48 protein-coding genes and 1 tRNA gene (1 of these 49 running past the window's edge) are annotated in these 56762 nt (G+C 70.8%); 17 read left to right on the top strand and 32 right to left on the bottom strand.

Features of this window, described 5'->3' with window-relative positions:
* Positions 1-169 precede the first annotated feature (169 nt).
* From ACP4J3_RS40365 to ACP4J3_RS40350, 4 genes are all read right to left on the bottom strand, one after another.
* The gene (locus ACP4J3_RS40365) at positions 170-901 is read right to left on the bottom strand and encodes an AAA family ATPase (RefSeq protein ID WP_426541419.1); all 732 of its coding nucleotides are present in this window, start codon (positions 899-901) and stop codon (positions 170-172) included.
* Positions 902-935: 34 nt separating this feature from the next.
* The gene (locus ACP4J3_RS40360; protein ID WP_426541417.1) at positions 936-1757 is read right to left on the bottom strand and encodes an ABC transporter permease; all 822 of its coding nucleotides are present in this window, start codon (positions 1755-1757) and stop codon (positions 936-938) included.
* 82 nt (positions 1758-1839) lie between these two features.
* Positions 1840-2814 (bottom strand): ABC transporter ATP-binding protein, encoded by a 975-nt coding sequence (locus ACP4J3_RS40355; RefSeq protein ID WP_426541415.1) that lies wholly within the window; start codon positions 2812-2814, stop codon positions 1840-1842.
* A gap of 294 nt (positions 2815-3108) precedes the next feature.
* Positions 3109-4329, bottom strand: a complete 1221-nt coding sequence (locus tag ACP4J3_RS40350; protein WP_426541413.1) for an NYN domain-containing protein — start codon at positions 4327-4329, stop codon at positions 3109-3111.
* A gap of 245 nt (positions 4330-4574) precedes the next feature.
* On the opposite strand from ACP4J3_RS40350, the gene ACP4J3_RS40345 reads away from it, so the two are divergent.
* Positions 4575-4739, top strand: a complete 165-nt coding sequence (locus ACP4J3_RS40345) for a hypothetical protein (protein ID WP_426541411.1) — start codon at positions 4575-4577, stop codon at positions 4737-4739.
* 99 nt (positions 4740-4838) lie between these two features.
* Here ACP4J3_RS40345 and dnaE read toward each other — a convergent pair whose 3' ends face one another.
* Positions 4839-8378, bottom strand: a complete 3540-nt coding sequence (gene dnaE, locus ACP4J3_RS40340; protein WP_426541409.1) for a DNA polymerase III subunit alpha — start codon at positions 8376-8378, stop codon at positions 4839-4841.
* A gap of 216 nt (positions 8379-8594) precedes the next feature.
* Here dnaE and ACP4J3_RS40335 point away from each other — a divergent pair, with 216 nt between their 5' ends.
* The 5 genes from ACP4J3_RS40335 to ACP4J3_RS40315 all read left to right on the top strand — a co-directional run bounded on the left by ACP4J3_RS40335 (position 8595) and on the right by ACP4J3_RS40315 (position 14676).
* The gene (locus ACP4J3_RS40335) at positions 8595-9920 is read left to right on the top strand and encodes a DUF2252 domain-containing protein (RefSeq protein ID WP_426541407.1); all 1326 of its coding nucleotides are present in this window, start codon (positions 8595-8597) and stop codon (positions 9918-9920) included.
* A 68-nt stretch (positions 9921-9988) separates the two neighbouring features.
* Positions 9989-10687 carry a hypothetical protein gene (locus ACP4J3_RS40330; protein ID WP_426541405.1) on the top strand — a complete coding sequence of 233 codons (699 nt, stop codon included), beginning with the start codon at positions 9989-9991 and terminating at the stop codon, positions 10685-10687.
* A 76-nt stretch (positions 10688-10763) separates the two neighbouring features.
* The gene (locus ACP4J3_RS40325; RefSeq protein WP_426541403.1) at positions 10764-11603 is read left to right on the top strand and encodes a thioredoxin domain-containing protein; all 840 of its coding nucleotides are present in this window, start codon (positions 10764-10766) and stop codon (positions 11601-11603) included.
* Positions 11604-11696: 93 nt separating this feature from the next.
* On the top strand, positions 11697-13358 hold the full coding sequence (locus ACP4J3_RS40320; protein WP_426541401.1) for an alkaline phosphatase D family protein: 1662 nt from the start codon (positions 11697-11699) through the stop codon (positions 13356-13358).
* Positions 13359-13677: 319 nt separating this feature from the next.
* Positions 13678-14676: a zinc metalloprotease gene (locus tag ACP4J3_RS40315; RefSeq protein ID WP_426541399.1), complete on the top strand. Its 999-nt coding sequence runs from the start codon at positions 13678-13680 to the stop codon at positions 14674-14676.
* 14 nt (positions 14677-14690) lie between these two features.
* Here the strand turns inward: ACP4J3_RS40315 and ACP4J3_RS40310 are convergent, their stop codons facing one another.
* Positions 14691-15260: a dienelactone hydrolase family protein gene (locus tag ACP4J3_RS40310; protein ID WP_426541397.1), complete on the bottom strand. Its 570-nt coding sequence runs from the start codon at positions 15258-15260 to the stop codon at positions 14691-14693.
* A 95-nt stretch (positions 15261-15355) separates the two neighbouring features.
* On the opposite strand from ACP4J3_RS40310, the gene ACP4J3_RS40305 reads away from it, so the two are divergent.
* On the top strand, positions 15356-16474 hold the full coding sequence (locus ACP4J3_RS40305; protein ID WP_426541395.1) for a mechanosensitive ion channel family protein: 1119 nt from the start codon (positions 15356-15358) through the stop codon (positions 16472-16474).
* A 15-nt stretch (positions 16475-16489) separates the two neighbouring features.
* Here ACP4J3_RS40305 and ACP4J3_RS40300 read toward each other — a convergent pair whose 3' ends face one another.
* From ACP4J3_RS40300 to ACP4J3_RS40275, 6 genes are all read right to left on the bottom strand, one after another.
* Positions 16490-17230 (bottom strand): SDR family NAD(P)-dependent oxidoreductase, encoded by a 741-nt coding sequence (locus ACP4J3_RS40300; protein ID WP_426541393.1) that lies wholly within the window; start codon positions 17228-17230, stop codon positions 16490-16492.
* Between the two features lie 43 nt (positions 17231-17273).
* Entirely contained in the window at positions 17274-17495 is a 222-nt protein-coding gene (locus tag ACP4J3_RS40295; RefSeq protein ID WP_426541430.1) for a hypothetical protein, read from the bottom strand.
* 18 nt (positions 17496-17513) lie between these two features.
* Positions 17514-17981, bottom strand: coding sequence for a GNAT family N-acetyltransferase (locus tag ACP4J3_RS40290; RefSeq protein ID WP_426541391.1), 468 nt, complete (start codon positions 17979-17981; stop codon positions 17514-17516).
* Positions 17978-18922, bottom strand: coding sequence for an RluA family pseudouridine synthase (locus tag ACP4J3_RS40285; RefSeq protein WP_426541389.1), 945 nt, complete (start codon positions 18920-18922; stop codon positions 17978-17980). The genes ACP4J3_RS40290 and ACP4J3_RS40285 overlap by 4 nt, the downstream gene beginning before the upstream one ends.
* A 43-nt stretch (positions 18923-18965) precedes the next feature.
* Positions 18966-19544, bottom strand: coding sequence for a signal peptidase II (gene lspA / locus ACP4J3_RS40280; RefSeq protein ID WP_426541387.1), 579 nt, complete (start codon positions 19542-19544; stop codon positions 18966-18968).
* Positions 19545-19615: 71 nt separating this feature from the next.
* Positions 19616-20920: a TraR/DksA C4-type zinc finger protein gene (locus tag ACP4J3_RS40275; RefSeq protein WP_426541385.1), complete on the bottom strand. Its 1305-nt coding sequence runs from the start codon at positions 20918-20920 to the stop codon at positions 19616-19618.
* A gap of 593 nt (positions 20921-21513) precedes the next feature.
* Between ACP4J3_RS40275 and ileS the strand changes: the two genes are divergently transcribed.
* On the top strand, positions 21514-24666 hold the full coding sequence (ileS, locus tag ACP4J3_RS40270; RefSeq protein ID WP_426541383.1) for an isoleucine--tRNA ligase: 3153 nt from the start codon (positions 21514-21516) through the stop codon (positions 24664-24666).
* A gap of 84 nt (positions 24667-24750) precedes the next feature.
* Here ileS and ACP4J3_RS40265 read toward each other — a convergent pair.
* From ACP4J3_RS40265 to rsmH, 17 genes are all read right to left on the bottom strand, one after another.
* A tRNA-Leu gene (locus tag ACP4J3_RS40265) sits at positions 24751-24825 on the bottom strand.
* Between the two features lie 102 nt (positions 24826-24927).
* Positions 24928-26079, bottom strand: coding sequence for a DivIVA domain-containing protein (locus ACP4J3_RS40260; protein ID WP_426541381.1), 1152 nt, complete (start codon positions 26077-26079; stop codon positions 24928-24930).
* Positions 26080-26134: 55 nt separating this feature from the next.
* Positions 26135-26422 carry a YggT family protein gene (locus ACP4J3_RS40255; protein ID WP_004001943.1) on the bottom strand — a complete coding sequence of 96 codons (288 nt, stop codon included), beginning with the start codon at positions 26420-26422 and terminating at the stop codon, positions 26135-26137.
* Positions 26423-26481: 59 nt separating this feature from the next.
* Positions 26482-27123 carry a cell division protein SepF gene (locus ACP4J3_RS40250; RefSeq protein ID WP_031483359.1) on the bottom strand — a complete coding sequence of 214 codons (642 nt, stop codon included), beginning with the start codon at positions 27121-27123 and terminating at the stop codon, positions 26482-26484.
* A 126-nt stretch (positions 27124-27249) separates the two neighbouring features.
* A complete protein-coding gene (locus ACP4J3_RS40245; RefSeq protein WP_426541378.1) occupies positions 27250-27969 on the bottom strand; it encodes a YggS family pyridoxal phosphate-dependent enzyme in 720 nt (239 codons plus the stop codon).
* A gap of 6 nt (positions 27970-27975) precedes the next feature.
* Positions 27976-28704: a peptidoglycan editing factor PgeF gene (gene pgeF / locus ACP4J3_RS40240; protein WP_426541376.1), complete on the bottom strand. Its 729-nt coding sequence runs from the start codon at positions 28702-28704 to the stop codon at positions 27976-27978.
* 10 nt (positions 28705-28714) lie between these two features.
* Entirely contained in the window at positions 28715-29923 is a 1209-nt protein-coding gene (gene ftsZ, locus ACP4J3_RS40235) for a cell division protein FtsZ (protein WP_426541374.1), read from the bottom strand.
* 286 nt (positions 29924-30209) lie between these two features.
* Entirely contained in the window at positions 30210-31007 is a 798-nt protein-coding gene (locus ACP4J3_RS40230; RefSeq protein ID WP_426541372.1) for a cell division protein FtsQ/DivIB, read from the bottom strand.
* Between the two features lie 23 nt (positions 31008-31030).
* Positions 31031-32125 (bottom strand): undecaprenyldiphospho-muramoylpentapeptide beta-N-acetylglucosaminyltransferase, encoded by a 1095-nt coding sequence (murG, locus tag ACP4J3_RS40225; RefSeq protein WP_426541370.1) that lies wholly within the window; start codon positions 32123-32125, stop codon positions 31031-31033.
* 6 nt (positions 32126-32131) lie between these two features.
* Positions 32132-33493 carry a putative lipid II flippase FtsW gene (gene ftsW / locus ACP4J3_RS40220; protein WP_426541368.1) on the bottom strand — a complete coding sequence of 454 codons (1362 nt, stop codon included), beginning with the start codon at positions 33491-33493 and terminating at the stop codon, positions 32132-32134.
* Between the two features lie 103 nt (positions 33494-33596).
* Complete coding sequence (gene murD / locus ACP4J3_RS40215) at positions 33597-35021, bottom strand: UDP-N-acetylmuramoyl-L-alanine--D-glutamate ligase (protein ID WP_426541366.1); 1425 nt, start codon at positions 35019-35021, stop codon at positions 33597-33599.
* The gene (gene mraY / locus ACP4J3_RS40210; RefSeq protein ID WP_426541364.1) at positions 35003-36076 is read right to left on the bottom strand and encodes a phospho-N-acetylmuramoyl-pentapeptide-transferase; all 1074 of its coding nucleotides are present in this window, start codon (positions 36074-36076) and stop codon (positions 35003-35005) included. Before mraY ends, murD begins: the two co-directional genes overlap by 19 nt.
* Positions 36073-37488 carry a UDP-N-acetylmuramoyl-tripeptide--D-alanyl-D-alanine ligase gene (locus ACP4J3_RS40205; RefSeq protein ID WP_426541362.1) on the bottom strand — a complete coding sequence of 472 codons (1416 nt, stop codon included), beginning with the start codon at positions 37486-37488 and terminating at the stop codon, positions 36073-36075. Before ACP4J3_RS40205 ends, mraY begins: the two co-directional genes overlap by 4 nt.
* 4 nt (positions 37489-37492) lie before the next feature.
* Complete coding sequence (locus ACP4J3_RS40200; RefSeq protein WP_426541360.1) at positions 37493-39019, bottom strand: UDP-N-acetylmuramoyl-L-alanyl-D-glutamate--2,6-diaminopimelate ligase; 1527 nt, start codon at positions 39017-39019, stop codon at positions 37493-37495.
* A gap of 174 nt (positions 39020-39193) precedes the next feature.
* Positions 39194-41161 (bottom strand): peptidoglycan D,D-transpeptidase FtsI family protein, encoded by a 1968-nt coding sequence (locus tag ACP4J3_RS40195; RefSeq protein WP_426541358.1) that lies wholly within the window; start codon positions 41159-41161, stop codon positions 39194-39196.
* A gap of 166 nt (positions 41162-41327) precedes the next feature.
* Positions 41328-41912 (bottom strand): septum formation initiator family protein, encoded by a 585-nt coding sequence (locus ACP4J3_RS40190; RefSeq protein WP_426541356.1) that lies wholly within the window; start codon positions 41910-41912, stop codon positions 41328-41330.
* A gap of 79 nt (positions 41913-41991) precedes the next feature.
* On the bottom strand, positions 41992-42948 hold the full coding sequence (gene rsmH / locus ACP4J3_RS40185) for a 16S rRNA (cytosine(1402)-N(4))-methyltransferase RsmH (protein ID WP_426541354.1): 957 nt from the start codon (positions 42946-42948) through the stop codon (positions 41992-41994).
* 362 nt (positions 42949-43310) lie between these two features.
* Between rsmH and ACP4J3_RS40180 the strand changes: the two genes are divergently transcribed.
* From ACP4J3_RS40180 to ACP4J3_RS40165, 4 genes are all read left to right on the top strand, one after another.
* Positions 43311-43856: a beta-class carbonic anhydrase gene (locus ACP4J3_RS40180; RefSeq protein WP_426541352.1), complete on the top strand. Its 546-nt coding sequence runs from the start codon at positions 43311-43313 to the stop codon at positions 43854-43856.
* Between the two features lie 234 nt (positions 43857-44090).
* Entirely contained in the window at positions 44091-45131 is a 1041-nt protein-coding gene (locus ACP4J3_RS40175; protein ID WP_426541428.1) for an AAA family ATPase, read from the top strand.
* Positions 45131-46504 (top strand): DUF58 domain-containing protein, encoded by a 1374-nt coding sequence (locus ACP4J3_RS40170; RefSeq protein WP_426541350.1) that lies wholly within the window; start codon positions 45131-45133, stop codon positions 46502-46504. The genes ACP4J3_RS40175 and ACP4J3_RS40170 overlap by 1 nt, the downstream gene beginning before the upstream one ends.
* Positions 46501-48885, top strand: coding sequence for a transglutaminase TgpA family protein (locus ACP4J3_RS40165; RefSeq protein WP_426541348.1), 2385 nt, complete (start codon positions 46501-46503; stop codon positions 48883-48885). Before ACP4J3_RS40170 ends, ACP4J3_RS40165 begins: the two co-directional genes overlap by 4 nt.
* A 196-nt stretch (positions 48886-49081) precedes the next feature.
* Here ACP4J3_RS40165 and ACP4J3_RS40160 read toward each other — a convergent pair whose 3' ends face one another.
* The 3 genes from ACP4J3_RS40160 to ACP4J3_RS40150 form a co-directional block, all read right to left on the bottom strand.
* A complete protein-coding gene (locus tag ACP4J3_RS40160; RefSeq protein WP_194047189.1) occupies positions 49082-49480 on the bottom strand; it encodes a DUF3040 domain-containing protein in 399 nt (132 codons plus the stop codon).
* 290 nt (positions 49481-49770) lie between these two features.
* Positions 49771-50598 carry a class I SAM-dependent methyltransferase gene (locus ACP4J3_RS40155; protein WP_426541346.1) on the bottom strand — a complete coding sequence of 276 codons (828 nt, stop codon included), beginning with the start codon at positions 50596-50598 and terminating at the stop codon, positions 49771-49773.
* 213 nt (positions 50599-50811) lie between these two features.
* Positions 50812-51384, bottom strand: coding sequence for an SAV_6107 family HEPN domain-containing protein (locus ACP4J3_RS40150; protein WP_426541344.1), 573 nt, complete (start codon positions 51382-51384; stop codon positions 50812-50814).
* A gap of 168 nt (positions 51385-51552) precedes the next feature.
* On the opposite strand from ACP4J3_RS40150, the gene ACP4J3_RS40145 reads away from it, so the two are divergent.
* From ACP4J3_RS40145 to ACP4J3_RS40125, 5 genes are all read left to right on the top strand, one after another.
* Entirely contained in the window at positions 51553-52293 is a 741-nt protein-coding gene (locus ACP4J3_RS40145) for an ATP-binding cassette domain-containing protein (RefSeq protein WP_426541342.1), read from the top strand.
* Entirely contained in the window at positions 52280-54364 is a 2085-nt protein-coding gene (locus tag ACP4J3_RS40140) for a YhgE/Pip family protein (RefSeq protein ID WP_426541340.1), read from the top strand. The genes ACP4J3_RS40145 and ACP4J3_RS40140 overlap by 14 nt, the downstream gene beginning before the upstream one ends.
* Positions 54365-54387: 23 nt before the next feature.
* The gene (locus ACP4J3_RS40135; protein WP_426541338.1) at positions 54388-55017 is read left to right on the top strand and encodes a TetR/AcrR family transcriptional regulator; all 630 of its coding nucleotides are present in this window, start codon (positions 54388-54390) and stop codon (positions 55015-55017) included.
* A gap of 378 nt (positions 55018-55395) precedes the next feature.
* Entirely contained in the window at positions 55396-56010 is a 615-nt protein-coding gene (locus ACP4J3_RS40130) for a DUF4126 domain-containing protein (RefSeq protein WP_426541336.1), read from the top strand.
* A gap of 166 nt (positions 56011-56176) precedes the next feature.
* Positions 56177-56762, top strand: the beginning of a protein-coding gene (locus ACP4J3_RS40125) for a phytoene desaturase family protein (protein ID WP_426541334.1). The gene runs 926 nt beyond the window's last position; only the first 586 of its 1512 coding nucleotides appear in the window; its start codon is at positions 56177-56179; the stop codon falls past the right edge of the window.

Raw genomic sequence — 56762 nt, 5'->3', positions numbered from 1 at the left:
CAGCCCGTCCGGCGTTTGAGGACAAGGCCCGTTCAGGGCCGGCAGCGGGGGTCTGGGGGCGCAGCCCCCAGAGAGCGTCCGGGGTCGAAGGGGCAGCGCCCCTGGGGATGGGACGGGTAGGGGCGGCGGGGGCGAGGAAAGTCGGCGGCGACCACAACCCACCGAAGGCCTACGCCGACGGCCCCCCATGCACCCCCGCCTGCCCCGGCTCCGCATCCCGAGGCCCGAACAACGCCATCAACCCGAGATGGACCACCAACGCACCCAACGGCCACGCCAGCAACGCCCCCTTCGCCCCCAGCTTCAACGGCGCCGAGAACGCAACCCCCTCACCCGCTTCCTTCGCCTGAGCGATCACATCACCCGAGGGCCCGAGCCACACCCCCACCCGCCACGCGAGCAACGCCCCGAGCAGCCCCCCGACGGCCATCGCCACCACCAACGGCACACCCCCACGCCGCCGCCAGAGAAACACGGCAAACGCGCTGACCAGCCCAAACCCCAGCGCCAGCAGAGTGAACGTTCCGTCCACCCCGACGGCCTGCTCCCCCTCGGAGTCCTTGAAGTAGACGACCCACTGCCCGTCCACGACATCCCCGACCAGCGGCACACTCGGCGCCAACCGCCACCACAGCACCCCGAGCAGCGCCCCGAAGAGCGCCACCACCACCGTGACCACGGCGGCCTCTCGCACTTCGGTCTTCATGCCAGGACCGTCCTGTTCGTACGAGCCATAGATGCCGTACGGGCCGGGAGAGCCATGCGGGCCCTGTGCCCCGGGCGGGGCGTCGGATATCGCGTCATGCGGCACGGCAGCCGCATACCCGGCAGCGGGCGCCTGCCACCCCCCGTTGGGGGACGGTTCACGCGGCGGCGGTGGAGGAGTCAGCGGAGCGGTCACCCTGCCATCGTGCCAAACCGACCTGTGCGGCGCGTCACCGGACGGCCGCCCGGCGGTACGCCCAGGTGGCGACGGCCAGCGAGACGACGCCGACCACCCCGCACACGGCCAGGTCACCGAGCACGAACGCCCAGTCCGGCCGCTCCCCGAAGGTCCGCGCGAAGGCCTCCACGCCGTACGTCGAGGGCAGCAGATCCCGCGCGAGGCGCACCACCTCCGGCATCCGCTCGGCGGGCAGCACCCCCAGCAGCAGCGCCGCCGACATGCCGAGCTGCCCGAGCAGCGTGGCCAGCTCCGGCCGCGGCGCGAGCAGCCCCAGCGCCGCCCCGAGCCCGGCCAGCGCGGCCCCGGCCAGCGGGATCACCGCGACGAGCACCCACAGATGCGCCATCGGCAGTCCGAACAGCACGCACCCGAAGACGGCGGTCACCACCGTCCCCGGCACGGTGAAAGAGGCGTACGCCCCCGCCGCCCCCAGCACCACCGCGGCGGGCGGCACCGGCAGCGTGGCGTAGTGGTCGAGCCCGCCGCTGGCCCGAAGCTGCCCGAAGTACTGGGCGAGCAGGTTCAGCGCGACGAAGGCGACGACGAGCACCGACGACCCGGCCACCACGGCCTGCGCCTCGGCGCCGCCGTCCACGACCCCGCGCATCAGGATCATGATCCCGATCGACTGGAAGGTCGCCACGAACAGCAGCGGAATGCGCGCGACCCGCGCCCGGGACAACTGCGCCCGGTACACGGCGCACAGCGACGGCCACAGCCGCGCACGCGGCCCGAGCTCGGCCGCGCCCGTCGGCGTCTCCTCGACGCCCAGGGCACTGCCCGGCAGAACCTCGGCGGGTACGACACTCACGTGGCGCTGCTCCCTTTCACACGGGGGTTCACTGCGGAGGTGGCCCTGTTCCGTACGGATACGCATACGACAGTCGGCGTGCTCAAACCCTCACCAGCCCCTGCTGTGCGGCCCCGCCCAGCGCCAGGTACACGTCCTCCAGGCTCGGCGTGGCGAGCGTGAAGTCGTCCAGCGCGGCGAAGGCGGCCCCGCCGGTGACGGTGGCGACGACCGCGCGGGCCTCCTCGGGGGCGAGCCGCAGCGTCCAGCGGCGCCCGGACTCCACGACCCGGTCCCGCAGCGCGGCGACCTCGGGCACCTCCAGGGGCGCCCGGTCCCGCCACAGCAGTTCGACCCGCACCTCGCCCGCGACCCGTTCCTTGAGCCCGGAGGGCGTGTCACAGGCGATCACTCGGCCCCGGTCGAGCACCGCGACCCGGTCGAGCACGGTCTCGGCCTCGATGACGTTGTGGGTGACGAGCAGCACAGTCGTCCCGCGCTCGGCCCGCCGCCGGTCCACGGCCGACCACACGGCCCGCCGCGCCACGGGGTCCATCCCGGTGGTCGGCTCGTCCAGCACCAGCAGCGGCCGCTCCCCCACCAGCGCGGCGGCGAAGCAGGCCAGCCGGCGCTGCCCGCCGGACAGCTTCCGCAGCGGCCGCCCGGCGAGCGGCGCGAGCCCCAGCTCGTCGAGTACGGCGTCCCGCTCGTCCCGCGCCTGCCGCACATCGAGGCCGCGCAGCCGCCCCGTCGTCTCGGCGGCCAGCGACACGGTCAGCTCGTCGAGGGCGGTCGACTCCTGCCCGAGGTAGGCGAGGATGCGCGCGGCCCGCTCGGGGTGGCGCACGATGTCGTGCCCGAGGATCTCGACGCTCCCCGTGTCGGGCCGCATCAGCCCGGTGAGCTGTCGTACGAGAGTGGTCTTGCCGGCGCCGTTCGGGCCGAGCAGCCCGTAGATCTCGCCGCGCCGGATGTCCAGCCGTACGTCGTCGGTGGCCCGTACCTCAGGGGTTCCGGGCGCCCCGCGCCGCCCTCGTACGGCCGGATAGGTCTTGGTCAGCCCGCGCACGGCGCACACGACATCACCACTGTGCCGAAGTGCCTCTCCCACGCGCGTACTCACAAGGCACGAGACTACGGGGTCCGCGCGCCCGATCCCCCCTCGGGTCGGCCACTCGCCACAAACCGCCGGTTGGCCGACGTACCTCCGCCGGTCACCGCAAATCGGCCGTGTCCGTTGCGCGGGCCCGCCCGCCCCGCGCGCCGTTGATCCACCGCTCCGGCCGCAGCCGCGCGCCGCGCTGGAGCGGGCGTCGGGAAGTGGCCCACAAATCGACCGCAACGGCGCTCAACCACAGCCGCGTGGCCCGGGTCACTCACTCGCCGGAGCGTGCTCGGCCGCGGTCCGCACGTCGATCTCCCGCCAGAAACCGGCCCGGATCGCGTACCGGTCGTGCTCGTCGATCTGGTCGTCCTTGTGCGCGAGCAGCCCGAACCGCGCCGCGTACCGGAGCAGTTCCCCGTCGATCCGATGCGGGATCCGCGGGTACATCCCGGACAGCCGCTGCAGATGCCCCTGATCGCCCAGCCGCCCCATCCACCGTCGCGCGAAGACCTGCCCCACCTCGTAGGGATCGCCGCCGACGGTGGTGATGTCCTCCTCCCGGTCGGCCCACCGCTGCTCGGCGGTGGTGAGCTGCGCGAGCGTCGGCATGGAGGAGGCGTCGGGCGACTCGGCCGCGACGCCGGGCCGGTCGACCCACCCCTTGTCGGAGGACCAGCGCAGCGTGGCGCTCGTCGGATGCTGGGCCGGCTGGACGCCGGGCGCGCGCAGGGCGGCGAGGTCCTTCGGCGTGGGCACGCCCTTGGGTGCCGGGATCCGCTCCTGCGTGCCGTTCTCCGAGGCGGCGGCCGCCGGTGCGCGCTCGCCCTCCTCGGCCGGCCGCTCGGCCGTCGCGCCGAGCGCGGAGTCGGGCAGCGGCGCGGACAGGATCGCGGCGATCTCGGGCCGGGGCGCGGGCGGCGGCGCGCACACCCCGGTGAGCTCCTTGGCGCGTACGGCCTTGGTGATCCAGGTACGGTCCAGCACGCGCCGTTCATCGGCCTCGGCGACCAGGTCCTCGGACTGGTTGTAGTCCCCGTCGGCGGCCTGCACGGCCCACAGATGTACGGCGACGCCGTGCTCCTTGGCGGCCATCATGCCCGGCAGCAGATCGCCGTCCCCGGTCACCAGCACCACATCGGAGCAGGCGCGGTTGCGGGCCAGCTCGGTCAGCTCGGCGTGCATCGCGGCGTCCACGCCCTTCTGCGCCCAGCGGCCGTCGCTGCGGGTCAGGGCGCCGAGCCGGACGGTGACCCGGGGCATCACCCGCAGCCTGCGGTGCTCGGGCTGGGGGACGCGGTCGGGGGCGCCGTCGAACCAGTAGATGCGCAGCAGGGGCTGCTGGGTGTCGGACTCGGCGCGTTCACGCAGTCCCTGGATGAGGGCGGCATGGTCGACGGTGATCCGGGACCGGGAGGGTTCCCCGGCGAGCAGGCTGGCGGCGGCCCCCAGCAGATACCCGGCGTCCACCAGGACGATGCAGCGGTCCACGCGACTCACCCTCTTCCCGGGAGGTTTGCTTTGGGCTTCCTTCGAGTCTGCCCGACCACGCGGGGGTTAACGGGCCGAACTCGATCTTCGGCGTGGCGTTTCGGGGCATCGGGTCCGTGGCGCGCCATGCCTCACGCCCCGACAACCGCCGTTACGCACGGTAATTATCCGAAATGCGTTCTTTATAAGCCTATGTGAATCTGGTCCCGGCCCTGGCCCCTAGATCCCCCACAGGAGGCATCACCATGGCCAAGAACAAGAAGCAGGACCGGAAGCAGCCGCAGGCCGAGCGCGGCCAGCAGCAGGCCCAGCAGTCCTCGTTGGAGACGCAGGCCGAGCAGCGCGCCGCTCAGGTGACCCCGGGCGACATGGCCCGCAAGGGCCGGCAGAAGCGCTTCGGTCACAACTGACATCTGCATAACGGGTTGTTCGAGACCCAGGCACATGACAGGGGCGCGTCCCGTGCGGGACGCGCCCCTCTCGCGTTGTGCCGGCGGATGCCGCGCCGCTCAGCCCGCCAGGCAGGACGGCCCGAGCAGCACCTTCAGATCACCGAACAGCGCCGGGTCGGGCTTCACACGGTGCCGGTCGAGGCGTAGCACCGTCGTCTTGGTCGGGCCCTGGAGCTTGATGCGGACCTCGCTCTCGCCCCGGTGGTGGCTGAGGATCTCGCCGAGGCGGCTGACCATCGGCGGGGTGACCCTGGTGGCCGGGATGGTGAGGATCACGGGCGCGTTGGTGCCGGCGTTCGACAGGTCGGGGACCTGGAGCTCCATCGCGACCAGCCGGGGCACGTCCTCGCGCTTGTCGAGGCGGCCCTTGACGAACACGACGGCGTCCTCGACGAGTTGGGTCGACACCAGCTGATACGTCGCGGGGAAGAACATGCACTCGATGGAACCGGCGAGGTCCTCGACGGTGGCGATGGCCCAGGCGTTGCCCTGCTTGGTCATCTTGCGCTGCAGGCCGGAGATGATGCCGCCGATGGTGACGACCGCACCGTCCGCGTGCTCACCTCCGGTGAGCTGGGCGATGCCCGCGTCGGCCTTGTCGGACAGCACGTGCTCCAGACCGAAGAGCGGGTGGTCGGAGACGTACAGACCGAGCATCTCCCGCTCCTGGGCGAGCAGATAGGTCTTGTCCCACTCCTCGTCGGTGAACTGCACGTCGAGTCCGAAGCCGGGCTCGTTGTTCTCCTCCTCGCCCATGCCGCCGAAGAGGTCGAACTGGCCCTCGGCCTCCTTGCGCTTGACCGCGACCACGTTGTCGATCATCGGCTCGAAGTGCGCGGTGAGGCCCTTGCGGGTGTGCCCCATGCTGTCGAAGGCGCCCGCCTTGATCAGCGACTCGGTGGTGCGCTTGTTGCAGGCGGCCGCGTCGATCTTGTCGAGGTAGTCGGGGAACGAGGCGTACTTGCCCTTGGCCTTGCGGCTCTTGATGATCGACTCGACCACGTTGGTGCCGACGTTGCGCACCGCCTCGAGGCCGAAGAGGATCACGTCGTCACCCTGGGCGGCGAAGTTGTGCACCGACTCGTTGACGTTCGGCGGGAGCACCCGGATGCCCATGCGGCGGCACTCGTTGAGGTAGACCGCCGACTTGTCCTTGTCGTCCTTGACGGACGTCAGCAGCGCGGCCATGTACTCGGCGGGGTGGTTGGCCTTGAGGAAGGCGGTCCAGTACGAGACCAGGCCGTACGCGGCCGAGTGCGCCTTGTTGAACGCGTAGCCGGCGAACGGGACCAGCACGTCCCACAGGGCCTGGATGGCCTCGTCGCTGTAGCCGTTCTTGCGGGCGCCGCCCTGGAAGATGACGAAGTTCTTCTCCAGTTCCTCGGGCTTCTTCTTGCCCATCACCCGGCGCAGGATGTCGGCCTCGCCGAGCGAGTAGCCCGCGATGATCTGGGCGGCCTTCTGCACCTGCTCCTGATAGACGATCAGGCCGTAGGTGACGTCCAGGACCTCCTTGAGGGGCTCCTCGAGCTCCTTGTGGATCGGCGTGATCTCCTGCTGGCCGTTCTTGCGCAGGGCGTAGTTGGTGTGCGAGTTCATGCCCATCGGGCCCGGGCGGTACAGGGCCGAGACGGCGGAGATGTCCTCGAAGTTGTCCGGCTTCATCAGGCGCAGCAGGGAGCGCATGGGGCCGCCGTCGAACTGGAAGACGCCGAGGGTGTCGCCGCGCTGGAGCAGTTCGAAGGTCTTGGGGTCGTCCAGCGGGAGGCTGAGCAGGTCGATGTCGAGACCCTTGTTGGACTTCACCATCTTGACGGCGTCGTCCATGATCGTCAGGTTCCGCAGACCCAGGAAGTCCATCTTCAGCAGGCCGAGCGACTCACAGCTCGGGTAGTCCCACTGCGTGATGGTGACGTTGTCGGTGTGCCGGACCCAGACCGGCACATGGTCGGTGATGGTCTCGCTGGACATGATCACGCCGGCGGCGTGCACACCCATCTGCCGCACCAGGCCCTCGACGCCCTTGGCGGTGTCGATGACCTTCTTCACGTCGGGCTCGTTCTCGTACATCCCGCGCACCTCACCGGCCTCGCTGTAGCGCGGGTGCTGCGGATCGGTGATGCCGTCGAGGTTGATGCCCTTGCCGAGGACGTCGGCGGGCATGGCCTTGGTGATGCGGTCGCCCATCGCGTACGGGTAGCCCAGCACGCGCGCGGAGTCCTTGATCGCGTTCTTGGCCTTGATGGTGCCGTAGGTGCCGATCATGGCGACCTTGTCGGCGCCGTACTTCTCCGTCACGTACCGGATCACCTCGACGCGCCGGCGCTCGTCGAAGTCGATGTCGACATCGGGCATGGAGATGCGCTCGGGGTTGAGGAACCGCTCGAAGATCAGGCCGTGCGGGATGGGGTCGAGGTCGGTGATGCCCATGGCGTAGGCGACGATCGAGCCGGCCGCGGAGCCCCGTCCGGGGCCGACGGCGATGCCGTTGTTCTTGGCCCACATGATGAAGTCGGCGACGACGAGGAAGTAGCCGGGGAAGCCCATCGAGATGATGACGTCCATCTCGTACTCGGCCTGCTTCTGACGGTCCTCGGGGACCCCGCCCGGGAAGCGGCGCTCCATGCCGCGGCGGACCTCCTCCTTGAACCAGGTGACCTCGGTGTAGCCCTCGGGGATGTCGAACTTGGGCATCAGGTCGCGCTTCTCGAACATGCCGGCGGTGTCCACCATCTCGGCGACGAGGAGCGTGTTGGCGCAGCCCTCCTGCCAGGCGTCCGAGGAGTCGATGGCGTACATCTCGTCCGTGGACTTCAGGTAGTAGCCGGTCCCGTCGAACTTGAAGCGGTCGGGGTCGGAGAGGTTCTTGCCGGTCTGGATGCACAGCAGGGCGTCGTGGGCGGTCGCCTCGTGCGCGTACGTGTAGTGCGAGTCGTTGGTGACCAGCGGCGGGATGCCGAGCTTCTTGCCGATCTCCAGCAGACCCTCGCGGACCCGGTGCTCGATCTCGATGCCGTGGTCCATCAGCTCCAGGAAGTAGCGGTCCTTGCCGAAGATGTCCTGGTAGTCGGCGGCCGCCTTCAGGGCCTCGTCGTACTGGCCGAGCCGGAGCCGGGTCTGGAGTTCACCGGAGGGGCAGCCGGTGGAGGCGACGATCCCCTCGGACCACTGGGCGATGGTCTCCTTGTCCATCCGGGGCCACTTCTGCAGCCAGCCCTCGGCATACGCGTCCGAGGACAGCCGGAAGAGGTTGTGCAGGCCGGTCTTGTTCACCGCCCACATCGTCTTGTGGGTGTAACCGCCGGAACCGGACACGTCATCCCGCTTCTGGTGCGGCTGGCCCCACTGGATCTTGCGCTTGTTGCGCCGGGACTCGGGGGCGACATATGCCTCGATCCCGATGATCGGGGTGATTCCGGCCTTCTTCGCGGAGTGGAAGAAGTCGTACGCCCCGTGGAGGTTGCCGTGGTCGGACATGGCGATGTGCGTCATGCCCATCTCGTTGCACGCGTTGAACATGTCCTTCAGCCGCGCGGCACCGTCCAGCAGCGAGTACTGGGTGTGGACGTGCAGGTGCGTGAACGGCGGCTTTGACACGGCTTGGCCTCCATGGAAAACGCTGGATGACGGGCGGGCGGACACTTCTGGGGACAGCGTCGAAGTCTATGCCTCGCCACTGACACTCGCGGGGCTCCCCCACGTACCTTCACAGCGAGGGCGGCGGGCACTTTCGTGCGGGCCCGCCCGTTGAAGACGACAGAAACGCTGTCGTACACATGCACCAGTCGTACCTGCACCAGGAGGCACCCAGCGATGTCGGTCCCCCAGCTCAACGGCGAGCAGCGCGGCGACGAGATCCTCGCCGTCTTCGACACCGCCTTCGGCGAGCTCCTGGCCGCCGACCCGGCCGCGTTCCGCGTGAAGTTCCGGAAGATGGCGACCTCGGCCTTCGCGTTCTACCGCGGCACGGCGTGCCTGTTCTACCACGACCTGGACGCGGAAAAGCGCGGCGGGCCGTACCTGGACGAGCGCACCTCGCGCGTGTGGATCCACGGCGACCTGCACGCGGAGAACTTCGGCACGTACATGGACGCCCACGGCCGCCTGGTCTTCAACGTCAACGACTTCGACGAGGCGTACGTCGGCCCCTTCACCTGGGACCTCAAGCGCTTCGCCGCCTCGATCGCCCTCATCGGGTACGCGAAGGCGCTCGGTGACGACCAGATCACCGAGCTGGTGCAGATCTACGCGGGCGCGTACCGCGAGCGCGTGCACGCGCTGGCGACCGGCGCCAAGAGCGACGAGGTGCCGCCCTTCACCCTGGACACCGCCCAGGGCCCGCTGCTGGACGCGCTGCGCGACGCCCGCTCGCTGACCCGCTTCGGCCTGCTGGACACGATGACGGAGATCCGCGACTTCGAGCGCCGCTTCGCCCCGGGCGGCGGCTCCATCGAGCTGGACGCGGCCACGCGCTACAAGGTGCTCGCGGCCTTCGACGGCTACCTGGAGACGCTGCCGGACGCCTCGCTGGCCCGCCCGGACTCCTACCGGGTGAAGGACGTGGTCGGCCGCCGCGGCATCGGCATCGGGTCGGCCGGGCTGCCGTCGTACAACATCCTGCTGGAGGGCCACACGGACGCCCTGGAGAACGATGTCGTGATCTACATCAAGCAGGCCCAGACCCCGGCCGTCTCCCGGCACATCACGGACCAGGCGCTGCGCGACTACTTCCAGCACGAGGGCCACCGCACGGTGATCTCGCAGCGCGCCCTGCAGGCGCACGCCGACCCGTGGCTGGGCTGGACCGAGCTGGACGGCGCGGGCCAGCTCGTCGCCGAGGTCTCGCCGTACGCCGTGGACCTGGACTGGAGCGACATCGACGAGCCGGAGGAGATCGCGTCGGTCGTCGCCGACCTGGGCCGGGCCACGGCCACCATGCACGCGGCGGCGGACGACACCTCCGGCGAGTCCCTGGTGCCGTTCTCCACCGAGCGCGCCATCGACGCGGCGATCGCGGCCGACGAGTCCGGCTTCGGGGACCTCCTGGTCGACTTCGCCCACGACTACGGCGCACGCGCGCGTGCCGACCACCAGATCTTCGTGGACCTGTTCCGCAACGGCCGGATCCCGGGCCTGTGACGAAAAGGTCGCGCACAGCCACCCTTTAAGGGTCCCTTACGGGACCGCGTGACACACTCTCTGCTGCTATGGACATTTCCGGGACCCAGTTGCGAGCCGTACGCGCGGCGCTGTTCACGGCACTCGTCGTGATCCTCAGCACCGCGGCGCACGTGCTGCTGTCCCGGGCACCCCTGCCGCTGAACACGGTGGCCCTGCTGACGGCCGCCGTGTTCACCGTCGCCTATGCCCTGGCCGGCCGGGAACGGACCTTCGGCCGGATCGCCGCCCTGCTGATCCCGCTGGAGCTGGCCGCCGACACGATCCTCACCACCGGTCAGCACGCCTGTTACGGCAGGGCGGGCGGCCCGGTCGCCGGCCCGCTGGCCTCGGTGGGCTGGGACGTGCTGTGCGGCCAGGGCACCCAGGTCGGCGCACCGCTGGCCGAGGTCACCGGCACCGATCCCGACAAGCTCGGCGGCCTCCTGGCCCACGTCGACCCGGTCACCGCCTGGCTGCTGCTCGGCGCCCACGTGGGCGTGGGCCTCGTCGCCGCGGCCTGGCTGCGCCGCGGCGAGCGGGCCCTGGCCCAGTTCCTGGGCGCGGTGGCGGCGACCACGTTCCGGCCGCTGGCGCTGGCGGTCGCCGCGGTGGCGGTCCCCACGACCGTGCCGGCCCGCCGCCTGCCGCGCCCCACCGGCCGTACGGCCATCGCCCGCAGCCTCCTCCTCGTGCACTCCCTGGGACGGCGTGGACCGCCGTGCTCGCCCGCTTTCACCCGCGCGTGAACAGCACCTGAGCACCACAGTCCACCCATACGTATTCCGCACACCACGTGTGCGCGTCCCCACGGAGATCACCAACATGAGCAAGCGGAACAGCCAGGCGGCGAAGACGGCGGCCCGAGAGCGCCTGCGCGCGGAGCGCGAGCGCGAGGCGAAGCGGGCGAAGGTCAAGCGGCAGATCATCGTCGCCGCCTCGGTGGTCGGCGTCCTGGCGGCGGCCGGCGGCATAGGCTACGCCGTCGTCCAGGGCAACAAGCCCGGCTACTGGGAGGCGCTGAAGGACGACAAGGTCGTCGCGCCGGCCAACACCACCGGCACGAACGGCACGACCGTCGTCATCGGCAAGGACAGCGCCAAGAAGACCCTCAAGCTGTACGAGGACCCGCGCTGCCCCGTCTGCGCCTCGTTCGAGCAGGCGGTCGCCTCGACCCTCGACAAGGACGTCGAGGACGGCAAGTTCAAGCTCCAGTTCGTCGGCGGCACGTTCCTCGACGGCGATTCGCTGGGCGACGGCAAGATCGGCGGCAACGGCGAGGGTTCCAAGAACGCGATGAGCGCCATGGGCGCCGCGCTGAACGTCAGCACGGACGCGTTCCTCGAGTACAAGACCGCGCTCTACTCGGCGAAGTACCACCCGCAGGAGACGGACGACAAGTTCAAGGACGACGACTACCTGATCGAGGTCGCGAACACCGTCCCCGCCCTGAAGAACAACACCAAGTTCCAGAACGCCGTGAAGAACGGTACGTACGACGCCTGGGCGCTGGCCATGTCGAAGGCCTTCGACACCAACAAGGACGGCGTGACCGGGACCCCGAGCCTGGTCATGGACGGCAAGCAGCTCAAGACCTCCGGCCCCAACCAGCCGTGGACGGCGGCGGAGTTCACCAAGGCGGTGGACGCAGCCCTCAAGGGCTGACGCCGGCCGGGAAGCCGACCTTCGCATGAAAGGCGGGCGAACTTTCACAGGTTCGCCCGCCTTTGTTCATACCGATCAGTAACCTGATCGGCTGTGACCAGTCGATACAGATCATCCGAGCAGTTCAACTCCCTTACCCCTCGCCGCCGTACGGTCGTCAAGGCCGCGGCGGCGACGGCTGTGCTGGCCGGGCCGCTCGCCGCCGCGCTCCCCGCGCGGGCCGCCGACGCGGGCCCCGCCTTCCTGCACGGCGTCGCCTCCGGTGACCCGCTGCCCGACGGCGTCCTGCTGTGGACCCGGGTGACGCCGACCGCCGAGGCCACGCCCGGCTCCGGGCTCGGTCCGGACACCGAGGTGAGCTGGGTCGTCGCCCGGGACAAGGCACTGACCAACATCGTCGCCAAGGGCTCGACCACCGCGACCGCCGCCTCCGACCACACCGTCAAGGCCGACATACGCGGCCTGGAGCCGGCCACCGACTACTGGTTCCGCTTCTCGGCGGGCGGCACCGACTCCCCGGTGGCGCGCACCCGCACCGCGCCGGCGGCGAACGCGTCCGTGCCCAACCTCCGCTTCGGCGTGGTCTCCTGCGCCAACTGGGAGGCCGGCTACTTCGCGTCGTACCGCCATCTCGCCGCCCGCGGGGACCTGGACGCCTGGCTGCACCTCGGGGACTACATCTACGAGTACGGGACCGGTGAGTACGGCACGCGCGGCACCGTCGTACGGCAGACGGCGCCCGCCGGCGAGATCCTCACGCTCGCCGACTACCGCGTCCGGCACGGCAAGTACAAGACGGACGCGGACCTCCAGGCCCTGCACGCGACCGCGCCCGTCATCGCCATCTGGGACGACCACGAGATGGCCAACGACGCCTGGTCGGGCGGCGCCGAGAACCACACCGAGGGCGCCGAGGGCACCTGGGCGGCGCGCCGGGCCGCCGCCAAGCAGGCCTACTTCGAGTGGATGCCGGTGCGCCCGGCGATCGCGGGCACCACCTACCGCCGGCTGCGCTTCGGCAAGCTCGCCGACCTCTCCCTGCTCGACCTGCGCTCGTTCCGCTCGCAGCAGGTGTCCGTCGGCGACGGCGAGGTCGACGACCCGGACCGCACCCTCACCGGCCGTGCCCAGCTGGACTGGCTGAAGGCGGGCCTGAAGTCCTCCGACACCACCTGGCGGCTGGTCGGCAACTCGGTGATGATCTCTCCGTTCGCCGTCGGTTCCCTCTCCGCGGACCTGCTCAAGCCGCTGGCGAAGCTGCTGGGCCTGCCGCAGGAGGGCCTTGCCCTCAACCCCGACCAGTGGGACGGCTACACCGACGACCGCCGCGAACTGCTCGCCCACCTGCGCTCGAACGCGATCCGCAACACCGTCTTCCTGACCGGCGACATCCACATGGCATGGGCCAACGACGTGCCGGTGAACGCCGGTACGTACCCGCTGTCCGCCTCCGCCGCCACGGAGTTCGTCGTCACCTCGGTCACCTCCGACAACCTCGACGACATCGTCAAGGTCCCCGAGGGCACGGTCTCCGCGATCGCCTCGCCGATCATCAGGGCCGCCAACCGGCACGTCCACTGGGTCGACACCGACCGCCACGGCTACGGCGTCCTGGACATCACGGCCGACCGCGCACAGATGGACTACTACGTCCTGTCCGACAAGACCAAGCAGAACGCGACCGCGTCCTGGGCCCGTTCCTACCGCACGCGCAGCGGTACGCAGAAGGTCGAGCGGACGTACACGCCGGTGTGAGCACTGCGCCCGAGAGTCGATTTTCGGCCAACCCCGGTCCATTTGAGGGCCGTTAACCGGAGATCACATCGCTACGGCGGGTGGTGCGAGTCACGGCCCGAATCCGGACACACCACCCGCCCGGGCGGCGGAACCCGTTACGCCGCGATCTCGCCCTCCGGACAGTTGATCATTCACTTACTCCAATGCTCCCTGTTTGTCGGGTCATTGATTGGGCCTGATCGATTCTCTTCGGACATGAACATGCCCACGTAATCTCCGGGCGGCGGCCAGGAAGACCCCTGCGCCCCTCTCCCCAACGCATCAGCTAGGAGTCAGCATGCGTGCGCTTGCCCGGATATCCCCCTTTACGCGCAGACGCGTTCTCGCCACGACAGCCGTGGCCGGAACTCTGATGTTCGCTCCCCTCTCGGCGCCCACCACCGTCGCGGCGGCCCAGGCTCCGGCCGCCGACTGCGCCGAGGAGACCGGCCACTCCGCGGCCCGCGAGGCCCACCCCGGACACAGCGGCGAGTCCGTCGCCGAGCCGAACGAGATCAGCGCCGCCAAGGCCCAGGCCATGGACGCCGAGCTGCGCGCCAAGCTCGACAAGCTGCCCGCCTCGGGCAGCCGCAGCCTCGCCGCGGCCGCCGCCACGGCCACCACCATCCCGGTCTACTTCCACGTCATCCACAGCGGCACGACCGGCAAGCTCAGCTCCGCCGACGTCACCGCCCAGATGAGCGTCCTGAACTCCGCCTTCGGCGGCCAGGGCACCGGCAACGCCGACTCCGGCTACCAGTTCACCCTGGCCGGCACCGACTACACCGACAACGCCGCCTGGTACAACGTCGGTTACGGCTCCGCGGAGGAGAAGGCGATGAAGTCCGCCCTGCGCAAGGGCGGCGCGAACGCGCTCAACATCTACACCGCCAACCTCGGCGACGACCTCCTCGGCTGGGCCACCTTCCCCAGCTCCTACAGGTCCAGCCCGTCCATGGACGGTGTGATGCTCCTCGACGCCTCACTGCCGGGCGGCTCGGCCGCCAACTACAACGAGGGCGACACCGCGACGCACGAGGTCGGCCACTGGATGGGCCTGTACCACACCTTCCAGGGCGGCTGTAACGGCAAGGGCGACTACGTCGAGGACACCCCCGCCGAGAAGAGCGCCGCGTACCAGTGCCCCGAGGGCCGGGACACCTGTACCCGCGACGCGGGCGTGGACCCGATCCACAACTTCATGGACTACACGTACGACGCCTGCATGTACCAGTTCACCGCGGGCCAGGTGACACGCATGCAGCAGAACTGGGCGGCGTACCGGGCCGCAGGCTGAGACTCAGGCTGAGGCTAGAGGGTCTCCAGGAAGCCGAGCGCCACCCGCCAGGTGGCCTCGGCGGCCTCCTCGTCGTAGTCCGGCAGGTCGGGGTCGGTGTAGAGGTGGCCGGCGCCCGCGTATCTGTACACCTCCACATCGGCGCCCGCTCTGCCCATCTGGAGATACCAGGCGCTCAGCCAGTCGTCCGTCTCGAACGGGTCCGGCTCGGCGACATGCAGCTGCACCGGCAGCTCGTCCACCGAGGCACCCGCCGCGATGTCCGACGTGCCGTGCAGAAGCAGCAGCCCGCGCGCCTTCTCGTCGCCGAGCGCGAGGGTCTGGGCGATGGAGGCGCCGAGCGAGAACCCGGCGTAGACCAGCCCCCGCTCCGAGTAGGGCGCCACGGCGAGCACGGCCCGCCTCAGCAGCTCGTCCTTGCCGATCCGCTCGTTGAACTCCATGCCTTCCTCGACCGTCTCGAACGTACGTCCCTCGAAGAGGTCCGGCGTCCACACCTCGTGTCCGGCGGCACGCAGCCGGTCCGCGGCCTGGCGCACCGCGGGCCTGAGGCCATGGTTCGAGTGAAAGAGCATGATGTTCATGAGGCCATGGTGCCAGCCGGGTACGACAGTGCCGTGACCACCGCCTCATCTGCACGCATGTTCATGACCCCCCTCGGCTGGTTACGTTCGGGGGCATGGAGAACATACTCCGCCCGCTGATCGTGATCGGCGGCTCGGTCCTGCTCACCCTGATCATCGGGTGGGCCTCCGACCGCCTGATGCGCAAGGCCGACGAACGGCACACCGAGACGCCGCTGTGGGGTCTGCTGCGCCGCGCCCGCGTCCCCTACCAGCTCGTTCTGTGCGCGGCCCTGCTCAGAGGGTCGTACGACCAGGCGAAGGTGCTGGAGGAGCACGAGGACGGCGTCGGCCGGGCGCTGACACTGGTGCTGATCGGCGCGGCGGCCTGGCTGACGATCGCCATCGCGGCGGCGGTCGTGGAGACCACGTACACCCGCTATGCCCGCGCCCACCGCGATCCGGCCCGGGTGCGGCGGGTGCGCACCCAGGTGACGTTGATCATGCGCGTGGTCTCGGCGGTCGTCGGCGTGGTGGCCGTGGCGGCGATGCTGCTGACGTTCCCCGCGATGCGCGCGGCCGGTGCCTCGCTGCTGGCCTCGGCCGGCATCCTCGGCATCGTCGCCGGTGTCGCGGCCCAGTCCACGCTGAGCAATATGTTCGCCGGGCTGCAGATCGCCTTCGGCGACATGGTGCGCATCGGGGACACGGTCGTGGTGGACGGCGAGTGGGGCACGGTCGAGGAGATCACCCTGACGTTCCTGACCGTGCGGACGTGGGACGAGCGCCGGATCACGATGCCCGTGTCGTACTTCACCTCGAAGGCCTTCGAGAACTGGTCGCGCGGCGGCGCCCAGATGACCGGCACCGTGTTCCTGCACCTCGACCACTCGGCGCCGCTGGATGCGATGCGCGAGCGGCTGCGGGACATCCTGCGCGAGTGCCCGGCGTGGGACGGCCGCGACTACGGACTGGTCGTCACCGACTCCACGCCGAGCACGATGGAGGTGCGGGCCCTGGTCACGGCCAAGGACGCGGACGATCTGTGGAAGGTCAGGGTCACGGTGCGCGAGCAGCTCATCCGCTGGCTGACCGAACGGCACCCGTACGCGCTGCCGCGCGTGAACGCGGCGGACGCGGCGCTGCCGCCCGGCTTCCCGGTCGCCGACCGCCTCCCGGGCGCCCGCCGCACTCACCAGCCCCATCATCCGACGGCACGGCCGGAGCGGCCCTGACCGCTCCCGGCCGGCTCAGTGCCCGCGCTCGGCCCCGCCGTTCACCTGGATGATCTGCGAGGTGATGTGCCCGGCGCCGTGGGACGCCAGCCAGTGCAGGGTCGCGGCGACGTCCCCCGAGGCGCCGGCCCGCCCGGTCGAGGTCTCCGCGATCAGCCGGGCGCGCCGCTCCTCGTCCATCCCGTCGCCGAAGAACTCGGTGTCCTCGATATACCCGGGCGCGACCACGTTCACGGTGATCCCGCGCGGCCCGAGCTGCCGGGCCAGATCATGGGCGTACGGATGCAGCGCGGCCTTGGACGCCGCGTACGCCCCGCTGCCGGAGCCCCGGAAGGCGGCGATGGAGCTGAGGAACAGCACCCGCCCGCCGGGGTCGGCGAGCCGGTCCTTCAGGGCCTCGGTGAGCAGGGCCGCGGTCAGGGTGTTGAGGCCGAAGTTGAGGGTCCAGTTGTGCAGGACGACGTCGAGGGGCTCGTCGCTGTCCACCTTGGGCTCCAGATACCCCGAGCCGCCGGCGCTGTGGATCAGTACGTCCACGGTGCCGAGCTCGGCCGCCACGAACCGCTCCACGCCGCGCACACCGCGTGGCCTGCTCAGGTCGGCCGCACAGGTCAGCGCCCCGGGCACTCCGGCCTGCTCCAGGACCTCGGCGCGTCTGCCGAGCAGCAGCACCCGGTCCCCGTCCGCCGCGAACAGCCGTGCCGCCGCGAGCCCGATCCCCGTACCGCCTCCACTGATGACAACGTTGCGAGCCATGATCAGATCGTACGAAGAGACGGCCCCCGAGAGCGAGGTCATTTCAGCCCGCACACGTCCAAATGCCGCAGCACCCGGTCCACCACCTCCGGGTGGGCCCCGGCTCGCCGCACACCACCGGCACCTCGTACCGCGCCTGGGCCTCCTTGCTTGCGCCGTATGCCTCCCGGCGTCCCTCCGGTGGCATGTCGACGTCCGCCACGAAGTCGAGCAGCGCGAGCACGGTCCCGAGCAAGGTCATCAGCGCGGGCGCCGGCAATCCCACCAGGGCTTACGGTCCCCGCTACAGGGCGCGCCGCATCGCCCGGTGCGGTATTCCCGCGTCGGGGAACTCCGGGCCGTACGCCACATACCCCAGCCGCTCGTAGAACCCCAGCGCATGCGTCTGCGCGTGCAGGTCCACCGCCGTGAGGCCACGCGCGCGTGCCGCCTCCTCGATGGCGCGCACCAGGGCCACTCCGACGCCGAGGCCGCGTGCCGCCCGGTGCACGGCGAGCCGCCCCAGCGAGCCCACCGAGGGATCGCCGTCGACCTTGGCCGCGGCCGCCTCGCCGTACAGCAGCCGCCCGGTACCGAGCGGCACCCCGTCCTCGCGGATCGCCAGCACATGCACGGCATCGACGTCGTAGGCGTCGTACTCGATCTCCTGCGGGACGCCCTGCTCGACGACGAAGACCTCCTTGCGCACCGCGAAGCACGCCTCACGGTCGGCGGGGTCGTCGGCGACCCGCACGACGTACGGCGGGGTCATGCCCATGTCTCCTCACGGACCTGGTCGAGGGCCTTCTGCAGGTCGGCCGGGTAGTCGCTCTCGAACTCGACCCACTGCCCGTCCCCCGGGTGCTCGAAGCCGAGCCGCACCGCGTGCAGCCACTGGCGGGTCAGGCGGAGCCGCTTGGCGAGCGTCGGGTCGGCGCCGTAGGTGAGGTCGCCTACGCAGGGGTGCCGGTGGGCGGCCATGTGGACGCGGATCTGGTGGGTGCGGCCGGTCTCCAGCTTCACATCCAGCAGCGAGGCCGCGCGGAACGCCTCGATGAGGTCGTAGTGCGTGATGGACGGCTTGCCGTCGGCCGTGACCGCCCACTTGTAGTCGTGGTTGGGGTGGCGGCCGATGGGCGCGTCGATGGTGCCGCTGGTCGGGTCGGGGTGGCCCTGGACGAGCGTGTGGTACCGCTTGTCGACGGTGCGCTCCTTGAACTGGCGCTTGAGCGACGTGTACGCGTACTCGGACTTGGCGACGGCCATCAGCCCGGAGGTGCCCACGTCGAGCCGGTGCACGATGCCCTGGCGCTCGGCGGCCCCGGACGTCGAGATCCGGTATCCGGCGGCGGCCAGCCCGCCGATGACCGTCGGCCCGGACCAGCCGGGCGAAGGGTGGGCCGCGACCCCGACCGGCTTGACTATCACGACCACGTCATCGTCGTCGTGCACGATCTCCATGCCCTCGACCGGCTCGGCGACGATCTGCACCGGCGCGGGCGCGCCCGGCATCTCGACCTCCAGCCAGGCCCCGCCGCGCACCCGCTCGGACTTGCCGACCACCGTGCCGTCGACCAGCACCTTGCCCGCCGCGGCGAGTTCCGCCGCCTTGGTGCGGGAGAAGCCGAACATGCGGGAGATGGCGGCGTCGACGCGCTCGCCCTCCAGGCCGTCGGGCACGGGCAGGGTACGGATCTCGGGAATCGTGCTCACCCGACGAGTATGCCGGACGGGTGAGACAGTCCCGTACGCGCACTCAGTCCTTGTGGACGGTCCCGTCCGGGTCCAGCCCCTTGAACGACAGCAGCACGATCAGGATGCCGCCGCACACGATCGCCGAGTCGGCGAGATTGAACACGGCGAAGTGCTTGGGCGCGATGAAGTCCACCACCGCGCCCTCGAAGACGCCCGGCGAGCGGAAGATCCGGTCGGTGAGATTGCCGAGCGCACCGCCGAGCAGCAGGCCGAGCGCGATCGCCCAGGGCAGGCTGTAGAGCTTGCGGGCGAGCCGGGCGATCACCACGATCACGACCGCCGCGATCACCGTGAAGATGATCGTGAAGGCCTCGCCGAAGCCGAAGGCCGCGCCCGCGTTGCGGATCGCCTCGAACTTCAGCCAGTCCCCGATGATCTCGATCGGCGGGTGGTGCTCCAGCTTGGCGACCACGATCATCTTGCTGACCAGATCGAGGGCGTACGCGAACGCGGCGACCCCGAACAGCACGGCGATCCGCCGCTTGCGGGTGCCCTTCCCCCGCGCGTCGGACTGCTCCGGCTCGGCTCCCGCCCGCTCTGGGGTATCCGGCGTACCGATGATGCGCTCCGCCTCTGCCACGTGAGTCCCTCGACCTAGGTACCTGACTGAGGACGAGAGTACGACACGCTCCCCAGCGGTGGGGCCACTGGTCAGTACCGCCGTTCCTGCTTCTGCTTGCACTCCACGCACAGGGTCGCGCGCGGGAAGGCCTGCATACGGGCCTTGCCGATCGGATTGCCGCAGTTCTCGCACAGGCCGTAGGTACCGGCGTCGAGCCGCTCCAGGGCGCGCTCGGTCTGGGTGAGCATCTCGCGCGCGTTGGCAGCGAGCGCCAGTTCGTGCTCGCGCGTGATGTTCTTGGCGCCGGTGTCGGCCTGGTCGTCGCCCGCGCCATCCCCGGAGTCCCGCATCAGACCGGCGAGGGACTGCTCGGACGAGGTGATCTCGTCACGCAGCCGCGTCATCTCGGCCATCAGTTCGGCCCGTGCCTCCTCGACCTCCTCAGGGGTCCAGGGGTCCTCGCCGGGGCGCACCGGGAGCTCGCCGGGCTCCACCGCCGCGGCGAGGCGTGCCTTGGGAACGGCGGTCTTGGCCGCCGTGGCCGTGCCAGGAGTCTTCTTCGCAACCACCGTCGTGGCTCCCGTCTGCTCCGCGGCCCGCGCCGCGCCCACCTTCTTGACCCTGCTCCGGGCGACCGCGCCTTTCCCGGCCGCACCCTGCGCGCCCACGCTCCGCTTGGCCGCGCTCTTCTTGGCGGCACTTTCCTTCGCCACGGCCTTCTTCGCCACGGCCTTCTTCGCCGCGGCCTTCTTGACCGCCTTGCCCTTGGCCGCCTTGCCCTTGGCCGCCTTGCCCTTGGCCGCTGCCTTGGCGGTCTTCTTGGCCGCCGTCTCCTTGGCAGGCGCCTTCTTGGCAGGCGCCTTCTTGGCAGGCGCCTTCTTGGCTGCCGTCCCCCCGGCCGCCTCCTTCGAAGGAGCCCTCTTGGCCTCCGTCGCCTTCTTGGAAGCGGCCTTTTCGGTGGCGCCCTTCTTGGCGACTGTCTTCTTGACGGCCGCCTTCCTGGTGGCGGTCTTCGACGCGGCCGCCTTCCCGCCGGCCACCTTGGGAGCCGCCGCCTTGGCAGCGCCCGCCTCTTTCCCGGCCGTCCTGGTGGCCGCTTCCGTCGCTTTCCTCGCGACCGCCTTCTTCGCTCCCGCCTTCTTCGTTCCCGCCTGCTTCGCCGCCGCCTTCTTCCCGGTCATCCTCCCCGTCGGATCGGCGGCCCCCCGCACCGTCTTCACCGGCTTCTTTCCCCGCGCCCCCGCGGAACGCGCCCCCGCAGAACCCCCCTGCGCACCCTGCGCACCCTGCGCACTCTTCTTCCCGCTCACATCCTTGGCCGCACCGCCGGAGGCATCCGCATGTGTGGATCTGCTCGACGCCGACTGCTGTACGGCGGTCTTCTTCGCCACCATGCCGCGGCCCCTTCACATATTGTGATCTTGCTCGCGAATCGTGCTGGGACGATAAATCGACTTGAGTCCCGCGGCAACGGGGCACACCGCCCGATTCGCCCGCCTCGCGCATGCCGCGCGGCGGACCTGCATCCGTTGTGCCCAGCTCCCCGCCGGGTATGCAGCCGAGCCGGACGTCCCAGATTCCGAACATCGGCACCGCACCATTCGGGTCACCGGGGCCCGAACCCGATCCCCGCCCCCGTGCCCCGGAAAACCGGTCGGCCGCTGTCCGTGGGGCGCCGTACACTGGGCGCAGCGAAAAGCGTGGATGGGGACGAGTAGCGGCGTACGCAGCCCAGAGCGACCCGGGGACGGTGGAAGCCCGGGGGCGAGCGCGACGTGAAGATCACCCCGGAGCCGCCGGAAGAAAGCCTCCGCAAGGCCAGTAGAACCGGCATCGCGACCCCAATGAGGGGGCTCGCCGACGCACACCCCGCGTCGGAGGGCCAAGGAGGGTGGTACCGCGGGAGCGCGCCGAAACCGGCGCAAGGCAAGATCGGCTCTCGTCCCTCCGGACGGAAGGCAGCAAGTCCGCCGGAGGAAGCTCGCTGATGACAACGCCGACGTACCGCCAGGTGCCCGCCCAGGTCGACCTGCCCGCCCTCGAGCACGCCGTGCTCGACTTCTGGCGCGAGCAGAAGATCTTCGCCAAGAGCCTGGAGCAGTCCGAGGGCCGCCCCGAGTGGGTGTTCTACGAGGGCCCGCCCACCGCCAACGGCATGCCCGGCGCCCACCACATCGAGGCCCGCGTCTTCAAGGACGTCTTCCCCCGCTTCCGCACCATGCGCGGCTACCACGTGGCCCGCAAGGCCGGCTGGGACTGCCACGGCCTGCCAGTGGAGCTGGCGGTCGAGAAGGAGCTGGGCTTCAGCGGCAAGAAGGACATCGAGGCGTACGGCATCGCCGAGTTCAACGCCAAGTGCCGCGAGTCCGTGCTGCGCCACACCGACGCCTTCTCCGACCTGACGACCCGCATGGGCTACTGGGTCGACCTCGACGACGCCTACGTCACGATGGAGCCCGAGTACATCGAGTCCGTCTGGTGGTCGCTGAAGGAGATCTTCACCAAGGGCCTGCTGGTCCAGGACCACCGCGTCGCCCCCTGGTGCCCGCGCTGCGGCACCGGCCTGTCCGACCACGAGCTGGCGCAGGGCTACGAGACGGTCGTCGACCCCTCGGTGTACGTCCGTTTCCCGCTCACCTCCGGTCCACTGGCCGGCGAGGCCGCGCTCCTGGTGTGGACGACCACGCCCTGGACCCTCGTCTCCAACACGGCGGTCGCCGCCCACCCCGAGGTCACCTATGTCGTAGCGACGAACGGCGAGGAGAAGCTCGTCGTCGCCGAACCGCTGCTCGCCAAGGCCCTCGGCGAGGGCTGGGAGACCACCGGCCAGACCTTCACCGGCGCCGAGATGGAGCGTTGGACGTATCAGCGCCCGTTCGAGCTGGTCGAGTTCCCGGCTGAGGCCCACTTCGTGGTCAACGCCGAGTACGTCACCACCGAGGACGGCACGGGTCTGGTCCACCAGTCCCCCGCCTTCGGTGAGGACGACCTCAAGGTCTGCCGCGCGTACGGCCTGCCGGTCGTGAACCCGGTCCGCCCGGACGGCACCTTCGCCGAGGACGTGCCCCTCGTCGGCGGCGTCTTCTTCAAGAAGGCGGACGAAAAGCTCACCGAGGACCTCCAGCAGCGCGGTCTGCTCTTCCGGCACACCCCGTACGAGCACAGCTACCCGCACTGCTGGCGCTGCCACACCGCGCTCCTGTACTACGCGCAGCCGTCCTGGTACATCCGCACCACGGCCATCAAGGACCGCCTCCTCGAGGAGAACGAGAACACCAACTGGTTCCCGGAGACGGTCAAGCACGGCCGGTACGGCGACTGGCTGAACAACAACATCGACTGGGCGCTGTCCCGCAACCGCTACTGGGGCACCCCGCTGCCGATCTGGCGCTGCGAGGACGACCACCTCACCTGCGTCGGCTCCCGCGCGGAGCTCACCGAGCTGACCGGCACCGACCAGTCCGGCCTGGACCCGCACCGCCCGTACATCGACGACGTCACCTTCGCCTGCCCGCAGTGCGCCAAGACGGCCACGCGCGTGCCGGAGGTCATCGACGCCTGGTACGACTCGGGCTCGATGCCGTTCGCGCAGTGGGGCTACCCGTACAAGAACAAGGAGCTGTTCGAGAGCCGCTACCCCGCGCAGTTCATCAGCGAGGCCATCGACCAGACCCGTGGCTGGTTCTACACGCTGATGGCGGTCGGAACCCTGGTCTTCGACAAGTCGTCGTACGAGAACGTCGTCTGCCTCGGCCACATCCTCGCCGAGGACGGCCGCAAGATGTCCAAGCACCTGGGCAACATCCTGCAGCCGATCCCGCTGATGGATCAGCACGGCGCGGACGCGGTGCGCTGGTTCATGGCGGCCGGCGGCTCCCCGTGGGCGGCACGCCGCGTGGGCCACGGCACGATCCAGGAGGTGGTGCGCAAGACCCTGCTCACCTACTGGAACACGGTCGCCTTCCAGGCCCTGTACGCCCGTACGTCGAACTGGGCGCCGTCCGAGGCGGACCCGGCCCCGGCCGACCGCCCGGTCCTGGACCGCTGGCTGCTGTCCGAACTGCACGCGCTCACCGACCAGGTCACGCAGGCCCTGGATGCCTACGACACCCAGCGCGCCGGCAAGCTGCTCTCGGCGTTCGTCGACGACCTGTCGAACTGGTACGTCCGCCGCTCGCGCCGCCGCTTCTGGCAGGGCGACAAGGCGGCGCTGCGCACCCTGCACGAGGTCGTCGAGACGGTCACCAAGCTGATGGCCCCGCTGACCCCGTTCATCACCGAGCGGGTCTGGCAGGACCTGATCGTCCCGGTCACCCCCGGCGCCCCGGAGTCGGTCCACCTGGCCTCCTGGCCTCAGGCGGACCTGTCGGCGATCAACCCGGAGCTGTCCACGCAGATGGTCCTGGTGCGCCGACTGGTCGAGCTGGGCCGCGCCACGCGCGCGGAGTCGGGCGTCAAGACCCGTCAGCCGCTGTCCCGTGCCCTGGTGGCCGCCGCGGGCTTCGAGACCCTCGACCCGGAACTGCACACGCAGATCACCGAGGAGCTGAACGTCTCGTCGCTGGCGTCGCTCTCCGAGGTCGGCGGCAGCCTGGTGGACACCACCGCCAAGGCCAACTTCCGAGCCCTGGGCAAGCGCTTCGGCAAGCGCGTCCAGGACGTGGCGAAGGCCGTCGCGAACGCGGACGCGGCGGCGCTGTCCCTGGCCCTGCGCGAGGGCACGGCGTCGGTGGAGGTCGACGGCGAGACGATCACGCTCGCACCCGACGAGGTGATCATCACGGAGACCCCGCGCGAGGGCTGGTCGGTGGCGTCCGACTCGGGTGCCACGGTCGCCCTGGACCTGGAGATCACCGAGGAGCTGCGCCGTGCGGGCCTGGCCCGTGACGCGATCCGCCTGATCCAGGAGGCCCGCAAGAACAGCGGCCTGGACGTGGCCGACCGGATCGCCCTGCGGTGGACGGCGACGGACCCGGCGGTGATCGCGGCCCTGTCCGAGCACGCCGGCCTGATCTCCGACGAGGTCCTGGCGACGGCCTTCTTGAATGAACACAGCGCCCAGGGCGAGGCCGACGACACCTACGGCTCCGCGTTCACGGACGAGGGTCTGACCCTGACCTTCCGCCTGCGCAAGGCGTAGCCGAAGACCGAAGGCCCGGGCCCGCCAAAAAATCTTGGCGGGCCCGGGCCTTCGGCGTTGCGTACGTTCGCACGGCTGACGCACTGGGGCGGGCCGGATTCGAACCGGCGTCCTCCTAGATGCTGTCGAGGCGCGACGACCAACTGCGCTACGCGCCCCAGCGCTGCGAGGACGCTACCCCATGCGAAAGGGCGGAGGCCCCGGAATTTTCCGGGGCCTCCGCCCTGAACGCTGCCGACGCCTACGGCGTACTACCAACCGTCAGTTGTCGTCCTCGTCGATGAGGAACCCGCGCATCGGCGAGGGAGCCTGCCCCATCGGGGACGGGCCGCCCTGCGGACGCACCGGCGCCATCGGCTGGGTCATCGCCGGGGACATCTGCTGCTGACCGCCATAGGACGGGGCAGCCGGGGACGGGGCGCCGCCCATCGTCTGGTTGCCGCCGCCGTACGACGGGGCACTCGCGCCGGCCGGTGCCATGGAGGGCGCCGGGGACGGCGGGAGGGACGCCGTGGCCGGGGTGCGCGGCGGGGCGAGCGAGTCGTCCGACTGGGTCTCCAGCTGGCGCAGCTGGGACTCGAGGTAGGACTTCAGCCGCGTGCGGTACTCGCGCTCGAAGCCACGCAGGTCCTCGACCTTGCGCTCCAGCGTGGCGCGGGCGGACTCCAGGGAGCCCATCGCGACGCGGTGCTTCTCCTGCGCGTCCCGCTCCAGGGCGTCAGCCTTGGCACGGGCGTCACGCTCGAGGCCCTCGGCACGCGAACGCGCCTCGCCGACGATCTTGTTGGCCTCGGAACGGGCCTCGGCGATCGCCTGGTCGGCGGTCTGCTGGGCGAGCGACAGAACGCGCGCGGCGCTGTCGCCACCGGGGCCGCCCTGACCGGGACCGCCCATCGGGCCACCCATCGGACCGCCCATGGGGCCGCCCATCTGCTGCATGGGGGGCTGGCCCATCGGCCCCGGACCCTGGCCCATCGGACCGGGACCCTGCGGGCCACCCTGACCGCCGGGACCGGCGGGCAGCTGCGGAGCACCGCTGGGCAGCTGGGGCGGACCACCCATGGGGCCACCCATCTGCTGCTGCGGCGGGCCCGATATCCCGGCGGGGACGGGAGCCCCGGGACCGCGCATGCCCTGCTGCGGCATGCCGCCCTGCTGCTGGTCCTGCGGACCGCCAGGACCCTGCGGACCGCCGGGACCCTCCGGCGGCTTGCGCATGTTCTGCTGGTTCTGGGCAGCAGCGCGCGTGGCCGCGGCCAGCTTGGCCCGCAGGTCCTCGTTCTCGCGGAGCAGGCGGGTCAGTTCGGCTTCGACCTCATCGAGGAAGGCATCGACCTCGTCCTCGTCATAGCCTTCTCGGAGGCGGACGGTCGTGAACTGCTTGTTCCGCACGTCCTCGGGGGTCAACGGCATCTCTTCACCTCAACGTAGTCGTCGGCAGTCGGCAAGACCGTATCTGTCACATCGTTCACATCGCGCTCCGTACAAGCGTGATCAAGATGTAGACGATGATCATCAGTACGAAGAAGGACAGGTCGAGCGCCACGCCCCCGAGACGCAGCGGCGGAATCACCCGCCGCAGAAGCTTCAGCGGTGGATCGGTGACAGTGTAGGTGGCCTCAAGAACGACCACCATCGCCTTGCCGGGTTGCCATGAGCGGGCGAACTGGAAGACGTAGTCCATGACCAACCGGAAGATGAGCACGATGAGGAACACCATCAGCGCGATGTAGAGAACCTGCAGGACCACGCTCATGACTGGTGTTTCCCTCTCCCCTGTTTCCCTGTTCCGTGCGTTTCTTCCGGTGGTGCGTCTCAGCTCTGGTTGAAGAACCCGCCCTCTGCGATGCGGGCCTTGTCCTCCGCCGTGACATCGACGTTAGCAGGAGACAACAGAAACACCTTCTGGGTCACCCGCTCGATGCTGCCGTGAAGACCAAACACCAAACCCGCCGCAAAGTCGACAAGTCGCTTGGCATCTGTGTCATCCATCTCAGTCAGATTCATGATCACCGGGGTGCCCTCACGGAAGTGTTCCCCGATGGTACGGGCCTCGTTGTAGGTCCGGGGGTGAAGTGTGGTGATCCGGTACGGCTCTCGTTCCGACACGACCTTGGGCATGATCACCGGTGCGTTCTTCTCCAGGCTTGCGCGTTCTTGTGTGATGGATGCCACGGGCGCGATGCGCGCCGGACGGCTGGATTCCGCGGGTAGCGAAGTCGAGCGGGCCACCGGTTCACGAGGCGCGGGCGGCTGAACGATTCGCACCTCTTCGTCCCTTTGGGACTGATGTGCACTGTGGGACTGGTGCGACGGCTCATGCCGTCGATGGTCCCGCTCGGGCTCCGGGTCCAGTTCGGGCTCGAAGTCGTCGTCGGGGTCGAACCCCCGGCCGTCGTACCCATCGTCCTCCACGAGGCCGAGGTAGACCGCCATCTTGCGCATCGCGCCGGCCATGCTCTGAGTCCTCCGCTCTGTGGTGGATCGGCGACTGCCAAGTGCCCGCGATCCACGCGGTCGTTACGCCCGCCTTTTCGGCGACATTGACCATATTTTCTGCTGTGGTCCGACTTCCTGGCGACGTTACCCGAGCCTGGGGCGGACTCCGAGTACCGCAGTGCCGACGCGCACATGTGTCGCACCCGCCGCCACCGCCTCTTCGAGATCCGCACTCATTCCTGCCGACACCATGTTCGCAGCCGGATGGGCTCGGCGCAGGTCGGTCGACAAATCCATCAACCGCTCGAACGCCGCCTGTTGGCGCCCCGCGTACTCCCCGGTGAGCGGGGCGACGGTCATCAGCCCGTCGAGCCGCAGCCCCGGAGCCTTCGCGATCAGACCGGCCAACTCCTCGATTCCGCCCGGCGCCACACCACCCCTCTCACCCCGTCGGCTCTCTCCGGCGTCCAGGGCCACCTGGATGAGACAGCCGACCTCGCGCTCCTGCCGTACGGCCTCCTTCGACAGTGCCGTCACCAGCTTGGAACGATCGACGGACTGCACGAGGTCCGCGTAACCGACCACGGATCGCACCTTGTTGGTCTGCAACTGGCCGACAAAATGCCACGCAAGGGGCAGATCCGAGCATGCGGCGGCCTTGGGGGCCGCATCCTGATCGCGGTTCTCGGCGACGTGGCGCACACCGAGTTCCGACAGGATCCGCACATCGCTCGCGGGGTAGGTCTTGGTGACCACGATCAGGGTCACCTCCTCGCGGGCGCGCCCGGCGGCCGCACAGGCGGCGGCGATACGGTTCTCCACCTTCGCCAGGTTCGCGGCGAGTTCGTCCTTACGGTCCGTCATGTCCATTCAGTCCAGCCAGACATAGCCCGCGAGCCGGCCCGTGGTGCGGTCGCGGCGGTACGAGAAGTGATCGCCCGACTCCAGCGTGCACACCGGGGACTGCACCCGGTCGCGCACGCCGAGACGCGCGAGCTGGGCGTGCACTCCGGCGGCCACGTCCACCGCCGGAGTGCCCCAGCTCGTCTCGGTGTGCGCCGTCGGCTCCTTGGCCGCCACCTCGGCGCGCATCGCCTCCGGCACCTCGTAGCACCGGCCGCAGACGGCCGGGCCGGTGCGGGCGACGATCCGGGCGGGGTCGGCGCCCAGTTCGGTCATCGCGCGTAGCGTGGCCGGGACGACCCCGGCGACCATGCCGGGCCGCCCCGCGTGGGCGGCCGCGACGATCCCCGCGACCGGGTCGGCCAGCAGCACCGGCACACAGTCGGCGGTGAGGACGGCGAGGGCGAGACCGCGCCGCGCCGTGACGATCGCGTCGACCTCGGGCACCGGACGGTCACACCAGGGTCCGTCCACCACGGCGACGTCCGTCCCGTGCACCTGGTTCATCCAGACGACGTCACCCGGATCGAGCCCGAGCGACTTGGCGGCGAGCTCGCGGTTGGTCAGTACGGCGTCGGTGTCGTCGCCGACCGCCCCTCCGAGGTTGAGCTCCTCATACGGAGCGGCGCTCACCCCGCCCCACCGGTCGGTGAAGGCGAAGTGCGCGCCGCTCACGGTGTCGCGCTGTCCTATCACGTCAGAAGGATCACTTAAGGAAGTCCGGTACGTCCAGCTCCTCCGCCGCGCTGTCGGCGTAGGTCCGCGACGGCGGGACCGGCGGGGCGACCGGGATGTCGGCCACCGGCTCCGGTGCGGCGGCGGGCTCCGGCTCCTCCTTCGGCGTGACGCTGCCGAGCGAGCCGAAGGACGGGCGGCTCTCGGGCTGCTGCCGTACCGGAGTGGGCTCCTCGCGGCGGGGCGCCGAGGACGAGGCCGAACCGAGGACGTTGTCCCGGCGGGCCGGCGGCTGGCCCCCGTCGAAGCCGGCCGCGATCACGGTGACCCGGACCTCGTCGCCGAGGGCGTCGTCGATGACCGCGCCGAAGATGATGTTGGCCTCGGGATGGGCGGCCTCGCTCACCAGCTGGGCGGCCTCGTTGATCTCGAACAGGCCGAGGTCGGAGCCGCCGGAGATGGAGAGCAGCACGCCCCGGGCACCGTCGATGGACGCCTCCAGGAGCGGCGAGGAGATCGCCATCTCGGCCGCAGCCACCGCGCGGTCGTCGCCGCGGGCCGAGCCGATGCCCATGAGGGCCGAACCGGCCTCGGACATGACCGACTTCACATCGGCGAAGTCGAGGTTGATGAGGCCCGGGGTGGTGATGAGGTCGGTGATGCCCTGGACACCGGAGAGCAGGACCTGGTCCGCGGACTTGAAGGCGTCGAGCACCGAGACCTGGCGGTCCGAGATGGACAGCAGCCGGTCGTTCGGGATGACGATGAGGGTGTCGACCTCTTCGCGGAGTTCGGCGATGCCGTCCTCGGCCTGGTTGGCGCGGCGCCGCCCCTCGAAGGTGAACGGGCGCGTGACCACACCGATGGTGAGGGCACCCAGGGAGCGGGCGATGTTGGCCACGACGGGTGCGCCGCCGGTGCCGGTGCCGCCGCCTTCACCGGCCGTCACGAAGACCATGTCGGCCCCCTTGAGGACCTCCTCGATCTCCTCGCGGTGGTCCTCGGCGGCCTTGCGGCCGACGGCCGGGTTGGCTCCGGCGCCGAGTCCGCGGGTGAGTTCACGGCCGACGTCGAGCTTGACGTCGGCGTCGCTCATCAACAGAGCTTGCGCGTCGGTGTTGATGGCGATGAACTCGACGCCCTTGAGACCGACCTCGATCATCCGGTTGATGGCATTGACACCACCGCCGCCGACACCGATGACTTTGATGACTGCGAGGTAGTTCTGCGGTGCTGCCACGTCGAAGGCCTCTCGCCTCGAGTTACGGGTCGTCGGATCACGGGAGCGGTGTGCTTCGTGAACCGGCGACTGATGCCGAATGGGACGGTCCGTAGCGCCGACCCGAACCCTAACCCTGAAGTTTAGGGTTACCAGTGTGTCTGTTCCTTGAAGTCTTCTGAACAGGACACTAAGTCGACAAGTGGCGCACGTTCAACGAACACGCCGAACCTCCCGTTTTTCTTTTCACCCTATGTGATCAGCCATGTCACTGCCCAACCAGGGTGCTGGCCTGCGCGGATGTGCGTCAACTCCCCGATGACGCCGGGGCGGTGGGAACGCTGACGTCGAAGTGCCGCGCATCCGGCGAGGCTTTCATGAGAGCGGTGAGTGCGCGAGCCTTCGCCGCACCCTTCTCGCCACTCCCCCAGGCGACGGTCGTGCCACCGGTCAACACCAGCGAGATGTCGTCGTAGGAACGGACCTTGACGACCTGGGTGCCACGCGCGATGCCGTCCGGAAGGGCGTCGGCGACCCGCACGGCCTCCCGCACCAGACGGGCGTCGTCGAAGCGGCGCAGGCTCGCGGCGGCGGAGCTCGACCGGGACACCGTCAATTCCAGTGCCGGAACACCTTTCGGGGCCTCAGAAACCGTGGCGAAACGGACACCTTCATCGTCCACTTCGATGAACTTTCCGCCCTTTTGGACAACCAGAACCGGAGTGCGCTCGACCACTTTCAGGCCGATTCCATGGGGCCAGGAGCGGACCACGTCAACCTCGTCAATTCGGGGCAATTTCCGGCGCAGCCGTGCCTCAATCACCTCGGTGTCGACGGAAATCAGCGGTGCCCCGACGGGGACGTCGGCCGCCTCGAGGACCTGGTCGGGCGTCAGGACCCGGGTCCCGGCGACCGATACGCGCTCGACGCGCAGCCACTTGGAGCCGTACAGCAGCCAGATGGAGCCCCCGCCGAGGAGCGCGAGGAGGACAACAAGAATGATCATCGTACGAAGCCTCGGCAGCCTCAACCGCCGCCGGGCGAGGGGCGGGTCGGACGACTCCTGCTGGCGTTCACCGCGCTCTGCGGTCGTCGGTCCGGCCACGCTCCCTGCCCTCCGTCATACGGTCACTGGCGGCGCTGCGAGGCGATCGCCTCGTACACCATGCCGACGAGCAGGTCGTCGGCGTCCCGGCGGCCGAACTCGCTTGCGGCGCGGGACATCTCGTACAGCCTGTGCGGGTCGGCGAGCACGGGCAGGACGTTCTGCTGCACCCACTCGGGGGTGAGTTCCGCGTCGTCGACCAGCAGCCCGCCGCCGGCCTTGACCACCGGCTGGGCGTTCAGCCGCTGTTCGCCGTTGCCGATGGGCAGCGGGACATAGGCGGCCGGGAGTCCGACGGCGGAGAGTTCGGCGACGGTCATCGCGCCCGCGCGGCAGAGCATCATGTCGGCCGCGGCGTACGCGAGGTCCATCCGGTCCAAGTAACTTACCGGGATATAGGGGGGCATTCCCGGCATCTGATGGACCTGCGGCAGTTCGTTCTTCGGGCCGACCGCGTGCAGGATCTGGATTCCGGCCTGCTGGAGCCAGGGCGCGACCTGCTGGACGACCTCGTTCAGGCGGCGCGCGCCCTGGGAGCCGCCGGAGACCAGCAACGTGGGCAGGTTCGGGTCGAGCCCGAACATCGCGCGCGCCTCGGGGCGGACGGCGGCCCGGTCGAGGGTGGCGATGGTGCGGCGCAGCGGGATGCCGATGTAGCGCGAGTTGCGGAGCTTGCTGTCCGGAGTGGAGACGGCGACCTGGGCGGCGTACCGGGAACCGATCTTGTTGGCCAGGCCCGGGCGGGCGTTGGCCTCGTGGATGACGATCGGCACCCCGAGGCGCTTGGCGGCGAGGTAGCCGGGCAGCGCGACATAGCCGCCGAAGCCGACGACGGCGTCCGCCTTGGTGCGCTCCAGGATCTGCTCGGTCGCCTTGATGGTGCCGCGCAGCCGGCCCGGCACGGTGATCAGCTCGGGGGTGGGCTTGCGCGGCAGCGGCACCGCCGGGATCAGGGCGAGCTCATAGCCCCGCTGCGGAACGAGCTTGGTCTCCAGACCGCGCTCCGTGCCCAGGGCCGTGATCCCCACGGTCGGGTCCTGCCTGCGCAGGGCGTCCGCGAGGGCGAGCGCGGGCTCGATGTGGCCGGCGGTCCCCCCACCGGCGAGTACGACATGCACCGAAATTCACCGCTCTCCGGACGAGCGCGCCGCCGAGGCACGCCGTCGCATCGTGTTCCATCTCCGAGGCCCCCGATCACGCGCGGCGCCTCCCGCACGCTTTCTACCAAAGCGGGGTTGCCGCACGGAAAGCGCTGCCCGCGCAGCGGGCTCGTCGCGTGCGAAGGCGATCAGCAGCCCGATGGCGAACATGGTCGGCAGCAGGGCGGATCCCCCGTACGAGAACAGCGGCAGGGGGACGCCGGCGATCGGCAGCAGGCCGAGCACCGCACCGATGTTGATCACGGCTTGCGCGGTGATCCAGGTGGTCACGCCTCCCGCGGCATACCTCACGAAGGGGTCCTCCGTGCGTCCGGCCACGCGGATACCCGCATAGCCTAGAGCCGCGAAGAGACCCAGCACCGACAGCGTCCCCGCCAGGCCCAGTTCCTCACCGGTGACGGCGAAGATGAAGTCGGTGTGGGCTTCGGGGAGTTGACCCCATTTCTCCACACTCGCCCCCAGCCCGGAGCCGAAGATTCCGCCGGACGCGAGCGCGTAGATGCCGTGCACGGCCTGCCAGCAGTCGACGGCGCCGCCGCGCGGTTCGGTGGCACCGAGGCACGCGAGGCGGGCCATGCGGTTGTCGCTGGTCTTGATCAGGACCAGCCCGATCAGCCCGGCCACCGACAGGACCCCCGCGAACAGCCTGGTCGGCGCCCCCGCCAGCCACAACAGGCCGAACAGGATCGCCGACAGGATGATCGCCGTACCCATGTCGCCGCCGAGCATGATCAGCCCGAGCAGCATGAAGGCGACCGGCACCAGCGGCACCAGCATGTGCTTCCACTGGGTCAGCAGCTTCTTGTCCTGCTTGCGGGCGATCAGGTCGGCGCCCCACAGCACCAGCGCGAGCTTGCCGAACTCGCTGGGCTGGATCTGGAAGGAGCCGCCGAGGGCGATCCAGTTCTGGTTGCCGTTGACCGCGACTCCTATCCCGGGCACCTGCACCAGCGCCATCAGGAAGACGGCGCCCGCGAGGATCGGGTAGGCCAGCGCCCGGTGCAGCTTCACCGGCATCCGGGAGGCGGCGAACAGCAGCCCGGCGCCGATCACCGCGGCGAGCAGTTGCTTGCGGAAGAAGTACGACCCGGGCAGCGACATCTGCAGCGCGGTGATCTGGGAGGCCGAGTAGACCATCACCAGACCGAGCACCGTGATCAGCAGGCTGCCGCCGAGGATGAGGTAGTACGCGGTCAGCGGCCGGTCCCACGCCCGTTGCAGACGGAGGTAGAGCCGCCGTACGCCGTTGTCGCCCGGCGGCCGCGCGGTGACGGGGCGCCGGACGGCCCGCTGTACGGGCGGTCGTCCCGTACGGCTACCGGGCATCGGCGCTCACCGCCCCGTCGTGGGCGTGCGTACCGTACGGCCACATCCGAGTCACGCGTCCCTCCAAGGGTCCCGAAGCACCCGCTGTGGCCGAGACCCGCCGTCAGGCGCCCGCGCCGAGTTCGCGAACCGCCTCCGCGAACGCGTCACCGCGCTGGTTGTAGTTGGCGAACATGTCCATCGAGGCACAGGCTGGTGCCAAGAGCACCGTGTCTCCGGCGACGGCGAGCCGCCGGGCCTCCTGGACTGCCGCGAGCATCGCCCCAGTGTCGGTCCGGTCGAGGTCGACGACGGGTACTTCCGGCGCGTGTCGCGCGAGGGCTTCACGGATCAGGCCACGATCGGCGCCCATGAGCACGGCCGCGCGAAGGCGCTTTGCCGACCCCGCGACCAGCTCCTCGAAGACGGCGCCCTTGGCGAGCCCGCCCGCGATCCAGACGATGGACTCGTACGCCGCCAACGACGCTTGAGCCGCGTGCGTGTTGGTGGCCTTGGAGTCGTCGACGTAGGCGACCCCGTCCACGTCCGCCACGTGCGCGATGCGATGGGCGTCCGGGGTGAAGGCCCGCAGACCGTCCCGTACGGCCTTGGCGGGCACCCCGTAGGCCCGGGCGAGGGCCGCCGCCGCGAGGGCGTTGGCGATGTTGTGCGGGGCCGGCGGGTCGACGTCGGAGACCTCGGCGAGCTCCTGGGCGTTCTGCTGCCGGTTCTCGACGAAGGCGCGGTCGACGAGGATGCCGTCGACGACGCCGAGTTGGGAGGGGGCCGGGGTGCCGAGGGTGAAGCCGATGGCCCGGCAGCCCTCCTCGACGTCGGCCTCGCGCACCAGGTCCTCGGTGGCCTTGTCGGCCACGTTGTAGACACAGGCGACGCGATTGCCCTCGTAGATACGGCCCTTGTCGGCGGCGTACGCCTCCATGGAGCCGTGCCAGTCGAGGTGGTCGGGCGCGATGTTCAGCACGGCCGCGGAGTGCGCCCGCAGGGAGGGCGCCCAGTGGAGCTGGTAGCTGGACAGCTCGACGGCCAGGACGTCGTACTGCTCCTCGCCGAGCACCACGTCGAGGAGGGAGACGCCGATGTTGCCGACGGCGGCGGTGCGCAGGCCGGCCGCCTTCAGGATCGAGGCCAGCATCTGGACGGTCGTGGTCTTGCCGTTGGTGCCGGTGACGGCGAGCCAGGGGGCGGCGTCGGGGCCGCGCAGCCGCCAGGCGAGCTCCACGTCGCCCCAGACCGGGACGCCCGCTTCGTGAGCCGCCGCGAACAGGGGCTTGTCCGGCTTCCAGCCGGGCGCGGTGACGATCAGCTCGGTGCCCTCGGGCAGGGTCGCCCCGTCGCCCAGGCGCACGGTGATGCCCAGGGCCTCCAGTTCGGCGGCCTGCTCACGCGCGCGTGCGTCGTCGCCGTCGTTGACGACCGTGACGTTCGCCCCGCGCGCGTGCAGCACCTTGGCCGCCGGGATCCCGGAGACGCCGAGTCCGGCGACGGTGACGTTCTTCCCCTGCCAGTCGGTCACTTGTCCGCTGCCCATCCTGCGTAGAAGAGGCCCAGTCCGACGATCACACAGATGCCCTGAATGATCCAGAAGCGGACCACGACGAGCACTTCTGACCAGCCCTTGAGTTCGAAGTGGTGCTGGAGTGGCGCCATGCGGAAGACGCGCTTGCCGGTGAGGCGGAAGGAGCCGACCTGGATGACCACCGACATGGTGATCAGCACGAAGAGGCCGCCGAGGATGGCGAGCAGCAGCTCGGTGCGCGAGCAGATGGCGAGACCGGCGAGCGCGCCGCCGAGGGCCAGCGAACCGGTGTCACCCATGAAGATCTTGGCGGGCGAGGTGTTCCACCACAGGAAGCCGAGGCAGGCGCCCATCAGCGCGGAGGAGACCACGGCCAGGTCGAGGGGGTCGCGCACCTCGTAGCAGGCGTTGGGGCTGGGCAGGATCTGCGCGTTGGCGCAGGACTCCTGGAACTGCCAGACGCCGATGAACGTGTAGGCGCCGAAGACCAGCACGGAGGCGCCGGTGGCGAGGCCGTCCAGACCGTCGGTGAGGTTCACGCCGTTGGACATGGCGAGGATCATGAACAGCGCCCAGACGACGAACAGCACCGGGCCGATGGACCAGCCGAAGTCCTGCACGAAGGAGAGCTTGGTGGAGGCCGGGGTGTTGCCGCGGTTGTCGGCGAACTGCAGCGAGAGCACCGCGAAGGCGATACCGCCGAGGAGCTGACCGGCCATCTTGGCCTTGGCCCGCAGACCCAGCGAGCGCCGCTTGACGATCTTGATGTAGTCGTCCAGGAAGCCGACCAGACCCATGCCGGCCATCAGGCCGATCACCAGGATTCCGGAGAAGGTCGGCGGCTTGCCGGTGATCAGCTTGGACAGGAAGTACGCGGCGACCGTCGCCAGGATGAAGGCGATACCACCCATGGTCGGCGTACCGCGCTTGCTGTGGTGCTCGCGCGGGCCGTCGTCCCGGATGTACTGGCCGTAGCCCTTGCGGGCCAGCAGCTTGATCAGCAGCGGGGTGCCGACCAGGGTCAGGAAGAGGCCGATGACACCTGAGAACAGGATCTGATTCATCATCCGGCGACAACCTCACCCTCGGCACCGCCCGCGAGCAGCGCCTCGGCGACGCTCTCCAGACCGACCGAACGGGACGCCTTCACGAGTACGACGTCTCCCGGGCGCAACTCGCTGCGCAACAGGTCGACCGCCGCCTGTGCGTCGGACACGTGCACCGACTCCTCACCCCACGAACCCTCGTTATATGCGCCCAGTTGCAGCCAGGACGCTTCCCTGCCCCCGACCGCGACGAGCTTGCTGACGTTGAGCCGGACGGCGAGCCGTCCGACCGCGTCGTGCTCGGCGAGCGCCTCGTCCCCGAGCTCGGCCATCCTGCCGAGCACCGCCCACGTACGGCGCCCGTTGCCCATGGCCGCCAGGGCGCGCAGGGCGGCCCGCATGGACTCGGGGTTCGCGTTGTAGGCGTCGTTGACGATGGTCACGCCGTCCGGGCGCTCGGTGACCTCCATACGCCAGCGGGAGAGGGAGCCCGCCTCGGAGAGCGCGGTGGCGATCTCACTTGCGGACATGCCCAGCTCATGGGCGACGGCGGCCGCGGCGAGCGCGTTCGACACGTGGTGCTCACCGTACAGGCGCATGGTCACATCACTGCACCCGGAGGGTGTGTGAAGCACGAACGAAGGCTGTCCGCTGTCCGTGAGTCGCACGTTCTCGGCGCGAACGTCCGCTTCGCCGGACTCTCCGAAAAGGATCACCTTCGCCTTCGTACGGGACGCCATGGCCCGTACGAGGGGATCGTCGGCGTTGAGAATCGCGGCGCCGCCGTCCTCCGACGGGGGCAGGCCCTCGACGAGTTCACCCTTGGCCTGCGCGATCTGTTCGCGGCCGCCGAACTCGCCGATGTGCGCGGTGCCGACGTTGAGCACGAGGCCGATCTTCGGGGGCGTCAGATCGGTGAGGTAGCGGATGTGGCCGATGCCGCGGGCGCCCATCTCCAGGACGAGGAACTTCGTGTCCTCGGTGGCGCTGAGGGCGGTGAGCGGCAGCCCGATCTCGTTGTTGAGCGAGCCCGGCGTCCACACGGTCGGCGCCTTGTGCTGGAGCACCTGGGCGATCAGGTCCTTGGTGCTGGTCTTGCCCGCCGAGCCGGTCAGGGCGACGAGGGTCGCGCCGAGCCGGCGTACGACATGGCGGGCGAGGGCGCCGAGGGCCTTCTGGACGTCCGGCACGACGATCGCGGGCACGCCCACGGGGCGCGAGCCCAGTACGGCGGTCGCGCCGGCCGCGACGACGGCCTCGGCGAAGTCGTGGCCGTCCACGCGCTCGCCGACGAAGGCGACGAAGAGGCTGCCTGGCGCCACTTCGCGGGAGTCCCGGACGACGGATCCGGTGACCTGGACGGACGGATCCGGTATGTCGTGCGTCTGCCCGCCGACGACTTCTGCGATCTCGGCGAGAGAGAGGGCGATCACAAGTTCATCCCTGGGTCTTCTGGATAGCTTCGCGAAGCACCTGGCGGTCGTCGAAGGGACGGACCACTCCGGCGATGTCCTGGCCCTGCTCATGACCCTTGCCGGCGACCAGCACGGTGTCTCCGGGCTGTGCGCGGGCGACGGCCGCGGCGATCGCGGCGGCCCGGTCCTCGAAGACCTGGACCTCGCCGCGCTCGTGTGCCGGTACGGACGCCGCGCCCTGGAGCATGGTTGCGAGGATCGCGAGGGGGTCCTCGGAGCGGGGGTTGTCGGAGGTCAGTACGGCGGTGTCGGCGAGCCGGGCGGCTGCGGCGCCCATCGGCTCCCGCTTGGTCTGGTCCCGGTCGCCGCCGCAGCCGAGCACCACGTGCAGGCTGCCCTCGGTGACCTTGCGCAGCGCCTTGAGCACCGACTCGACGGCGTCGGTCTTGTGGGCGTAGTCCACGACCGCGAGATACGGCTGCCCGGCGTCCACCCGCTCGAGCCGGCCCGGCACACCCGGCACGGCGGCGACGCCGTCGGCGGCGGTCTGCGCGTCGAGACCGGCGGCGGCCAGAGCGACGATCGCGGCGAGGGTGTTGGCCACGTTGAAGGGGCCCGGCAGCGGCGAAGTGGCGGCGATCCGCTCGCCCTTGGGCCCGAGCACGGTGAACGTCGAGTCCAGGGGGCCGATTTCCACGTCCTCGGCGCGCCAGTCGGCGTCGGGGTGGCCCTCGGCGGAGTACGTGACGAGCGGGACGGTGGCCTCCTTGGCGAGCCTGCGGCCGTACTCGTCGTCGAGGTTGACGACGCCGAACCTGCTGCGCCCGGGGGTGAAGAGCTGTGCCTTGGCCCGGAAGTAGTCCTCCATGTCGGAGTGGAACTCCATGTGCTCCGGGCTGAGGTTGGTGAAGACCGCGATGTCGAAGACACAGCCGTCGACCCGGCCGAGGACCAGGGCGTGGCTGGAGACCTCCATGGCGACCGCCTCGACGCCGCGTTCGCGCATGACGGCGAACAGGGCCTGGAGGTCGGTGGCCTCGGGGGTGGTCCGCTCGGACTTGATGCGCTCGTCGCCGATGCGCATCTCGACCGTGCCGATGAGGCCGGTCGCCTTGACCGACTTCAGCCCGCCCTCGATCAGATAGGCGGTGGTGGTCTTGCCGGAGGTGCCGGTGATGCCGATCTGGAGCAGGTCGCGGCCGGGGTGGCCGTAGATCGTGGCCGCCAGTTCGCCCATCCGGCCCCGCGGGTCCTCGACGACCAGGACCGGCAGGCCGGTCGCGGCGGCGCGCTCCGCGCCGGTCGGGTCGGTCAGCACGGCGGCCGCGCCGAGGCCGGCGGCCTGCGTGACGAAGTCGGCGCCGTGCAGGCGGGCGCCCGGGAGGGCGGCGTACAGGTCGCCGGGCCGGACGGCGCGCGAGTCATGGGTGATGCCCGTGACCTCGGCGGCGTCCGTGGGTTCCGGCGCGGGGACACCCAACTGGTCGGCGAGTTCCGCGAGGGGTGCGGCGGTGACCTGCGCCGGCCTGGGCGGTCCCGGGTATGTCACGGGATGCCCCTTCTGGGTGGTTTGGGACTGATCAGCGTGTGGCACGGCGGTGAGCGTACCGGGCGCACCCCCTTGCGAGCGAAGCGAGGGGCGGGGGGTGCCCTGGTTCCCAGGGCCGGGGGTGATCGTTGTCACGAGGTGGTTCCTGTGGCTGCTCGGTGCTGATCCGGGTGGTCAGTTGAAGGCGACCGGGAGGTTGGCGGGCTTGGCGCCGGTGGGCGGGACCTGCAGGGTCTTCAGCGCGAACTCCATCACCTGCTTGTAGATGGGGCCGCAGATCTGGCCGCCGAAGTAGTTGCCCTGGGTGGCGTTCTGGATGGCGCAGTAGACCGTGATCCGGGGCTTGTCGGCGGGCGCGAAACCGGCGAACGACGAGGTGTAGCCGCGGTACTTTCCGGTGGCCGGATCCACGCGGTTCGCCGTACCCGTCTTGCCCGCGACCCGGTAGCCGGGGATGCGCGCCTTGGTGCCGGTGCCCTCCTCGTCGTCCACGACCGACTCCAGCATCTGGGCGAGGGTCTTGGCCGTCTTGGCGCTGATGACGCGGGTCTTCTTGGGCTTCGGGGCCTCGGTGAACTTCCCGTCGGGTCCCTCGGTGCCGCGTACGAGCGTGGGTTCGACGCGTACGCCGCCGTTGGCGATCGTCGAGTAGACGGAGGCCGCCTGCATCGCGTTGATGGACACACCCTGGCCGAAAGGAATCGTGTACTGCTGCGACGTCGACCACTTGTCGGGGGCGGCGAGGATGCCCCGGGTCTCGCCGGGGAAGCCGAGGCCGGTGGGGCTGCCGAGGCCGAACTTGCGCAGGTAGTCGTAGAGGACCTTGTTGGCCTGCGCCTGGGTCTTGCCGAGCTGGCCGGTGGCGAGGATGGTGCCGATGTTGCTGGACTTGGCGAGCACGCCGTTGAGCGTGAGGTACCAGGTGTCGTGGTCGATGTCGTCCTTGAACAGCCGGTCGCCGCGGTGCAGCCGGTTGGGCACGATGACATGGGTGCCGGGCGTGGCCACGCCCTCCTCCAGTACGGCGGCCATCGACATGACCTTCGCGGTGGAGCCGGGTTCGTAGGCGTCCTGGAGGGCCGCGTTGCCCATGTTGGCGCTGCTGGCCTCGGAGAGGTCGTTCGGGTCGAAGCCGGGTGAGTTCGCCATGGCGAGGATCTCGCCGGTGCGGGTGTCCTGGACGATCACATAGCCGCGGTCCGCCCGGGACTCGGCGACCTGCTTGCTGATCGCGTTCTGCGCGGCCCACTGGATGTCGCGGTCGATGGTGAGCTCGACGTCGCTGCCGGGCACGGCGGGCGTCTCGGTGGAGTTCACGGTGGGGACCTGGCGGCCGCCGGACTGGGCGTAGCGGATCTCGCCGTCCTTGCCGGCCAGCTCCTTGTTCAGCTGCTGCTCGATGCCGCCGCCGCCCTTGCCGTCGGCGTTGACCCAGCCCAGTATCCCGGCGGCGAGATCCCCGTTGGGGTACACGCGCTTGCTGCTGGCGACCGACAGGACGCCGGCGAGGACGTTGACGGTGCTCTTGTCGGTCTCGGCCTTGGTGGCCAGCGCGTTCTTCAGGTCCTTGATCTGCTTCCAGACCTGCGGGGTCTGGCGCCTGGCCAGCAGGGTGTAGCGCGAGTTCTTGTTCGCCGGCCGAAGCTTCTTGACGATCTTCTCCTGCTCCTGGCCGAGGATCGGCGCGAGCAGGGCGGCCGCCTGCTCGGGGCCGTCGTCGATCTTGAGCTGCTCGCGGGAGAACAGCGTGGGGTCGGCTGTGATGTCGTACGCGTCCACGCTGGTCGCGAGGGCCACACCGTTGCGGTCGGTGATGCCGCCGCGCTCGGCGGCCAGGGTGTAGCCGACGTAGCGGTTCTTCTCGGCCTTGGCCGCATAGGTGCTCGCGTCGACGCCCTGCACCTGGAGCAGCCGCAGGACGAAGGCGATCAGGACGAGGGTCAGGGCGAGGCCGACCATGCGCAGCCGGGGCCGGGGACTGCCGAGCCGGATCGTGCCGGCGGCCCCGGGGCGTGGCCGTGCGGGGCGGCGGGCCGGACGGGAGCCGGGACCCGGGCGCCGCTGGGCACCACCGGATCGGGCGGGCTTGGCGGGACCGGGCACGCGGCGGCGCGGTGGCTGCCTGGAGGAGTTCTCGACCACTTCCCTCACCTAACGGAGGTCGGATACGTGCAAGACACGACACAAGCCCCGGAACACGGCCCTGCCCGGCGCCACGCCCGGCGGCCACCACCGGAGCGGGCGAACCTGGCGGGCTCGGACACACGGCGGCGCGGCGGTCGCCTGGAGGAGTTCTCGACCACTTCCGTCACCTGCCGGGGGTCGGGTACGGGGAGGACGGGGCGGATGGGGCGGGCCGGCCGGGGGCGCCCTGTGGGACGGCTTGGGGCGCGGGCGGGCCGGCCGGGGTCTGGGGGTCGTCGGGCGGGGCGGTGGTGGGGGCCGGGCTGGGCACCGGGAGCGGCAAGGGCGTGCCGGGGAGGGCCTCGGGGGCGAGGACGACGGGGCTGCGGCCGGCGAGCTGCCCGGCGGGGGCGGGGCTGGGGACGCCCTTGACCGTGCCGTCCGGGTTGAGGAAGGCGGGGTCGCCGCCGGGGACCATGCCGAGTTCACGGGCGCGGCGCTGGAGGGCGTCGGGGGCGGAGTAGGCGTCGATGTCCCGTTGGAGGGACTGCTCCTCGTCGGTGAGGGCCTTGGTGTCCTTCTGGATGTCGTCGAGCTTGAAGGCGCCCTCGCTCAGGGCGGAGTTCAGCATCAGGAGCCCGATGAGGCCGCCGCCGAGGAGGACGACGACGAGGAGGACGAAGGGGGCGCGGGCGGCCTGCCCGGCGCCCGGGGGGAAGAGCCGTGCGAGCCGGGCGGCCCGGCCCCTCAGTTCGGGTTTTCTGCTCACTGCCCCTCCCCCGGGTCCGGTTCTCCCGCCCATGGGTTCGAGTCCTGGACCCGCCAGGCCCGCCCCTGCCCCACGCCGCTCATTCGATGGACTCCCTGATGCGCTCGGCACCGCGCAGACGCGCGGGTGCCGCGCGCCGGTTCTCGGCGACCTCTTCCTCGGTGGGAAGTTCGGCACCGCGCGTCAGCAGCTTGAGCCGCGGCTGGTACTGCTCGGGGACGACGGGCAGCCCCGGCGGGGCGGTGTTGGCGGCGCCGGCCGCGAGCACCTGCTTGACCAGCCGGTCCTCCAGCGAGTGGTACGACAGCACCGCGATCCGCCCGCCGACGGCGAGGGCCGCCACGGCCGCCGGGATCGCCCGCTCCAGGACGGACAGCTCGCCGTTGACCTCGATGCGCAGCGCCTGGAAGGTGCGCTTGGCCGGGTTGCCGCCGGTGCGCTTGGCGGCCTGCGGCAGCGCGTCGCGGATCAGCTCCACGAGCCGGGCGCTGTTGCTGAACGGCTCCTTCTCGCGCTCGCGCACGATGGCGGCGACGATCCGCTTGGCCTGCTTCTCCTCGCCGTACGCGCGCAGGATCCGCACCAGCTCACCGGCCGGGTAGGTGTTGAGGACCTCGGCGGCGCTGATGCCGGCCGTCTGGTCCATGCGCATGTCGAGGGGGGCGTCCTGGGCGTAGGCGAAGCCTCGGTCGGCCTCGTCGAGCTGCATGGAGGAGACGCCGAGATCGAACAGGACGCCCTGCACACGTGGGATGCCGAGCCTGGCCAGGACGTCCGGGAGCTCGTCGTAGACGGCGTGCACGAGGGTCGCGCGCTCACCGTACGGGGCGAGCCGCTCGCCGGACAGGCGCAGGGCCTCCTTGTCACGGTCGAGGGCGACGAGCCGGGCCTCGGGGAACCGCCTCAGCAGGGCCTCACTGTGACCGCCGAGCCCGAGCGTGCAGTCGACGACCACCGCTCCCGGCCGCTGCAGGGCGGGGGCCAACAGGTCCAGGCACCGCTGGAGCATCACCGGGACATGTCGACTGGAACTCAAGGGGCCCTCTCAGATCCGGCGGGGCCGTACGCACCGCCGGGTCCCCGCCCGCTCGTGAAGGGGAGGCCTGCCGGCGCCGGAAGCGTCAGCCGACCGGGAGCGGGAGGAGGCCGAGCCGTACGTACGCGCCGCGCACGCGGGGAGACCGTCGGAGAAATCGCCGGGGTCTTTCGGGAAAAACAGTCCAGCAGGGAGTCTCGCCTCCCGCTTCGCGTCACTTTAGTCCACCCTGTCTTCCGGTCAATCAACCGACCTGCGCGTCGCGAACCCCCTGTGCGTTACCTCACACGCTGAACGTGATGACGCTCTTTTTCCCTTCTCACGACAGGACCGGAAGGGCCGTGACCAGTACCGTCATGAATATGACGACTTCCGCATCTGTTCCCACCGAGCCCGAAGGCGCCATACGCGGCGGTACGGTGACCGACCGCCTCGTCGACGCCAACGAGCGGTACGCCTCCGCCTTCACCGACCCCGGGATGGACGCCCGTCCCGTCCTGCACGTCGCCATCGTGGCCTGCATGGACGCCCGTCTCGACCTGCACGCCGCGCTGGGCCTGGAGCTCGGCGACTGCCACACCATCCGCAACGCGGGCGGTGTCGTCACCGACGACGTGATCCGTTCCCTGACCATCAGCCAGCGGGCGCTGGGCACCCGCAGCGTGGTCCTCATCCACCACACCGGCTGCGGCCTGGAGACCCTCACCGAGGACTTCCGGCACGACCTGGAGATGGAGGTCGGCCAGCGGCCCGCCTGGGCGGTGGAGTCCTTCCGGGACGTCGACCAGGACGTTCGGCAGTCGATGCAGCGTGTGCGCACCTCGCCGTTCCTGGTGCACACCGACGATGTGCGCGGCTTCGTCTTCGACGTGCGGACGGGCCTGCTGCGCGAGATCGACCCCGCGTAACCATCCGCCGCACCTGTCGTTTCGCTGTCAATCTGCGCTCGGGCGCGCCCAAAAGGCCGTAAGACCCGACATAACGCAGGCAGTTGTCCACAGTCGAGTGACACGAATCGGTAACGGCAGCAAGAATGCGGGTGTGACAACACGCAGAACTCTTCACGCGTGGTGTCCGAGTTCCAGGGGTGGGCCGGTCCGCGCATCGCGTCGGCCCGGAAAGAACGGGCCGAGGAGGGCCGGGTGACGACCTATGACGATCGAGCGAGCCTCACTGATCTGACTGCCACTGTGGAGCGGGTCCGCAGTTCGGTGGAGGATGTGATCGAGGGCAAGCCCGAGGTCGTACGGCTTTCGCTGACCGTGCTGCTCGCCGAGGGACATCTTCTGATCGAGGACGTTCCGGGCGTGGGCAAGACGATGCTGGCGAAGGCGCTGGCGCGGTCCATCGACTGTTCGGTACGGCGTATCCAGTTCACGCCTGACCTGCTGCCGTCGGACATCACGGGCGTGTCCATCTGGGACCAGCAGCGCAAGGACTTCGAGTTCAAGCCCGGCGCGATCTTCGCGCAGATCGTGATCGGCGACGAGATCAACCGCGCCTCGCCGAAGACGCAGTCCGCGCTGCTGGAGTCCATGGAGGAGCGGCAGGTCACGATCGACGGGCAGACCTACGAGCTGCCGAGCCCCTTCATGGTGGTGGCCACGCAGAACCCGGTCGAGATGGAGGGCACCTACCCGCTGCCCGAGGCCCAGCGCGACCGCTTCATGGCCCGTGTCTCCGTCGGCTACCCCAGCGTGGAGGCCGAGCTGCAGATGCTGGACGTGCACGGCGGTGTCTCCCCGCTGGAGGACATGCAGCCGGTGGCGCACGCGCACGACATCGTGAAGCTGATCGACGCGGTGCGCGGCGTGCACGTCGCCGAGCCGGTCCGCCGGTACGCGGTGGACCTGGTCGCGGCCACGCGCACCCACCCCGATCTCAGACTCGGCGCCTCCCCGCGCGCGACGCTGCACCTGCTGCGCGCGGCGAAGGCGGCGGCGGCCCTCAGCGGCCGGGAGTACGCCCTCCCGGACGACGTACAGGCCCTCGCCGTGGCCGTCCTGGCCCACCGTCTGCTGCCCACCGCCCAGGCGCAGCTCAACCGCCGCACCGCCGAGCAGGTCGTCCAGGAGATCCTCCAGCGCACCCCGGTGCCCGCCGCGCCCCAGCAGCAGAGCGGCTTCGGCGGCCTGAGCCGCGGCACCGCGTCGTACGGCCAGCAGCCGCCGCGGAGGCTGTGATGACCTCCGGCAGTACGGGCCGGACCGAGGCGGACCGCGGCGAGCAGAGCGGCATCCGCACCGCACTGGCCGGACTGACCACGCGCGGCCGCTCCTTCCTGGCCGCCGGCGTCGCGGCCGCCATCTGCGCCTACGTCCTCGGGCAGAGCGACCTGCTGCGCGTCGGGCTGCTGCTCGCGGTGCTGCCGCTGGTCTGTGCGACGGTGCTGTACCGCACCCGCTACCGGGTCGCGGGCAGCCGCCGGCTCTCCCCCGCGCGCGTGCCCGCGAGCAGCGAGGCCCGGGTGCATCTGCGGATGGACAACGTCTCCCGGCTGCCCACCGGCCTGCTGATGCTCCAGGACCGGGTGCCCTACGTCCTCGGCCCGCGTCCCCGCTTCGTCCTCGACCGGGTGGAGCCGGGCGGCCGCCGCGAGGTGTCCTACCGGGTCCGCTCCGACCTGCGCGGCCGCTATCCGCTGGGCCCGCTGCAACTGCGCCTGAGCGATCCGTTCGGCATGTGCGAGCTGACCCGCTCCTTCTCGACGTACGACACCCTCACGGTCATCCCGCGCGTGGAGCCGCTGCCGCCGGTGCGCTTCAGCGGCGAGGCGAAGGGGTACGGCGACGGCCGGCAGCGCTCGCTCGCGCTGGCCGGCGAGGACGACGTGATCCCGCGCGGCTACCGGCACGGCGACGACCTGCGCCGCGTCCACTGGCGCTCCACCGCGCGCTACGGCGAGCTGATGGTGCGCCGCGAGGAGCAGCCGCAGCGCTCCCGGTGCACGGTGCTCCTCGACACCCGGGGCCTGGCCTTCCAGGGCGCGGGCCCGGACTCGGCCTTCGAGTGGGCGGTGTCGGGCACGGCGTCCGTGCTGGTCCACATGCTGGAGCGGGGCTTCTCCGTCCGGCTGCTGACCGACACCGGCAGCTCGGTGCCCGGCGAGGGCGCCGACGGGTTCGCGGGCGCCAGCCAGGAGTCGGCGGACGCGGCCGGGCTGATGATGGACACCCTCGCGGTGATCGACCACTCCGACGGCACGGGTCTGTCGCGGGCGTACGACGTGCTGCGCGGCGGCAACGAGGGGCTGCTGGTCGCCTTCTTCGGCGACCTCGACGAGGAGCAGGCGGCGGTGGCCGCCAAGATGCGGCAGCGCAGCGGGGGCGCGGTGGCCTTCGTGCTGGACAGCGGGGCGTGGGTGCGGGAACCGACCGATGTGCCCGGAGCGTTGGACAGGAGCGAGGAGCGGCTGCGGATGCTGCGGGAGGCGGGCTGGACGGCCGTGAGCGTGCCGCGGGGCGCTTCGCTGAACGACCTGTGGCGCCAGGCGGACCGAGCGCGTACGGACGCCGCGGCGGCCGGTGGCGTGCGGGACGAGGGGGGAGCGGCATGAGCGGGCGGACACGGATGGCGCTGTGCGCCGCGGCGGCCACGCTGATGGCCGCGTGCGCCCTGCTGCCGCTGGTCTCCCCGATCACCTGGCTGATGCAGGCGATCTTCCTGCTGTCGATCCAGACGGGCGTGGGCATGGCGGCCCGACGGGTGCCGCTGGCCCGTCCCCTGACGGTGGCCGCGCAGGCCCTGGTCGCGCTGATGCTGCTGACCCTGACCTTCGCCGGCCGGCAGGCGATCATCGGGGTGATCCCCGGCCCGGAGGCCTTCCGGCACTTCGCCGACCTGTTGCAGGCCGGCGGGGACGACGTCAGCCGGTACTCGATCCCGGCGCCGCTGTCCGACGGCATCCGGCTGATGCTGATCGGCGGCGTCCTGATCATCGGCCTGGCGGTGGACACCCTCGCGGTGACATTCCGCAGCGCCGCGCCGGCCGGGCTGCCCCTGCTGGCGCTGTACTCCGTGGCGGCGGGGCTGTCCGACGGCGGTGCGGACTGGCTGTGGTTCCTGGTCGCCGCCATGGGTTATCTGATGCTGCTCCTGGCCGAGGGCCGCGACCGGCTCTCGCAGTGGGGCCGGGTCTTCGGCGGGGCGCCCCGGACGCCGGGCGGGGAGCCCACCGGCGCGCTGGCACCGGTCCGCACCGGACGCCGTATCGGCGTGGTCGCGCTGGGCATCGCCCTGGTGGTGCCGCTCGCCCTGCCCGCGATGAACGGCGGGCTGCTGGACGCGGCCGGCGCGGGCGTGGGCCCGGGCAGCGGCAGGGGCGGCACGGTCTCCGCGGTGAACCCGCTGGTGTCGCTGCGCGACAGTCTGAACGTGGACGAGGACCGCGAGGTTATCTCCCTGAAGACCAACACGGCGGACCTGTCGAACCTGTACCTGCGGATCGTGTCCCTGGACGAGTTCGACGGCACCACCTGGGAGCCGGCCAAGCGCAGCATCGAGGCCGTCCCCGACAGGTTCCCCACGCCCATCGGCCTCGGCCCCGACGTGCGCCGTGCCGAGGTCGAGACGACGATCTCGGCGGCGGACTGGTACGCCCAGAACTGGCTGCCGATGCCGTATCCGCCGAGCGGCGTGGACATCGACGGCAGGTGGCGGTACGAGCCGCTGGGCATGACGGTGGTCGGCGATCGCCGCCAGACCACGCGCGGGGCGACGTACACCGTGCGCAGCCTCGATGTGCAGCCGACGCCGGAGCAGCTGGCGGACGCGCCGGAGCCGCCGGCCGCGCTGAAGCGCGAGTTCACCGAGCTGCCCGGCTCGCTGCCCGCGGTGGTCGCAGAGACCGCGCGCGAGGTCACCAAGGGTGCGACCAGCCACTACCAGCAGGCCGTCAAGCTCCAGGACTACTTCGCCATCACGGGCGGCTTCCAGTACGACACCGACGTCAAGGTCGGCAGCGGCCGCACGGCGATCGCCCGGTTCCTGCGGGACAAGCAGGGCTTCTGCGTCCACTTCTCGTTCGCGATGGCGGCGATGGCCCGCTCGCTGGACATACCGGCGCGGGTCGCGGTGGGCTTCGCGCCCGGTACCCCGCAGGGCGACGACTCCGTCTCGGTGGGGCTGAGGGACGCGCACGCCTGGCCCGAGTTGTACTTCGAGGGCGTGGGCTGGACCCGCTTCGAGCCGACGCCGACCCGTGGCTCGGCGCCGTCGTACACCCAGTCGGACACGCCGGGCTCGACGGTGCCGGACGTGGCGCGGCCCTCGCAGTCGACGAGCACCGGGCCCTCCGCCACCCCCTCGGCCAGCGAGAGCTGCGCCGGGCAGAACCCGCAGCTGTGCGCGAGCGAGTCGCCTCAGGCCGCGGTGCCGTCCGGCGGTGACGGCCCGAAGTGGTACGTCCTGCTGGCGTGGGTGCTCGGTGGCGCCGCGGCGCTGCTGATCCCGGCGGCGCCGATGCTGTGGCGACTACGGACGAGAGCGGTCCGGCTGGGAGCGCATGGGCGTGCGGAGGCGGACATACCACTGCACACCCTGGCCGTCTGGCAGGAACTGACCGACACCGCCTGGGACTTCGGCATCCCGCCGGACGACTCCCAGACGCCTCGCAAGACCGCCGCCCGCATCGTCCGGCTGGGCCACTTCGACCCACCGGCGGCGGCCTCGGTCCACCGGGTCGCCGACGCGGTGGAGCAGGTCCTCTACGCCCCGAGTCCCCGTCCGACGGCCGGCCTTGCTCAGGACGTCCGCCGCGTGCGGTCCGACCTGCGGTCCAAGGCCACGTGGACGACGAACCTGCGCGCCCTGCTGGCGCCACGGTCCAGCGTGCGGGTGGCCTGGGCGCTGACGGAGTGGTGGACCGACGTCAAGCGCCGCGCGAGGGCGGCCCGACCGACACTGCGCAGGCCTTCGACGCCGGGGCAGCAGGGGTGACGGTGCGCTGAGGCTGAGGCCGAGGATGGTGTGACGGCGCCGGGTGGGAGGGTCTCTCCCCTCGGCGCCGGGTTGTCTCGCTCCCCCGTCCGCGCCGCCAGGCCGTCCGCACGTACGACGGCATACGTCAGGGGGTGACCACCCGGCCGGTGGTCACCCCCTGCGTCTGTTCAGGAGCTGTTTGTCGAGCTAAGAGCTAATGGCCGCCCTGTTCGTCACGGCGGCGCTGCCAGCGCTGTTCGATGCGGTCCATCAGGCCGCGCTTCTGACGTGGCTGGCGTCGGGCCTGCGGCCCTGCCCCCGCGGCGGGCTGTTCGCCCGGCTTGGGTGCCTTGCGCCAGCCGGTTACGGCGAGTACCGCACAGCCCAGCATGACGAGGAAGCCCACCACGCTGAGCCACACCTGCTTGGCGACCATTCCAGCCATGAGGAGCGCGATACCTACGAGGAAGCCCGCGACCGCCTGGTAGACCCGTCGCCGGGTGTACGTACGCAGCCCGCTTCCCTCAAGCGCTGTCGCGAACTTGGGATCTTCGGCGTACAGCGCTCGCTCCATCTGCTCGAGCATTCGCTGCTCGTGCTCCGAGAGCGGCACGGAGTCCTCCTCATCGTGCAGTCGCCGGGGCGACCCGGGGGTCCCTTCAGGATAGGCAGGGAATCGCCCCCGTGAAACCCGCCCCTCTACGCCAATTGGCCAACCGGGCCCCGGCATGGGCGCCCCGGCTCGCTGAGATCTTCATTCCCCAGCGGCCGACCCGTCATGCCGGAACGGTCTCCCTCGATCATACGGCGCTGAGCACTCGATCGGGGGGCCTGTGGCGTACTCCATGTGCAGCCAAGTCCCTGATCAAGGCGTACCCTCGGGGTCCGCTCACAGCGGGCGGCTCAGGCCTCCGCGGTCTCCCCCGTCTCGCCGAGCACATGGAGCTGCGTGGCCACGGCATGGAAGGCGGACAGCTCGGCCGCGGCCTCCTCCAGCTTCAGCAGCGCCTCCAGCGCCCCTGGCTCGGTGTCGACCAGCACCCCGGGGACCAGGTCGGCGAAGACCCGCACCCCGTGCACGGCGCCGACCCTGAGCCCGGCCCGCTCGACGAGCCCGGTGAGCTGCTCGGCGGTGAAGCGGCGCGGCATGGGGTCGCCGTAGCCCCAGCGGCCGTCGGGGTCCTCCAGGGCCTGCTTGGCCTCCTTGAAGTGACCGGCGAGGGCCCGCGCCAGCACGGCACCACCCAGACCGGCGGCGAGCAGGCTGAGGACGCCCTCGGAGCGCAGGGCGGCCACCGCGTTGCGCACGCCCTCGGCGGGGTCGTCGACGTACTCCAGGACCCCGTGGCACAGCACGACGTCGTACCCGCCGCGCTCGACCACGTCGAACAGGCCGTGGACGTCTCCCTGCACGCCCGTCACCCGGTCGGCGACCTCGGCCTCGGCGGCGCGCCGCTCCAGGGCGAAGAGCGCGTTCGGGCTGGGGTCGACGACGGTGACGCGGTGGCCGAGGCGGGCCAGGGGCACGGCGAAGTTGCCGCTGCCGCCTCCGGTGTCGAGGACGTCCAGAACCGGACGCCCCGTGGCCTTGGCCCGGCGGTCCAGGGCGTCCTGGAGGACCTCCCAGACCACGGCAGTACGGAGGGCTGCGCGGGGTCGGGAGGGGTCGGAGCGCAGCGACGTCGCTTGAGGGTGGTGGTGGGCGACCGGCGGGCGCATCGGGTCCGACACGGGTTGACTCCTCGGCGCGGCGCCGCCGTCTGCACGGCGGAGCGAACGGGCTGCCTCCCCCGGGCCCGGGTCACGGGAGCGGGAAGGCTTCAGGCGCCTTCCACCCTATTGCCTACGACGGCCCTCCCGGCCATCGCGGTGGAGCGCGACGCCGTACGTCTCGCGCGTCGGACGGCCCGGCCCTCACCCGCGGACCCGCCGGCGGTGCCGGCGTCAGCCCGCGTCCGGCATGTCGTCCCGCGCCCGCTGCGTGCCGTCCGGCTCCGCCCCGTCCGCATCCTGGCGCGGCTGCGGCAGGACCGGCTGGAGCACCAGCATCCGCTCGACGAGGCGCAGGAACATCGCCACGTCGCGTATCAGGTCGTCGGCGTCCCGGCGGCTGACCGCGCCCTGGATGCCCGCCTCGGCCCGGGCGCGGCGCCGGGCGCCCGAGGCGAACAGGGCGCTCCACTCGGTGAGTTCGGGCGCTATCTCCGGGAGCACTTCCCAGGCGCTCCTGATCCGGGCCCGGCGCCTGGACGTCGGCTCCGGGCGCCCGCGCGCGGCGAGCACGGCGGCGGCGGTGCGCAGGGCGGCGAGGTGGGCGGTGGCATAGCGCTCGTTCGGCGTCTGGAGAACGGCGGCCTCGTCGAGTCCGGCACGGGCCTGGGCGAGCAGGTCGAGGGCGGCGGGCGGGGCCGTGGCCCGGCGGAGCACGGGGTGCACATCGCTCGCCGGGCCGGTCAGTGAGGGGGCAGGGCCGGTGGCGCGGCGCCGGCGCGCGGCGGCTGCGTGGTAGCTGGCCATGACGAACCTCCTGTCGTCTGTGTGACGGCATGCCCGTTACGGGATGCCGTATGTGCCCATCGTGAGGTATGGCACTGACAATCCGTTCCGACCTGCGGTTTTGCTTCGATCGAAAGTTCGGGCTAGATTTTGCACTGACCAGTCAGTTCAAATATGGAGGGGGCAGGGATGGGGGGAACCGTGGCCGGGGCCGGCGTCACGGCCCTGGGGCTCGGGCTGAAGGGGCACCGCGGATGGGCGTTCCGCGGGGTTTCCTTCGAGGCGGAGCCCGGCTCACTGATCGCGATCGAGGGGCCGTCCGGCACCGGACGTACCTGTCTGCTGCTGGCGCTCACCGGGCGGATGAGGTCCACCGAGGGGACCGCGACGGTGGGCGGGGCGGCCCTGCCCAAGCGGATGGCGGCGGTGCGGCGCGACAGCGCCGTGGCCCATGTCCCGGGTGTGACCGACCTGGACCCGGCCCTGACCGTCGCCGAGCACCTCCACGAACGGGCGCTGCTCCAGCAGCGGTTCGGCGACGCGCTGCGCGGCCTGCTGCGCCCGGGGGCCGAGCGGCGGGCGAAGGAGCGGCTGCGGATCGACGCCGCGCTGACGGCGGCGGGCCTGGACCGCGACGCCCTGCCCAAGGGCTCCCGTACGGCCGTAAGGGATCTGGAGCGGGTGGAGGCGCTGCGGCTGTCGATCGCGCTGGCCCTGATCGGAGGCCCGCGGCTGCTCGGCGTCGACGACACCGACTTCAAGCTCTCGGACGCCGAACGGGCGGAGATCTGGGAGCTGTTGAAGTCCGTCGCCGCGTCCGGGACCACGGTCGTGGCGGTGTGCAGCGAGGCCCCGGACGGCACCGTCAAGGTGCCGACCCGGGTGGCCGACAAGACCGACGTAGAGGAGACCGCCGATGCGCTCGCCTAAGCTGGCCGCGCTTGAGCTGAGGCGCTTCGGCCGGGGGAAGCTGCCGCGCGCCGCCCTGGTGGCGCTGCTGGTGCTGCCCCTGCTGTACGGCGCCCTGTACCTGTGGTCGTTCTGGGACCCGTACAGCCGTCTCGACAAGATCCCCGTGGCGCTCGTGAACGACGACAAGGGGGCGGCCGTCGAGGGGAAGAGGCTCACGGCCGGCGACGACATCACCAAGGGGCTGCGCGAGAGCGACGTCTTCGACTGGCGCGAGGTCAGTGCCGCCGAGGCCAGGAGCGGCGTCGAGGACGGCACTTACTACCTGTCGCTGACCATGCCGGCCGACTTCAGCGAGCGGATCGCCTCCAGCGCGGGCGACGCGCCGCAGACGGGCGCCCTTCAGGTGCGTACGAACGACGCGAACAACTACATCGTCGGGCAGATCTCGCGCACGGTCTTCAGCGAGGTGCGCGAGGCCGCGTCCACGAAGGCGTCGCGGTCGTTCCTGGACCGGATCTTCGTGTCGTTCTCCGACATCCACGGCGCGACGGTCGAGGCCGCCAACGGCGCCGACAAGCTGGAGGGCGGCATCGGGAAGGCGGAGAAGGGCTCCAAGGACCTCGCCGACGGGCTGAAGGACGCCAAGGAGGGCAGCGGCAAGCTGTCCACGGGTCTGAAGAGGCTCGACAAGGGCGCGGGCGATCTGGAGGACGGCTCCAGGCGGGTCGCGCAGGGCACGCAGAAGCTGGCCGACCGGGTCAACGGCATCGACGCCAAGGTCGGCCCGTTCCTGAAGGACAACGAGAAGACCATCGGGGACACCGCGCGGCTGGTCACCGACACCTCGAAAGCCATGCGCAACAACCTCGACGACCTGGTGAAGCACGCCCCGGCCGCCGCCAGGAACGCCCACGCGGCCGCCGACGTACTGAACGTCGTCTACAGGGCACGCTGCGAGGACGCGGTACTGTCCGACCCGGCCTGCTCCGATCTGAAGAAGGCGAAGCAGTCGGCCGCCGACGTGGCGACGATCGGCGACGACCTCAACACGCTGATCGCCGACCAGGACGGCGATCTGAAGAAGCTCGACAAACAGCTCGGCACCCTCCAGGAGCAGTCCCAGGCGCTCGCCGACCGCGCGCCGCACCTCTCCGAGGACCTCGCCGACGCCGTCGCCCGGATCAACAAGCTGAACCAGGGAGCCGCGAAGGTCGCCGCGGGCGCCAAGAAGCTGCACTCGGGGCTCGGTGACGCCCGCAGCGGCGCGGTGGACCTGGACAGCGGCGTGGGCAGGCTCAAGACCGGCGCGTACGACCTCAACGGCGGCATCTACAAGCTGGTCGACGGCTCCGGCAAGCTCTCGGACGGGCTGCACGACGGTGCGGGCCGCATCCCCGACTACGACAAGAAGGACCGCGACGCCCGCACCGAGGTCATGGCCGACCCGGTCCAGCTCCTGTCCAGGGATCTGCACAAGGCGCCCAACTACGGCACCGGGTTCGCCCCGTACTTCATCCCGCTGTCCCTGTGGGTGGGCGCGATGGTGGCGTACATGCTGATCGCGCCGATGAACCGGCGTGCGCTCGCCGCGGGCGCCCCGGCGTGGCGGATCGCGCTGGCCGGCTGGCTGCCCGTGGTGGCGATCGGGGTGCTGCAGACGGTGGCCCTGATGTCGGTGCTGCACTGGGCGGTCGGGCTGCAGATGGCCCGGGCGGCCGGGACGGTGGGCTTCCTGTTCCTGGTGACGGCGTGCTTCGCGGCGATCGTGCAGTGGCTGAACGCGCGCTTCGGAGCGGCCGGCCGGATCCTCGTCCTGGCCTTGCTGATGCTCCAGTTGACGTCCGCGGGCGGTACCTACCCCGTGCAGACCAGCCCGGGCTTCTTCAACGCGCTCCACCCCTTCCTGCCGATGAGCTACGTCGTGGAGGCCCTCAGGAGGCTCATCACGGGCGGCGGCCTGACTCCGGTCTGGCAGGCGTGCGCGGTGCTCGTCGCATTCACCGCGGGCGCGCTCGCGCTGACCGCCCTGTCGGCCCGTCGCCGTCAGGTCTGGACGCTCGACCGGCTGCACCCGGAGCTGACCCTGTGAGCGGGCGCGGCACAATCAGGCGCATGGAAAGCAGCAGCGCCGCGTCGGGCGGCAGCACGCGCCGTGAGGCCACCCGGCAGAAGCTCTACGAGGCGGCCGTCACGCTCATCGCCGAGCAGGGCTTCTCCGCCACCACGGTGGACGAGATCGCCGAGCGGGCCGGGGTGGCGAAGGGCACGGTCTACTACAACTTCGCGAGCAAGTCGGTCCTCTTCGAGGAGCTGCTGCGGCACGGAGTGGGCCTCCTGACCGCCTCGCTCCGGGAGGCCGCCGAGCAGACCGCGCGGGACGGCGGCGGCAAGGTGGACGCCCTGGACGCGATGATCCGCGCGGGCCTGGTCTTCATCGACCGCTACCCGTCCTTCACCCAGCTCTACGTCGCCGAGCTGTGGCGGACGAACCGCGCCTGGCAGTCCACGCTCATGGTGGTCCGTCAGCAGGCCGTGGCGGTCGTCGAGGGCGTGCTGCGCGAAGGCGTGGAAAACGGCGAGTTCAGCGAGGAGATCGACATCCCGCTGACCGCCGCCGCGCTGGTCGGCATGGTCCTGGTGGCCGCCCTGGACTGGAAGTCCTTCCAGCCGGAGCGCTCCCTGGACGACGTCCACGCGGCGCTGTCGCGGCTGTTGCAGGGCCGGGTGAGCGGACACCGCTGAGCGCACACGAAGACGCCGGTCCGATGTGGCCGCGTCCCCCGCGGACCACTGTCGGACCGGCGCCTTCTTGTGCTCCCCCGTTTTCCCCGTTCCCCCGTTTTCCCCCGTGTGGACCCCCGTTCGGTCGTTCCCCCGGGTCCCCCGTCTCGCTCCCGCCGACGCCAGGGCCGGCGGAAGGAGCGGATCCGGGGCCGCTCCGTTCCGGCGCCCCGTGTCGCCGGTGCCGGAGCCGATCCCCTTCTCCGTGTCTCCACTCTCTCGTTCACGCAGGTCGCGACCCATCCGCGCGCGTACTCATCTCGTCAGCTAGGTACGCGTACTCAGGGCTGCGCACTCATCCCCAAGACGGTGTGTTGCCCACTGGTTACGATCACCCCCGTGTCTGTACTCCCTTTGGTGTTCACAAGTGGCTGGGCCAGCGGCATCAACGCCTACGCCGTGGTGCTGCTGCTCGGCATATTCGGCGCGACGGGTCTGAGCGACGAGGTGCCCGAGGCGCTGCAGCGTCCGGACGTCCTCATAGCGGCCGGTGTGCTGTTCCTGTGCGAAGCCGTCGCCGACAAGATCCCGTACTTCGACTCGGCCTGGGACTCGGTGCACACGGTGATCCGGCCGGTGTCGGGCGCGGTCGTCGCGGCGCTGCTCGCCGGGCAGAGCGGGTCGGTGCCGGAGCTGGCGGCGGGCGCGGTCGGCGGTTCCACGGCGCTGGTGAGCCACCTGGTCAAGGCCGGGACGCGGATGGCGGTCAACACCTCGCCCGAGCCGTTCAGCAACGTCGTGGTGAGCCTCGCCGAGGACCTGGGAGTCGCCGCGATCATCACCTTCGCGATCTTCCACCCGGTGGCGGCGGCCGTCATCGCGGGCGCTCTGCTGCTCGCCGGCCTGTTCCTGCTGTACTTCCTGGTCTCGCGGATCCGTGCCTTCCTGCGGCGCCGGGCCGAGCGACGGGCGGAGAAGCGACTGGCGCAGGCGGCGACGCAACGGGGCGGCTGAGCGCTGGCGCGGGAGGCAACACAACACGGCGACTGAAGTGGCTCGCGCAGGCGGCGACACCGCGCGGCGACTCAACAGCTCGCCCTGGCGGCGACCCGGTGGCCCGGGTGAGCCGTCCTCCGAGGTCAGTGCGCCGTTGTCGGTGCCGGCCGATAAAGTCCCACGCATGGCACGGATTGCGGTGATCGGCGCCGGGATGGGCGCGATGGCGGCCGCTGCCCGGCTGGCCGTCGCGGGCCACCGGGTGGCGGTGTACGAGCGTACGCAGACGTACGGCGGAGCGGTGCGCCGCTTCGAGCGCGACGGCTTCGGCTTCGACACCGGACCGGGGCTGCTCCCCCTGCCCGCCGTCTACCGCGACCTGTTCATCAAGACCGGCAAGCAGCCCCTGGAGGAGTGCGTCGAGCTGGTCCAGGTCGACCCGTCCGCACGGCATGTCTTCGCGGACGGCACCGAGGTCTCGCTGCCGAACGCCTCGCGCGCGGGCGTGGTGGCCGCCCTGGACGAGGCGCTGGGCGCCGGCACGGGCGCCCGCTGGGGCGACTTCCTGGTCCGCGCCCGCGAGGCCTGGGACCGCACGCGCAGGCCGCTGCTGGAGGAGCCCCTGTGGCCGAACTGGCAGGTGCTGGCCGAGCGCGAGCCCTACCCGTCGGTGCCGCACAAGCGACTCCTGCGCACCCGCCGGGCCGGCACACTCGCCGAGGTCGCCGCCTGGGAGCTGCGCGACCCCCGGCTGGCCGCCCTGTTGGAGA

Source organism: Streptomyces sp. UG1, from assembly GCF_049974585.1.
Taxonomy (GTDB): domain Bacteria; phylum Actinomycetota; class Actinomycetes; order Streptomycetales; family Streptomycetaceae; genus Streptomyces.
This window is presented reverse-complemented; position numbering and strand designations above follow the sequence as displayed.

Bases quoted from the DNA above. Each gene is read 5' to 3' on its own strand.
- mraY (WP_426541364.1), bottom strand. From the start codon at position 36,076: ATGATGAATCAGATCCTGTTCTCAGGTGTCATCGGCCTCTTCCTGACC.
- ACP4J3_RS40255 (WP_004001943.1), bottom strand. From the start codon at position 26,422: ATGAGCGTGGTCCTGCAGGTTCTCTACATCGCGCTGATGGTGTTCCTC.
- murD (WP_426541366.1), bottom strand. From the start codon at position 35,021: ATGGGCAGCGGACAAGTGACCGACTGGCAGGGGAAGAACGTCACCGTC.
- ACP4J3_RS40165 (WP_426541348.1), top strand. From the start codon at position 46,501: ATGAGCGGGCGGACACGGATGGCGCTGTGCGCCGCGGCGGCCACGCTG.
- ACP4J3_RS40260 (WP_426541381.1), bottom strand. From the start codon at position 26,079: ATGCCGTTGACCCCCGAGGACGTGCGGAACAAGCAGTTCACGACCGTC.
- ACP4J3_RS40290 (WP_426541391.1), bottom strand. From the start codon at position 17,981: ATGACCCCGCCGTACGTCGTGCGGGTCGCCGACGACCCCGCCGACCGT.
- ACP4J3_RS40150 (WP_426541344.1), bottom strand. From the start codon at position 51,384: ATGGCCAGCTACCACGCAGCCGCCGCGCGCCGGCGCCGCGCCACCGGC.
- ACP4J3_RS40345 (WP_426541411.1), top strand. From the start codon at position 4,575: ATGGCCAAGAACAAGAAGCAGGACCGGAAGCAGCCGCAGGCCGAGCGC.
- ACP4J3_RS40315 (WP_426541399.1), top strand. From the start codon at position 13,678: ATGCGTGCGCTTGCCCGGATATCCCCCTTTACGCGCAGACGCGTTCTC.
- ACP4J3_RS40300 (WP_426541393.1), bottom strand. From the start codon at position 17,230: ATGGCTCGCAACGTTGTCATCAGTGGAGGCGGTACGGGGATCGGGCTC.
- ACP4J3_RS40180 (WP_426541352.1), top strand. From the start codon at position 43,311: ATGACGACTTCCGCATCTGTTCCCACCGAGCCCGAAGGCGCCATACGC.
- ACP4J3_RS40275 (WP_426541385.1), bottom strand. From the start codon at position 20,920: ATGGTGGCGAAGAAGACCGCCGTACAGCAGTCGGCGTCGAGCAGATCC.
- ftsW (WP_426541368.1), bottom strand. From the start codon at position 33,493: ATGCCCGGTAGCCGTACGGGACGACCGCCCGTACAGCGGGCCGTCCGG.
- ACP4J3_RS40245 (WP_426541378.1), bottom strand. From the start codon at position 27,969: ATGACGGACCGTAAGGACGAACTCGCCGCGAACCTGGCGAAGGTGGAG.
- ACP4J3_RS40310 (WP_426541397.1), bottom strand. From the start codon at position 15,260: ATGAACATCATGCTCTTTCACTCGAACCATGGCCTCAGGCCCGCGGTG.
- ACP4J3_RS40305 (WP_426541395.1), top strand. From the start codon at position 15,356: ATGGAGAACATACTCCGCCCGCTGATCGTGATCGGCGGCTCGGTCCTG.
- ACP4J3_RS40135 (WP_426541338.1), top strand. From the start codon at position 54,388: ATGGAAAGCAGCAGCGCCGCGTCGGGCGGCAGCACGCGCCGTGAGGCC.
- ACP4J3_RS40330 (WP_426541405.1), top strand. From the start codon at position 9,989: ATGGACATTTCCGGGACCCAGTTGCGAGCCGTACGCGCGGCGCTGTTC.
- ACP4J3_RS40335 (WP_426541407.1), top strand. From the start codon at position 8,595: ATGTCGGTCCCCCAGCTCAACGGCGAGCAGCGCGGCGACGAGATCCTC.
- ACP4J3_RS40145 (WP_426541342.1), top strand. From the start codon at position 51,553: ATGGGGGGAACCGTGGCCGGGGCCGGCGTCACGGCCCTGGGGCTCGGG.
- ACP4J3_RS40250 (WP_031483359.1), bottom strand. From the start codon at position 27,123: ATGGCCGGCGCGATGCGCAAGATGGCGGTCTACCTCGGCCTCGTGGAG.
- ACP4J3_RS40170 (WP_426541350.1), top strand. From the start codon at position 45,131: ATGACCTCCGGCAGTACGGGCCGGACCGAGGCGGACCGCGGCGAGCAG.
- ACP4J3_RS40140 (WP_426541340.1), top strand. From the start codon at position 52,280: ATGCGCTCGCCTAAGCTGGCCGCGCTTGAGCTGAGGCGCTTCGGCCGG.
- ileS (WP_426541383.1), top strand. From the start codon at position 21,514: ATGACAACGCCGACGTACCGCCAGGTGCCCGCCCAGGTCGACCTGCCC.
- ACP4J3_RS40325 (WP_426541403.1), top strand. From the start codon at position 10,764: ATGAGCAAGCGGAACAGCCAGGCGGCGAAGACGGCGGCCCGAGAGCGC.